The sequence below is a fragment of the Caballeronia sp. LZ035 genome, assembly GCF_031451175.1.
In the GTDB taxonomy this organism is placed as follows: Bacteria; Pseudomonadota; Gammaproteobacteria; order Burkholderiales; family Burkholderiaceae; genus Caballeronia.
In genome coordinates, this window is the sequence record NZ_JARUXS010000001.1 from 3,212,101 (window position 1) to 3,267,621 (window position 55,521).

Sequence of the window (55,521 nt, forward strand, 5' to 3'; positions counted from 1 at the left end):
AACCACTTCACTTCCGTCTTGCGTCGCTGCATCAGCAGCAGAGAAACGAGATTATGAACAACGTTTTGAAGTCTGTCAACAAGAAATTCGAACTTTCTTATCGGCGAAACCGCTGACTTCTACGACTACCAACGACTTTTACCCAGCGACTTAAAGCAAACGGGCCGTGCGGACATCACACGACCCGTCTACATCAGTCTTTGGTGCCGGCTGCAGGACTCGAACCCGCCACCTCATGATTACAAGTCAAGCGCTCTACCTGATGAGCTAAGCCGGCGAAGGACGAGATTCTACTTCATTTGACGACTTTGAGGTGGGACCTCACAGGCGATTTCGAAGCGTCTTCTTCGAGCCCGGACTGCGGCGCTTCACGCGCGGTATCGGCACCTTCGCCCGGCGATTCCTCGACCTGGCGTGGAGCGCGCTCGGCAGGACGCGGCGCGGGCGGCGCGAGCGGTGCAAGCGGCGCACCGACCGGTTCCGCGCCAGGATGCGCCGCCGGCTCAACCGGGAACGCCATGCCCTGTCCATTCTCTCGTGCATAGATGGCGAGTACATTCGCCACCTGCACTTCGATCTTGTGCGACTTGCCAGAAAACCGCGCGCTGAACTCGATCCATTCATTGCCCATCTGCAACTGGCTCGTCGCCTCGAAGCTGACGTTCAACACGATCTCGTCATTGCGGACGAACTGCCGCGGCACGCGCGTGGCCGCGTCGACCCGCACCGCGATGTGCGGCGTGAACCCGTTATCCGTGCACCATTCGTACAGCGCGCGCAGCAGATAAGGCTTGGTGGAAATCTCTTGCATCAACTTTCCTCCGCCGGGAGCGCCGCGCCGCACAGTGCGCGCCGCCGCGTCCCAACGCTCTCAGACTAGCGACGCATCACCTTTTCGGAAGGCGTCAGCGCTTCAATATAAGCCGGTCGGCTGAAGATCCGCTCGGCATACTTCATCAACGGCGCCGCATTCTTCGACAGCTCGATGCCATAGTGATCCAGACGCCACAACAAGGGCGCGATCGCGACGTCGAGCATCGAGAATTCTTCGCCCAGCATGTACTTGTTCTTCAGGAAGATCGGTGCGAGTTGCGTGAGACGGTCACGGATGGCGCTGCGCGCCTTCTCGTGGTTCTTCTCGGCGGCCTTGCCCTTCTCGTTCTCGAGCGTCCCGACATGCACGAACAGCTCTTTCTCGAAATTGAGCAGGAACAGCCGCGCACGGGCCCGCTGCACGGGATCCGCGGGCATCAGCTGCGGATGCGGAAAGCGTTCGTCGATATATTCGTTGATGATATTCGACTCGTACAGGATCAGGTCCCGCTCGACGAGAATCGGCACCTGGCCGTACGGATTCATCACCGCGATGTCTTCCGGCTTGTTGAACAGGTCAACGTCGCGAATCTCGAAATCCATGCCCTTTTCGAACAACACCAGCCGGCAGCGCTGGGAGAACGGGCAAGTAGTGCCGGAATACAGAACCATCATGTTTTTAAAGTTCCTTCAGTAAACTCGAAGGGCCGGCCGCGGCATTTTCCTGAGAAAACGCCGTCGGGCCGACCCACGCCGTTGAAGGCGCGCTATTTGATATCTTTCCAGTATGCCGCGTTCAGGCGCCACGCGAGGAAACTCAAGAGCGCCAGGAACAGCAAAACCCAGACGCCGAGCCGCTTGCGCGTCTGCTGCGCAGGTTCCGACATCCACGACATGTACGAAACGAGATCGGCTACAGCAGAATCATAATCCACGGACGACATGGCGCCCGGTGTAACCTGAGTGTAACCCACGAATCTTCTTAGCTTTTCGCCGGTGTGCTCGTCCACGTCGGTCTCGAACTTCGCGTCCCGGATGCCCTGCAACGTCCACAACACATGGGGCATGCCAACATTCTCATACACGAGATTGTTCCAGCCGGTGGGCCGGGTCGGATCACGGTAGAAGCTCCGCAGATACGTGTACAACCAGTCCTTGCCGCGCGCCCGCGCCTCCACCGACAAATCCGGCGGCGCTGCGCCGAGCCACGCTTTCGCGTCATCCGGACGCATCGCAATGGACATGGTATTGCCGACCTTGTCCGTCGTGAAGAGCAGATTTTCCTGAATTTGCTTCGGGCTGAGGCCGATGTCCGTCAGGCGGTTGTACCGCATCAGCGTCGCGCTATGGCAGTTCAGGCAGTAGTTTACAAAAATCTGCGCGCCATGCTGCAGGGACGCAAGATTGTCGGAGCTGTCCGGCGCGCGATCGAGGGCTACGCCTTCCTCGGCATGCACCGTCGTTACCGTGCCGAACGCAAACAGCACCGCACCGATCATCGATAGTGTAGAGAGCCATTTTTTCATCGTATTCGTCTCCGGACGTGAGCTCAGTGAGGGTGGTAGTGCACTCGCTCCGGCGGCGTCTTGAATTTGCCGCGCGGCGTCCAGAACGGCATGCCGAGGAAAAACGCGAAGTAGATCAGCGCGCAGATCTGCGCGATCAGCGTGGCGGCGGGCGATGGCGGTCGCGTACCCAAAAAGCCCAGCAGCAGGAAGGCGAACACGAAGATCCCGTAGAACACCTTGTGGAACAGCGGACGATAGCGGATCGACTTGACCGGACTGCGATCCAGCCACGGCAGGAAGAACAGCGACACCACCGCGGCGCCCATCACCACCACGCCCCAGAATTTCGATTCCGTCAGCGCCATGAAGATCAGCACGAGGACCGCCAGCACCGGCAGGCCGAGACGCCACTTGCCGCGCGCCTTCAGCAACGCGAGCAGGCCGAGCACCGCGATCACGATCATCAGCACGATCTTGAACGGGTCCGTCGTCGCGCGAAGCATCGCGTAGAACGCCGTGAAGTACCAGACCGGCGCGATTTCCGGCGGCGTCTGCAACGGATTGGCCGGCACGAAGTTGTTCGCTTCGAGGAAATACCCGCCCATTTCCGGCGCGAAGAAAATGATCGCTGCGAAAATCAGCAGGAACACGCTCACGCCCATGAAGTCGTGCACGGAGTAGTACGGGTGAAACGGAATGCCGTCGAGCGGAATGCCGTTCGCGTCCTTCTTCGCCTTGATCTCGATGCCGTCCGGATTGTTCGAGCCCACTTCATGCAGCGCGACCAGATGCGCGACCACCAGCCCGAGCAGCACCAGCGGAATGGCAATGACGTGGAACGCGAAAAAGCGGTTCAGCGTGACGTCGGAGACGACGTAATCGCCGCGAATCCACAGCGACAGGTCCGGCCCGATGAACGGAATCGCCGAGAACAGGTTCACGATCACCTGCGCGCCCCAGAACGACATCTGCCCCCACGGCAGCAGGTAGCCGAAGAACGCCTCGGCCATCAGACACAGGAAGATGGCGCAGCCGAAGATCCACACGAGTTCGCGCGGCTTCCGGTACGAGCCGTACATCAGCCCGCGGAACATGTGCAGGTAGACGACGACGAAGAACATCGAGGCGCCCGTCGAGTGCATGTAGCGGATCAACCAGCCCCATGGCACCTCGCGCATGATGTACTCGACCGATGCGAACGCGAGCGTCGCATCGGGCTTGTAGTTCATCGTCAGGAAGATGCCGGTGACGATCTGGTTCACCAGCACCAGCATGGCAAGCGAGCCGAAGAAGTACCAGAAGTTGAAGTTCTTCGGTGCGTAGTATTCGGAAACGTGCTTCTTCCACGTTGAGGTCAGCGGAAACCGGCGATCGATCCAGCCGATCAGACCCGTGGTCTCCACTTCCTTGTCTGCGGTCGCCATTTACGCCTCTCCCTTTTCGTCCTTGCCGATCACGAGTTGCGTCGCGGAAGTGAACATGAACGGGGGAATGTCCAGGTTCTGCGGCGCAGGCTTGTTTTTGAAGACGCGGCCCGCCAGGTCATACGTGGAGCCGTGACACGGGCAGAGAAAACCGCCTGGCCAGTTATCGGGGAGATTGGGTTGGGCACCTTCCTGGAAGCGTGGCGTCGGCGTGCAGCCCAGATGGGTGCACACCGCGACCGCCACGAGAATGTTCTTGCGATCGGCACGAGACCGGTACTCGTTGTTGCAGTACTCCGGCAACGGCATCGAGAATTCCATCTTGGACTTCGGGTCGGCCACTTCGTTGTCGGCCTTCTTGATGTCCGAGAGCATCTCGTCGGTGCGGTTGAGGATCCACACCGGCTTGCCGCGCCAGGCAACCGTCATCATCTCGCCCGGCTTGAGTCCGCTGATATCGACCTCGACGGGCGCGCCCGCCGCCTTGGCCTTCTCCGATGGTGCAAACGAACCCACGAAAGGCACGAGCGTTGCCACACCTCCGACACCACCCGCTACGGTCGTCGCAATCAGCCAGGTACGGCGGCCGCCGTCGACGCGTTTCTCATCCTTGTCTCGCATCACACGCCCCACTTCTGAGTTGGATTTATACCGTCACATCAGTGTTCCGCCGTTAGTGTGCGCGAATGGACTTGGCATTTACAAGGGCTGACTAGCAAAAATCACTCGAAGTAATTGATGCTTCAGGGTTTTCCCCACGTTTTTCGCGCATTCTCGTGAAGCATTCTTTTAAGGCTGTTAAGGCGGTTGCAAGCAGAAATAATCGACGCTGCGACTTAATGGCGCATTAAACCGGGTTATCGATGTCGATAAAAAGATGCTCGATATCGAAGTGCTCGGAGAGATGCGCGCCCAGCGCCTGGACGCCGTAACGCTCGGTGGCGTGATGGCCCGCGCCGACATACGCGACGCCCGATTCCATTGCCGTGTGCAGGGTCTGCTCGGAGACCTCGCCGCTCAGATACACGTCGGCGCCGGCCGCGATGGCTTCGTCGAAATACCCTTGCGCGCCGCCCGTGCACCATGCCACGCGGCGCAGTTCGCGGTCCGTGTCGCCGAATACGAGCGGCTTGCGGCCGAGCGCATTCTCGACCATCGCGCTGAAGTGCTCGAGCGAGAGCGGCATCGGAAGCGTCGCGATCCAGCCCAGGTCCTGATCGGCGAAACGGTTGTCCGCGATCAACCCGAGCCGCGCGCCGATCTGCGCATTGTTGCCAAACTCCGGATGCGAATCGAGCGGCAGGTGATAGGCAAACAGATTGAGGTCGTTGGCGATCAGCGTGCGCAGCCGTCGATGCTTGCGTCCCGTGATCTGCGGCGCCTCGTTGCGCCAGAAATAGCCGTGATGCACGAGCACGGCGTCGGCGCCCCATTCCAGCGCGGCTTCGAGGAACGCCAGCGAGGCCGTCACGCCGGTCGCGATCTTCTGCACGCGGCGCGTGCCTTCAACCTGCAGACCGTTCGGGCAATAGTCCTTGAAGCGGCCGATTTCCAGCAGATTGTTCAGATACAATTCGAGTTCGATCCGATCCATGAAATCCTCTATCCCTTCAAATGCTTAGACGCTTCTGGCTATTTTTTGCCCAAGCGGTCACCGTGCTTTTGGCCCTGATGTTCATCATTGCGACCTTGAAACCGCAGTGGCTTCAGCGCCAGGGCCAGTTCGGCAAGCAGCTTGCCGAGCCGATCGTCGCGTTGCAGGAAGTGGCGCCGAGCATCGGCTCACGCCCCGTTCAATCGTCCTATTCGGAAGGCGCGCAGAAGGCGATGCCGGCCGTGGTGAACGTGTTCTCCAGCAAGGACGGCAACCTGCCGCCCGACCCGCGCGCGAAAGACCCGCTGTTCCGCTATTTCTTCGGTGACAAGAACAAGCGCAAGAGCGACGAGCCGCCGGCGTCGAATCTCGGCTCAGGTGTCATCGTCAGCTCGGAAGGTTACATTCTAACGAACCAGCATGTCGTCGACGGCGCGGATCAAATCGAGGTCGCGCTGGCCGATGGCCGCACGTCCAGCGCGAAGGTGATCGGCGTCGATCCGGAGACCGATCTCGCGGTGCTGAAGATCAACATGACCAACCTGCCGTCCATCACGCTCGGCCGCATGGACCAGACGCGCGTCGGCGACGTCGTGCTGGCGATCGGCAATCCGTTCGGCGTCGGGCAGACGGTGACCATGGGCATCGTCAGCGCGCTCGGCCGCAATCACCTCGGCATCAACACGTTCGAGAATTTCATCCAGACCGACGCCGCCATCAACCCGGGCAATTCCGGTGGCGCGCTCGTCGACGTCAACGGCAACCTGCTCGGCATCAACACCGCCATCTATTCGCGCAGCGGCGGCTCGCTCGGCATCGGCTTCGCCATTCCGGTGTCCACGGCGCGCAGCGTGCTCGAAAGCATCATCACGACGGGCAGCGTGACGCGCGGCTGGATCGGCGTGGAGCCGCAGGACGTGACGCCGGAAATCGCCGAATCGTTCGGACTGGACCAGAAGGCCGGCGCGATCGTCGCGGGCGTGCTGCAAGGCGGCCCGGCCGACAAGGCGGGCATCAAGCCGGGCGACATCCTCGTATCCATCAACGACGACACGATCACCGACACCACGCGCCTGCTCAATGTCGTCGCGCAGATCAAGCCGGGCACCTCGGTGAAGGTTCACCTGATGCGCAAGAACAAGGAGCTGGACCTCAACGTGATGATCGGCAAGCGCCCCGCGCCGCCGCGCGCGCCGCAGATGCCGGAAGACGATCAGGGTGACCAGGGCGATCAGAACGACGAGTAAGCGGCGTCGCGTCTGAATCGCAGAAAAGCAAGAAAGCAAAAAGGCAGCTTCGATGACTCGAAGCTGCCTTTTTTATTCACCTGGGCGCGCGGGACGCGACAATCAGCCGCACTTCATTGAGCTATTCCGTTGCCGCTTCGTCCTTCTTGACGCCATCCTTGCCAATCACGATCCGCGCCGCAATGATGCCGGCCTCATAAAGAATCACGAGCGGAATGGCGAGGATCAGCTGCGAGAACACGTCGGGCGGCGTAACCACCGCCGAAATGACGAACGCAGCGACGATCACGTAAGGGCGAATCTGCTTCAACTTCTGAATCGACACGACGCCCATGCGCGCGAGCAGCACCACGACGATCGGCACCTCGAAGGTGACGCCGAACGCAAGGAACATGGTCAGCACGAAGCTCAGATAGTTGTCGATATCCGTCGTCATTTCCGCGCCGAGCGGCGCGTTGTAGTGCGCCATCACGCGGAAGATGGTCGGGAACACGACGAAGTAGGCGAACGCCATGCCGCACAGGAACAGCGAATAGCTGCTGAACACGAGCGGCGCGACCAGCTTCTTCTCGTGCTGGTAAAGGCCCGGCGCGACGAACGCCCAGATCTGGTACAGCACGAACGGCAGTGCAATGACGAAGGCGACGAGCATGGTCACCTTCATCGGCACGAAGAACGAACCGGTGACGTCGGTGACGATCATCTTGCCGTCGCGCGGCAGGTTCTGCATCAGCGGGCGCGCCAGCAGCCGGAAGATGTCCGGCGCCCAGTACACCAGCCCGATGAACACGACAATGACCGACGCGCCCGCACGAATGATGCGGTCACGCAGTTCGACCAGATGGGAAATGAACGTCTCTTCGACGGGCTCTTGCTTTGTTTCTTGCGGGTCGCTCACGCCGCCCTCGGTTGGAGTCATCGGTGAAGGAAGTGCGGCTCTCAGAAGAACTTCGTCGGCCGGCGCAGGGTGGCCGGCGTATGGCGGGCAACGCGCGCCGCGCCCGATTGCACGCGCGTGCGATGCACGGTGGTGCGTTTGTACCAGTTGGGGATCGCGCCCTGCTTGACGCGCCAGTTCTTGCGCTTCGCCGTGCCGGACGTGGACGACGAACGGGCCCAGGGCTTGTCCGATGCTGCCGACGCCACGTCCATCGCTTCATCCGTGCCGCCCGCGATGCTCGGCGCGACCGACGTGCCCTGATTCCACGCGTCGTTGAGTTCGGTTTCGTGGCGCTTCAGATTCTCGTGGATCGACGTTTCGACGTTGGACGCCGCCGTCTCGAACTCGGTGCGCATCTTCTTGAGTTCGTCGAGCTCCATCTCGCGCACGACTTCCGACTTGACGTCGTTGATGTAGCGTTGCGCGCGCCCGAACAGCGCGCCCGCGGTGCGAGCCACGCCGGGCAGGCGCTCCGGCCCGAGGACCACCAGCGCCACGACGCCGATGACCGCCATTTTTGTCAGACCGAGATCGAGCATTGAACGAGCTGTGAGAAGTTGCGGTCGGCGGACGGATTAACGGTAGTCGCCCGAACGCGACTTGTCCTTCGCTTCGACGTCCACCGCGCCGTTACGCGGCAGTTCGCGCTGATCAGCCGGAGTGGCAGTCGTCTCGCTCTCACGCATGCCTTCCTTGAAACCCTTCACCGCGCCGCCCAGATCGCCGCCCATATTGCGCAGCTTCTTCGTGCCGAAGACCAGCGCCACAATCAACAAGACGATCAACCAATGCCAAATGCTCAACGAACCCATGAATGAAAACTCTCCGTGATTCCGCCCCGATTGGGATTCGGGGACGGAAGATCGGCCTTTCAGCCTGTGCCGGGGCAAATCGCCTCTGCATCATTTATCGATTTTGCTCGCCCAATATTTCATTGGAAAGGAGATTGCCAACAAACCTTTCAGTTTTATCCCCTTCAGTTCAACTCGGTTCAGCCCATGCGACGCCACGGACGGTCGCCCGCCAGCAGATGCGCATGAATGTGATACACCTCCTGGCCACCGCCAGGCCCGGTATTAATGACCGTGCGAAAGCCGGTTTCGCCGCCCGTATAGGCGACGCCCAGGTCTTTCGCCAGCCGTCCGACGAGACTCACCATTCTACCAAGCAGCGGACTATCGCTTTCCGTGCAGTGCGAAAGTGTCTCGATGTGTTTCCGCGGAATCACCAGCACATGCACCGGCGCCGCCGGATTGATGTCGTTGAAGGCGACGAACTCATCGTCTTCGTAGACTTTCGTGCTCGGCAACTGGCCCGAGGCAATCTTGCAGAAGATACAGCTATCTTGGCTCATGAATGTCCCGTGGATCAGAACCACGCACGCGGTTCGATCGTCTTGTTTTCGTAGAGAAACAGCCAGCCCTTGACGACGCGGTAAAGCGTCCAGATGCTGACCGCGGCAAGAATCAGGAAGCCGACGCCAATCCAGATCGTCACGAGTCCGATCACATGGCCGAGCACCGCCCACCAGAACGTGCGGATCTGCCAGGTGAAGTGATCTTCGTACGGCGTGCCGGCGGCGTCGCCGCGCTTGATGTAATTGAGAATGATGGCGATCAGGCCGGTCAGCCCGCCTGTCAGCCAGTAGACGGCGTACAGCGCATACAGCACATGGGTGAAGGTGCGCATGTTGCGCGGGTCGCTCGAATCCTGCACGACAGGCGGCGGATACGGTTCGTAAGGCTGGTTCATGCTTGCCCTCCTTCGCATCAAGGCGAAAAGCTCGTCAGCCGCCGTTCTGCTCGCGCTCGCGCGACTTGCGCAGCGCCTTCTCCTCGATCCCCGACAAACCTTCGCGCCGCTCCAGTTCCGCGATCACGTCGGCGGGGCTCAGATCGAAATGCGACAGCATGACGAGACAATGAAACCACAAATCGGCGACTTCGCTGACGAGCGCCTTCGGTGCGCCGCCATGACGCGCGTCCTTCGCGGCGAGCACGACTTCCGTCGCTTCCTCGCCGATCTTCTTCAGGATTGCGTCGTCACCTTTGTGAAAGAGTCGAGAAACGTAGGATTGTTCCGGATCGCCGCCCTTGCGGCCGTCGATGATGGCGGCAAGGCGCAACAAAGTGTCCAGCGTGGTGGCTTGCGTCATTTGTAGATGCTTTCGGGGTCTTTCAGCACGGGCTCGACGGCAACCCACTCACCGCTGTCCGCCGTGCCTTCGAATTTCTGGAAAAAACAGGAATGACGGCCGGTGTGGCACGCAATGCCCGACACCTGCTCGACCTTGAGCAGCACGACGTCTTCGTCGCAATCGAGCCGCACGTCGTGGACGTGCTGCACGTGTCCGGATTCCTCGCCCTTGAACCACAGGCGCTGGCGCGAGCGCGAGAAATACACCGCGCGCTTGAGTTCGATGGTCTTCGCGAGCGCCTCGCGGTTCATCCACGCGAACATCAGCACGTCGTTGGTCGAGGCTTCCTGCGCGATCACCGGCACGAGGCCGTTCGCGTCCCACTTGACGTGGTCGAGCCAGCTGGCTTGTTCGGTCATGCTTCAGGTCCTCACCGCGATGCCCTGCCCGGCCATGAAGCGCTTCGCTTCGCCGACCGTGTGCTCGCCATAGTGGAAGATGCTGGCGGCCAGCACGGCATCCGCGTGACCTTGAACGACGCCGTCCGCGAGATGCTGGAGCGAGCCCACGCCCCCCGACGCGATCACCGGCACCGGCACCGCGTCCGAGACGGCGCGCGTCAGCGCGAGATCGAAGCCCGACTTGGTGCCGTCGCGGTCCATGCTGGTCAGGAGAATTTCACCCGCGCCGAACTCGGCCATCTTGCGCGCCCATTCGATCGCGTCGATGCCGGTCGCCTTGCGGCCGCCGTGCGTGAAGACTTCCCAGCGCGACGGCTCGCCGTCCGCCGACACGCGCTTGGCGTCGATGGCAACCACGATGCACTGCGAGCCGTGCTTGTCCGATGCGTCGCGCACGAGCTGCGGGTTCGCGACCGCCGACGAATTCATGCTGATCTTGTCCGCGCCGGCATTGAGCAGGCGCCGCACGTCTTCCACGGCGCGCACGCCGCCGCCGACGGTCAGCGGAATGAACACCTGGGACGCGACGGCCTCGATGATCGGCAGGATCAGGTCGCGCTGGTCCGAGGTGGCGGTGATGTCGAGGAAGGTGAGTTCGTCGGCGCCCTGGTCGTCATAACGGCGCGCGATTTCGACGGGGTCGCCGGCGTCGCGCAGCTCGACGAAGTTGACGCCCTTCACGACGCGGCCCGCGGTCACGTCGAGACAGGGAATGATGCGTTTAGCGAGAGCCATGTTCTGCCACTACTGGTTCGGTACGAAGTGAGGGCGGCTCGCGCCGCCCGATGCGCTTCTCAACATGTCCGCGCTGCAACGGCTTCAGACGCCGTCCGCCTCGCGCAGCGCGTCGGCGCGCGTCTGGGCCGACTGGAAGTCGAGGTCGCCGGAGTAGATCGCGCGGCCGCAGATCACGCCTTCGATGCCCTCCGACTCGACGCCGCAAAGCGATTCGATGTCCGCGAGGTTCGACAGCCCGCCGCTCGCAATCACCGGAATCTTGACGGACTGCGCGAGCCGCACGGTGGCGTCGATGTTGATGCCCTGAAGCATGCCGTCGCGGCCGATGTCGGTGTAGATGATCGACTCGCAGCCGTAGTCCTCGAACTTGCGCGCGAGATCGACGACTTCGTGACCGGTGAGCTTGCTCCAGCCGTCGGTGGCAACCTTGCCGTCCTTGGCGTCGAGCCCGACGATGATGTGCCCGCCGAACGCGCTGCAGGCATCGCGCAGGAAACCGGGGTTCTTCACCGCCGCCGTGCCGATGATCACGTAGGCCAGGCCGTCGTCCAGATAGCGCTCGATGGTCTCGAGATCGCGGATGCCGCCGCCCAGTTGCACGGGGATCTGGCCGCCGACTTCATCGACGATGGCGCGAATGGCGTCGCCGTTGCGCGGCTTGCCTGCGAATGCGCCGTTCAGATCGACGAGATGAAGCCGCCGTGCGCCGCGATCGACCCAATGTCGGGCCATGGCCGCTGGATCTTCTGAAAAAATGGTCGCCTGGTCCATATCGCCCTGCTTGAGGCGCACGCACTGACCGTCCTTGAGATCGATGGCCGGAATGAGCAGCATAGGTATCGCGTATCTTCTGGGTGGAGTTGATCAAAACGGCGCCGGGCGGTTTCCTCTCGGAGGCCTGCCCCGCGCGCCGTCTCGCTAGTGTAGTACAAGTCTTGCAGCGGTCATGCGCCCGTAGCAATACGCGAAAACGCAAGCGTATGCACGGTTTTACGGGTTCCAGTGGACGAAGTTCCGATACACGCGCAAGCCCGCCTCCGCGCTCTTCTCGGGGTGAAACTGGGTGGCGAACAGATTGTCGCGCGCCACCGCCGACGTGAACGCGGCGCCGTAGACCGTTTCGCCCGACGTATGCGCCGGATTCGCCGGCACCACGTGGTAGCTGTGCACGAAATAGAAGAACGCGCCGTCCGCGACGCCGTCCCACAGCGGATGCCGCTGCGTCTGGCGCACGCGGTTCCAGCCCATCTGCGGCACCTTGAAGCGCGAGCCGTCGTCCTGCAACTGGCCTTCCAGCTGGAAGCGCACGACCTTGCCCGGCAGCAGGCCGAGACCCTTCGTATCGCCTTCCTCGCTCCAGTCGAACAGCATCTGCTCGCCGACGCACACGCCGAGCATCGGCTTCTCGCGCGCCGCCTGCAGCACGGCTTCCTGCAAACCGGATTCGCCCAGATGCGCCATGCAGTCGCGCATCGCGCCCTGCCCCGGCAGCACCACGCGATCCGCCGTGCGAATGCCTTCCGGCTGGGCGACGATCGCCACCTCCGCTTCGGGAGCCGCCTTCTTCAGCGCCTGATAGACCGAGCGCAGGTTGCCCATTCCGTAATCAACAATCGCAATCGAAGTTTTCATTTCAAAGATGGCATCAGAGCCTTCAGACCGTTGACGATGAACTCCACCGCCAGCGCGGACAACATCAAACCCATGAGACGCGTCCCGATATTGATTCCGGTGCGTCCGACCCAGCGCGCGATGGGCTCCGCGAGGTTCAGCGCGCCGAAGCACAGCCCCGCGATGATCGCGCCCAGCAGGACCAGCCCGAAGCGGTCGTACCAGTGCTGCGCATTGGCAGCATAGACGATCACCGTGCTGATCGAGCCCGGGCCGGTGAGCAGCGGAATCGCGAGCGGCACGACCGCGATGCTGTTGCGCTCCTCGGCTTCCATGCGTTCTTCCGGCGTGGAGCGCGCGTTGCCCACCTGCGCGTTCAACATGCTGATCGCCATGAGCAGCATGATGATGCCGCCGCCCACTTCGAACGAACCGACCGAGATACCGAAGAACGCGATGATCTGCTGGCCGAGCAGCGCCGTCACCGCGATCACGCAGAACACCGAAATGGACGCGACGCGGATCGTGTTGCGTCGCTCGATATCGGATTGCTGCGCGGTCAGGCTGAGAAAAAACGGTATCGCGCCGATCGGATTGATCAGCGCGAGCAACGAGATGAACGACTTGAACAGATCCATCGTGATCGCAACGCGCGCGCTCCGGGACAGCGTGATTGCCTAGAGACTGCCCTTGGTCGACGGAATCTGCCCCGCCGCGCGTTCGTCCAGTTCCACGGCCATGCGCAGCGCGCGGCCGAAGGCCTTGAAGACGGTCTCGACCTGATGGTGCGTGTTGAGGCCGCGCAGGTTGTCGATATGCAGCGTCACGCCCGCATGATTCACGAAGCCGCGGAAGAATTCGATGGTGAGATCGACGTCGAAGGTGCCGATGCGCGCGCGCGTGAACGGCACGTGGAATTCGAGACCCGGCCGGCCGGAGAAGTCGATGACGACGCGCGACAGCGCCTCGTCCAGCGGCACGTACGAATGGCCGTAGCGGCGAATGCCCTTGCGGTCGCCGATGGCCTTCGCCACCGCCTGCCCGAGCGTGATGCCGGTGTCTTCCACCGTGTGATGGTCGTCGATATGGAGGTCGCCATGCGCTTCGATGTCGAGATCGATGAGCCCGTGACGGGCAATCTGGTCGAGCATGTGATCGAGAAACGGGACGCCGGTGGCGAGCTTCTGCTTGCCGGTGCCGTCCAGATCGAGCTTCACACGGATCTGCGTTTCGCTGGTGTTGCGAACGACTTCCGCAATGCGCATGGTGATTCCTTGAGACTGATCGAATGTGAGGGTTAGTTCGGTGCGAGCGGGGCGAGCTTCTTGAGCGCCGCGACCATGTGCGCGTTCTCTTCGGCCGTTCCGACCGTCAAACGCACGCAATTCACCAGCAACGGGTGCATTTTACCCACGTTTTTGATCAAAACCCGCGAAGTTAGAAGGGTTTCGAAAGCCACCGCGGCATCCGGCACGCGCACCAGCAGGAAGTTGCCGGCGCTCGGAAAAACCGTCATGCCGGGCAAGGCGGCGACCTCCGCCGCGAGCGTCGCGCGCTGGCGGCGCAATTCGGCGGCCTGGGCGTCGAGCACGTCGAGGTGATCGAGCAGGAAGGCAGCGGTCGCCTGCGTCAGCACGTTGATGTTGTACGGCGGGCGCACCTTGTCGAACTGCATGATCCAGCCGGGACGCGCCGCCATGTAGCCCAGACGGATGCCCGCGAGCCCGAGCTTCGACACGGTGCGCATCACGACCACGTTGTCGAACTCCGCCGCGCGCGGCATCCAGCTTTTCTCCGCGAAGGGCTGGTAAGCCTCGTCGATCACGACGAGACTCCGGCTCGCCGCCGTGATCACGCGCTCGATGTCGGCGTCGTCGTAGAGCGTGCCGGTCGGATTGTTCGGGTACGCGAGATACACCAGCGCGGGCGCGTGCGCCTCGATGGCGGCGATCAGCGCGTCGGCGTCGAGCGTGAAGTCCGCCTTCAGCGGCACGCCGATGAAGTCGAGATGCGCGAACTTCGCCGACATCTCGTACATGACGAAGCCCGGCACCGGCGCGACGATCTTCGCGCCCGGCTTCGAGCACGCCACCGACATCATGCTGATGAGTTCGTCCGATCCGTTGCCGAGCAGCACGTCGCAGGCATCGGGCACCTGCATCGTGCGCTTGATCTTCGCGAGCAGGTCGGCGGGACGCGGCGCCGGATAGCGGTTCAGCGCGACGCCAGCGAGATGCTCGCCCAGCGCCTTCGCCAGATCGGCGGGCAGCGTCCAGGGATTCTCCATCGCGTCGAGCTTGATGAGGCCCGTGGCGTCGGGCACCGGATAGCTCCCCATCGCGAGGACGTCGGGACGAATGATGTCTTGTGCTGTGGTCATGTTGTTCCAGCGTCTCTCTCGCCGGTCAGACGGCAACTCTCAGGTTGCCTCGTTCAGTGGGCCGGCCTCGATCAGCCGACGTTCTTCATCCGGTATTCCGCGCTGCGCGCATGCGCCTGCAAGCCTTCGCCGTAAGCCAGTTCCGCGGCGATCTCGCCGAGCGTCTGCGCACCGTCCGCGCTCACTTCGATCACGCTCGACCGCTTCATGAAATCGTACACGCCGAGCGGCGACGAGAAGCGTGCCGTGCGCGACGTGGGCAACACGTGATTCGGTCCGGCGCAGTAGTCGCCCAGGCTCTCGCTCGTGTAGCGGCCAAGGAACATCGCGCCTGCGTTGTGGATCTGCGCGGCCCATTGATGCGGATCGAGCGCGGAGATTTCCAGGTGTTCCGGCGCGATGTCGTTCGCGATCGTGCACGCTTCGGCCATGTCCTTCACCTTGATGAGCGCGCCACGGTCTTCGAGCGAACGCTGGATGACGTCGCGGCGCGGCATCGCCGGCAACAGTTCGATGATCGCTTCCTCGACGCGGCGGATGAACGCCTCGTCCGGACACAGCAGGATGGATTGCGCGAGTTCGTCGTGTTCGGCTTGCGAGAACAGGTCCATCGCGACCCAGCGCGGGTCCGTGGTGGCGTCGCAGATCACGAGAATTTCGGACGGTCCCGCAATCATGTCGATGCCGACCGTGCCGAACACGCGCCGCTTCGCCGACGCCACGTACGCATTGCCCGGACCGCAGATCTTGTCGACCGCCGGCACGGTCTTCGTGCCGTAGGCGAGCGCGGCCACGGCCTGCGCGCCGCCGATCGTGAACACGCGGTCCACGCCGCCCAAGAGCGCCGCCGCGAGCACCAGCGGATTCTTCACGCCGTCGGGCGTCGGCACGACCATGACGATTTCCTTCACGCCCGCGACGCGCGCCGGAATGGCGTTCATCAGCACCGACGACGGATACGCCGCCTTGCCGCCCGGCACGTAGATGCCCGCGCGGTCGAGCGGCGTGACCTTCTGGCCGAGCACGGTGCCGTCGGCTTCGGTGTAATGCCAGCTGTGGCTGCCGCACTCGATACGCTGCTTCTCGTGATAGCCGCGCACACGCGCCGCCGCCGCTTCGAGCGCCGCACGGCGCTTCGGTTCGAGCCCTTCGAGCGCGGCTTCCATCTCGGCGAACGGCAATTCGAGCGCAGCCACGCTGTCCGCCTTCAGTCGGTCGAAGCGGTAGGTATAGTCGAGTACGGCTTCGTCGCCGCGCGCTTTCACATCGGCGAGGATCTGCGCAACCGAGCGCTCGATCGCTTCGTCTTCACTGGCCTCGAAGGCAAGCACCGCGCGCAGCGCCTGCTGGAAGCCGTCGGTGCTGGAATCGAGTTTGCGAATCTTGATGGACATGCCGGTTTTCCGTTTTGCTGATGGCGCGCCGCGCGTGCGGCCCGCCTAATTGCCTGACCCGCCGGTGGCGCGCTCGAACGCGTCGAGGTACGGCTTCAGCGCCGCCCGCTTGAGCTTCAGCGCCGCCTGATTCACGACGAGGCGCGACGAAATCTGCATGATCTCCTCCACCTCGACCAGATTGTTCGCCTTCAGCGTGCCGCCCGAACTGACCAGGTCGACGATCGCATCGGCCAGACCGACCAGCGGCGCCAGTTCCATGGAGCCGTACAGCTTGATCAGGTCCACGTGCACGCCCTTCGACGCGAAATGCTGCCGCGCCGTCTCGGTGTACTTGGTCGCGACCCGCAGGCGCGCGCCCTGGCGCACCGCGCTCGCGTAGTCGAACCCGGCCTTGACCGCGACCGACATCCGGCAACGCGCGATATCGAGATCCACCGGCTGATACAGACCGCCGCCGCCATGCTCGATCAGCACGTCCTTGCCCGCCACGCCGAAGTCCGCCGCGCCGTATTCGACGTAGGTGGGGACATCGGTTGCGCGCACGATGATGACGCGCAGATTCGGATTGGTGGTCGGCAGAATGAGCTTGCGCGAGCTTTCCGGATCCTCGGCCACCTGCACGCCGGCCGCCGCCAGCAGCGGCAGCGTTTCCTCGAAGATACGCCCTTTCGACAAGGCGAGCGTCAGCGGCGCGCTCGCCGCCAGCGACGACGACGTCTGCGGCAACGAACTCATTGTTCGCCTCCGCTGCCCGCGATGCGGCGCACATTCGCACCGACCGCCGTCAGCTTGGCTTCCATGCGGTCGTAGCCGCGGTCCAGATGGTAGATGCGGTCGATCAGCGTTTCGCCGTCCGCGCACATCGCCGCGATCACGAGGCTGGCCGACGCGCGCAGGTCCGTTGCCATGACCTTCGCGCCGGACAGCTTCTCGACGCCGGCGACCAGCGCCGTATTGCCGTCGATGGTGATGCTCGCGCCCAGACGGTTCAGTTCCTGCACGTGCATGAAGCGGTTCTCGAAGATCGTCTCGACCACTTGCGACGTGCCGTTGGCGATCGTGTTGAGCGCCATGAACTGCGCCTGCATGTCGGTCGGGAACGCCGGGTATTCGGAGGTGCGGATGTTCACGGCTTCGGCACGCTTCGCCATGCGCACGCGCATCCAGTCGTCGCCTTCCTCGATGCTCACGCCCGCCTCGCGCAGCTTGGCCGTCACGGCGTCGAGCAGCTGCGGCCGAACGTGACGCAGCGTGACGTCGCCGCCCGCCGCCGCGACCGCGCACAGGAACGTGCCCGCTTCGATACGGTCCGGCACGACCGCATGCTGCGCGCCATGCAGTTTCTCGACGCCCTGGATCACGAGCCGGTCCGTGCCGATGCCGTCGATCTTCGCGCCCATCTTCACGAGCAGATGCGCGAGGTCGCTCACTTCGGGTTCGCGCGCGGCGTTCTCGATCACCGTCTCGCCGTCGGCGAGGACCGCGGCCATCAGCAGGTTCTCGGTGCCGGTCACCGTGATCATGTCGGTGATGATGCGCGCGCCCTTCAGACGCTTCGCGCGCGCTTCGATGAAGCCGTGCTCGATGTTGATCTCGGCGCCCATCGCCTGCAGGCCCTTGATGTGCTGATCGACCGGACGCGCGCCGATCGCGCAGCCGCCCGGCAGCGACACCTTCGCCTCGCCGAAGCGGGCGACCAGCGGCCCGAGCACGAGGATCGACGCGCGCATCGTCTTCACGAGTTCATACGGCGCGACGAGGTTGTCCACCTTCGATGCATTGAGCGTCACGCGGCCGTCCGCGGACACTTCCGACTGCACGCCCATCTGCTTGAGCAGCTTGAGCGTGGTGCGCACGTCCTGCAGGTTCGGCACGTTCGACAGATGAACGTCGTCCGCGGTGAGCAGGCTCGCGCTGAGAATCGGCAGCGCCGCGTTCTTGGCGCCCGAAACAGTGATTTCGCCGGAAAGCTTGGCGCCTCCCGTGATGACCAGTTTATCCATGATGACGTGTCCTTCGACCGAGCTGCCTGCTGCGGAGCCGCTTTCGACGCCGCGGTTGTCTTTGATGATTCGCACTGTCTACTGCCTATGTCTGCGTGTTTCTGCCGGCGATGCCGGCCTGGTTCAGGCCGCTTGCCACTCTTCGGGCGTGAGCGTCTTCATGCTGAGCGCGTGAATCTCCTCGCGCATGCGCTCGCCGAGCGCGGCATAGACGAGCTGATGGCGCGCGATCGGCCGCTTGCCGGCGAACGCGTCGCTCACGATGGTCGCGAAGAAGTGCTGGCCGTCGCCCTCCACTTCGAGATGCTGGCAGGCGAGACCGGCCGCGATATAGCCTTTCACCTGCTCCGGAGTCGGTTGCATGGAAGTCTCCTTGAATTTAATGACGCAGCTTGAAGCCGCTCGCGAGCATGCGCACGGCGATCAACGCCAGCGCGGCCAGGAATGCGCCGACGATGCACAGGCTCACCAGCGGATTCACGTCCGACACGCCGAAGAAGCCGTAGCGAAAGCCGTCGATCATGTAGAAGAACGGGTTCAGATGCGACACCGCGCGCCACAGCGGCGGCAGCGTATGCGTCGAGTAGAACACGCCGGAAAGAAACGTGAGCGGCATGATCAGGAAGTTCTGAAACGCGGACAGATGGTCAAACTTGTCGGCCCAGATGCCCGCGATCAACCCCAGCGTGCCGAGGATGCCCGAGCCGAGCACCGCGAACGCAATGATGTAGAACGGCGCGGAAAAAGACATCGGGATGAACCATATCGTCACGACGAACACGCCCAGCCCGACGCACAGACCGCGCGCCACCGACGCCAGCACATAGGCGAAGAACATCTCCCAGTGCGCGATGGGCGGCAGCAGCACGAACACCAGATTGCCGGTGATCTTCGACTGGATCAGCGAGGACGAGCTGTTGGCGAACGCGTTCTGCAACACGCTCATCATCACGAGGCCGGGTACGAGGAAGCTCGTGTAGCCGACGCCCGGATACACCTGCACGTGCCCCGACAACGCATGACCGAAGATGGTCAGGTACAGGAGCGCCGTCACCACCGGCGCGAGCACGGTCTGGAACGACACCTTCCAGAAGCGCAGCAGTTCCTTGTAGAACAACGTCTGGAAACCGCTCATGACAGTCCCTCGACCACTTCGGGCCCGTTCATCACCTGCATGAACACGTCTTCGAGATCCGCCTTGCGCACTTCGATTTCGTCGAAGGTGCAGCCTGCCGCGCGGCATTTGGCGAGGATCGGCTCGACGTCGTCGTAGCTCGTGAGCCGCAGCAGGTGCTGGGCGCCGGACACGGCCTGCGGATCCACTTCGAGCGCACGCAGTTCGGCGGGCAACGGGCCGTTCGCCAGACGCAGATAGAGCTGCATGCCGGCGAAGCGCTGCAACAGCGCACTCGTGCGTTCCAGCGCGACGACTTCGCCACGCCGCAGCATCGCGAGGCGGTCGCACAGGGATTCGGCTTCTTCCAGGTAATGCGTGGTCAGCACGATGGTGTGACCTTCACGATTCAGACGCGAGATGAATTTCCACAGCGTCTGGCGCAATTCGACGTCGACGCCGGCGGTGGGCTCGTCGAGCACGATCACCGGCGGCCGGTGCACCAGCGCCTGCGCCACCAGCACACGGCGTTTCATGCCGCCCGACAGTGCGCGGGTGTTGACGTCGGCTTTCTCGGTGAGATCGAGATTGGCCATCACTTCGTCGATCCAGTCGTCGTTGCGGCGCAGGCCGAAGTAACCCGACTGGATTCGCAGCGACTCGCGGACGGTAAAAAAAGGATCGAACACGAGTTCCTGCGGCACGACGCCCAGCGCGCGGCGCGCCGCGCGAAAGTCGCTGACGACGTCGTGTCCGCGCACGGAGATCGTGCCGCTATCGGCACGGGCAAGGCCGGCCAGGATGCTGATCAAGGTGGTTTTGCCCGCGCCGTTCGGGCCGAGCAGGCCGAAGAACTCGCCTTCTTCGACCGTGAGGCTCACGCCTTTGAGCGCCTGGAGCTCCTTGTAGCGCTTCCTGACGTTTCGGATTTCTATCGCTGACATGGACTGTGCGCGGGCCACGTTCGGCCGCGCCTCGATTGTGCGGGGATGGCGCTTCCGGGCCCGCTTCTACCGGCTCGCATAAAGAGGGCCGGGGCGACGCCCGAAAAAACGTTTGATTATAGGGCAAAGCGGCTTGAGCCGACCTTGCGGCGATCCTGCTGGCGTGAACGCAGCGGCAGATGCAGCCGCTGCCGGGTCAGCGCAGGATCAATGTCGGAAGGAGAGAAGCGTGTCGACGCCATAGGCTCGCGCGAGACTCTCGAGCCCGGAGGGAAGATTGACGACGCCGAACGCGGCGCCACGCGCGGACGCGGCGCGCTGCCATGCGAGCAGCACGGCGAGCGCGGAGGAATCGAACTGCGTGAGCGGTGCGCAATCCACCTCGCTCGCGCCCGCCGCGATGCGCGACAGGCCAGCTTCGAGCGCGGCGTTCGCGCTCTCGTGCGTCAGCGACGCGGCCGTCTGGAAACGGCCGCCCGTAGCCGGCGTACTCACGATGCCTTGCCGCTCGCGAGTTGCTGATTGCGCTGCGTGAGGAACTGCAACAGGCCGCCCACACCGTGCTGCTGGATCTGCTCATTGAACTGCTGCTGATACGCCTGGATCAGCCATGCGCCGAGCACGTTGATGTCGTACACGCGCCAGCCTTGCGGCGTCTTGTACAGGCGGTAGTCCAGTTCGACCGGCTGACCGTTGTTCATCACGACCGACCGGACCACGACATCGGTATCTTCCGGCGACGCGCGGAACGGCTTGTACTGGATGGTCTGGTTGCGTACTTGCGCCAGTGCGCCCGCGTAGGTGCGGATCAGCAGCATCTTGAACTGCTCGACGATCTGCTTCTGCTGCTCCGGCGTAGCCGAGTTCCAGTTGCGGCCCATCACGAGACGCGTGGTGCGCGTGAAATCCGTATAAGGCAGAATCTTTTCATTGACGAGCTTGGTGATCTCGTTGATGTTGCCCGACTGGATCTGCTTGTCGGACTTGAGTTCATCGAGCACTTGCGTGGTCACGGTCTTGATCAGCTGTTCCGGCGAATTCGCATCCACCGACTGCGCCGACGCCGAACCGCAGAACGCCGCGAACAGGGCGAAAAGGGGAAGAAGCAATAGTTTTTTCATCGCAAACCCTGCAGAGATAGAGGCTTCAGTTTGAGCGCGCCGCCTGGATCGAGTTCAGGCGAAGCGCGCTCCAAATCGTAAGAAATGTCGTCAGCTATGTTACCGCGCGTGAGCGACTCTCCGCTCAACGCAAGCGGAACGAAGGGAACCCGGGCGGCGCGCGCGGCGGTACGTACTGGTTGCCGGGCACGGTGCCATTGGCTCCGCTCGCCGGTGCAGGTGCAGCCGCCGTGCCTGATGCCGGCGCGGCGCCCTCCGCTGCCTGCGAAGCGGGCTCGGCGGGCGCTGCCGATGCCCCGGTCGCGGCGGCCGCGCCTTCGCTGTCGGAATAGTTCGGTGGCGGCGCTTCGCTGTAGTCGGGCGCGTTGTTGTCGCCTCCGGTGATCAGGAACTGGCGGCGCTGCAAGTACGTGTTGCGCACGAAGGTGTATTTGTCGAGGGCAGCGTCGGCCAGCAGGTCCGAGACGTCCAGCAGGTTCGCCCGCGTGTTGATGAGGTTCACGCCGTACAGCGCCCAGCTCACCGAATCCGGGCTGACGTAGGTCAGCGGATTGCCGAAATAGTCGACCACCAGGCCGGCGGAATCGCGCACGGTGCTCGGGCCGAGCAACGGCAGCACGACATACGGGCCCGGCGGCACGCCGTAATGGCCCATGGTCAGGCCGAAATCGCCGGAGTGCTTCGGCAGCTTCGCGATGGTCGCGACGTCGAACAGGCCGCCGACGCCGAACAGCGTATTGATGGCGACGCGCATGATGTCCGACACGCCGTCCGCGATCTTCAACTGCAGGAGATTGTTCGCGGCGATATACACGTCGCCGATGTTCGAGAAGAAGTTGGTCACGCTGTTGCGCACCGGCTCCGGCACCGCCCACACGTAGCCCTTCGCCACCGGCTTGAACGCGTAGCGGTCCACCGTGTCGTTGATCGTGAACATCGTGCGGTTGTAGCTCTCGAACGGATCGCCCTTGCTGGGCGTCGTCACGGTGGCACATCCGCCGAGCGCCGCCGCGCACGCGATCATCGCCGCGCACCGCATCCCCATGGCCTGCATGTTCTTCTCCTTATTGAGCCGCGCCCGATGCGGGCGATGCAGCCGAACCACCCGAACCACCCGAACCACCCATTGCGCTCGCTGCGCCCGGGAAAGCCGGTGCAGCGGGCGCCGGCGCCGCCGGCGCCTTCGATGCGCCGGAATCCGCCGCCTTGTTATAGAGGAACTGGCCGATCAGGTTTTCGAGCACCACGGCGGACTGCGTCATCGTGATGGTGTCGCCGTTCTTGAGCATCTGGTCGTCGCCGCCCGGCTCGAGGCCGATGTACTGCTCGCCGAGCAGGCCCGAGGTCAGGATCTTCGCCGACGAGTCCTTCGGAAACTGATACTGCTTGTCGATGTCGATGGTGACCACGGCCTGGTACGTGTTCTGGTCGAAGCCGATGCTGCCGACCCGTCCCACGGTCACGCCCGCGCTCTTGACCGGCGCGCGCGGCTTCAGTCCGCCGATATTGTCGAACTTGAGATTCACCGCATAGGTTTGCTGGAACGACAGGGAACTCATGTTGCCCGCCTTCAGCGCGAGAAACAGCAGCGCCACGAAACCGAGCACCACGAACAGGCCGACCCAAAAGTCGAGAGCAGTCTTTTTCATCGTCTTCCCAAAGAGAATCTTTTCGCAGATGGCGCGTGACGGTCTGTTGCCCTCACAACGCCCGCGCCGGATCCGGCGCCTGGCACCGGGTTCGCTAGCTGAACATCAGCGCGGTCAGCAGGAAATCGAGCCCGAGCACGGCCAGCGACGCATATACGACGGTTTTGGTCGTTGCGCGCGACACGCCTTCTGGCGTCGGCCTCGCCTCGTAGCCCTGGAACAGCGCGATGAACGTCACCGCGAAACCGAACACCACACTCTTGATGACGCCGTTGCCGACGTCGCGCCAGACATCCACGCCGCTTTGCATCTGCGACCAGAACGCGCCGGGATCCACGCCGATCAGCATCACCCCGACCACGTAGCCGCCGAGAATGCCCACCGCGCTGAAGATGGCCGCGAGCACCGGCATGGCGATGATGCCCGCCCAGAGGCGCGGCGCCACGACGACCCGCAGCGGGTCGACGGCCATCATTTCCATGGCCGTGAGTTGCTCGCCGGCTTTCATCAAGCCGATTTCCGCCGTCAGCGACGTGCCCGCGCGCCCGGCAAACAGCAGCGCGGTCACGACCGGACCGAGTTCGCGCACCAGCGACAGCGCGACGAGCAAGCCGAGCGCCTGTTCAGAACCGTAGCGGCTCAGCGTGTAATAGCCCTGCAAGCCGAGCACGAAACCGACGAACAAGCCCGATACCGCGATGATGACGAGCGAATAATTGCCGACGAAGTGAATCTGTTTCGTGACGAGACGCGGACGGCGCAGCAGCGGGAAGATTTCGAGCACGAGCCGCGCGAACATGCGCATGGCGTAGCCCGTGGTGCCGAAGCCGTCCAGCACCCAGCGTCCGATTGCGCTGATCATGCGCGCCCTCCGATGCCGAAATCCGCTTCGAGCGAGGTGCTCGCGTAGTGGAACTTGAACGGGCCGTCGGGCGTGCCGTCGATGAACTGGCGCACGGTCGGGTCTTCCGACGCCCGCAGTTGCGCCGGCGTGCCTTCGGCGTGAATGCCGCCGTTTGCGATGAAATACACGTAGTCGGCGATGGCGAAGGATTCCGGCACGTCGTGCGTGACCAGAATGGAGGTGGCGCCGAGAGCGTCGTTGAGCGTGCGGATGAGTTGCGCCGTGATGCCGAGCGAGATGGGATCGAGGCCGGCGAAGGGCTCGTCATACATCATCAACTGGGGATCCAGTGCGATGGCGCGCGCCAGCGCCACGCGCCGCGCCATGCCACCGGAAATCTCCGACGGCGCGAGGTCGCGCGCGCCGCGCAACCCGACCGCGTTCAGCTTCATCAGCACGAGGTCGCGGATCAGATCTTCCGGGAGATCCGTGTGCTCGCGCAGCGCGAACGCGACGTTTTCGAACACGGTCTGGTCGGTGAACAGCGCGCCGAACTGGAACAGCATGCCCATCTTGCGGCGCAGGGCGTACAGGCCTTCGCGCGTCTGCGCGCCGACGTCCTGGCCACCGAACATCACCTGACCGCGACTTGCCTTCACGAGGCCGCCGATCAGACGCAAGGTCGTGGTCTTGCCGCAGCCCGAGCCGCCCATGACGGCGACCACCTGCCCACGCGTGAAACGCATGTTCAGATTCGATAGAACGAGCCGGTCGCCGTAGCCGAAATCGACGTCGCGCAGCTCCAGCAGAGTCTCGGAAGAAGCAGGCACTGGGTAAGGGATTCCGTTGACGCAAGAGGCCGAATTATAGGGCCTGCGCGCAATCGGTGCTTTGCCTAGGGCCGAACCTCCGCCTTTTTGAGAGTTTTCATGGTTGACCGTCAAACATTTGTTGCAATGTCGAAACCGCAGCGGCGATGTCCGGCGCCTCGGTGACGGCACGCACCACCGCGCCGCTGCCGATGCCCGTCGCGAGCACGCCCGGCATCGCCCGGGCATCGATCCCGCCGATCGCCACCAGCGGCACGCGCCCCGACAGCAATTGCACGTAGCGCGCGAGCCGCGCCAGGCCCTGCGGCTTCGTCGGCATGACCTTGGTCGTGGTCGGGAACACGGCGCCGAGCGCCAGATAGCTCGGCCGGAAATGCAGCGCGCGCAGCATCTCGTAGTAGCCGTGCGTGGACAGGCCGAGCCGCACGCCGGCCCGCGCAATCGCATTCAGGTCCGCGGTCTGCACGTCTTCCTGGCCGAGATGCACGCCATAGGCGCCCGCCGCGATCGCTTCGCGCCAGTGATCGTTGATGAACAGCTGCGCGCCATGCCGGCGCCCCGCGTCGACCGAACGCGCGATTTGCTCGCGCAGAACGGCGGGCGTGTCGGAAGCGGTCGATTTGCGACGCAGCTGCGCCGTGCGCACGCCGAGATCGAGCACCCGTTCCACCCAGGCGGCATCCGGCAGCACCGGATACAGCCCGAGCCGGTCCGGACACGGCGCAAAACCGCCTTCCGGCGCGGGCGGCAGGTCCGCGACGCGCGGGAACGTGGCGAAATCGACGGGCCATGCGTCAGTGCGCGCCTCGTCGCCGGCGCGCCACGCGAGCGCGAGCACCAGCGCGTCGTGCGGCTCGAAGTTGCAATCGAGGAATGCCGCGAGCGCCGCGAGCCAGTCATCGCTGCGTGCACCTTCCAGTGCGAACCGCTCGCCGCCCCGGCGCAGCACCGTGCGCTCCTCGTGGGCGTCGAGCACGGCCGCGCCCTGCTTCGTCAGGCGCTCGGCGTCGACATCGGCGTCGCGCGCTTCGGTGAACACGATCAGGTCGGTCGCCTGCGGCGTTTCAGGCGCGGTCAGGCAAATGCGCCAGCGCGTGTCGGCAGTTGGCCAGTCACCCAACCGGGCACGGATGCGTTCCGCGACCTCGACCAGTTCATCCGCCGGCGGCCAGAACACTTCGCGGTTCAGGAGACTCATGCCGCCCCTCCTTCCTGATGCCAGAACGGCATGCCGACCACCGGCGTGCTCGCCTGCGCGCTGTCGCGCTCGGCCATCGGTCCGGCGAGAAACGCGGTGCGCCCCGCCTCCACGCCCAGCGCAAACGCCCGCGCCATCTGCGGCGGAAAGGTCGCCTGCGACACCGCCGTGTTGAGCAGCACGCCGTCGAAGCCCCATTCCATCACCTGACTGGCGTGCGACGGCACACCGAGCCCGGCATCGACGATCAGCGGCACGTCCGGCAGACGCTCGCGCAGCGTGCGCAACCCGTACGGATTGGTCACGCCGCGCCCGGTGCCGATCGGCGCGCCCCACGGCATCAGCGCCTCGCAGCCCGCGTCGAGCAGACGCCGGCCGATCACCAGGTCTTCCGTGCAATACGGCAGCACCTTGAAGCCGTCGCGAATCAGCTTCGACGCCGCCTCGACCAGGCCGATCGGGTCGGGCTGCAAGGTGTAGTCGTCGCCGATCAGTTCGAGCTTGATCCAGGGCGTCTCGAATACTTCGCGGGCCATGTACGCCGTGGTCAGCACTTCGTCGACGCTCTGGCACCCCGCCGTGTTCGGCAGCAGCGCGACGCCGTGGCGCTTGAGCACGTCAAAGAAGCCGGCCTCGCCGGTCTCCGACTGACGCCGCAGCGCGACCGTCACCATGCCGGGACGCGCGGCGTCGATGGCGTCCGACAGCGATTGCAGCGACGGATAACGCGACGTGCCGAGCAAGAGCCGGCTCGGGAAGGACTGGCCGTAGAGCGTGAGCACGTCGGCGGTCTGTGTGGTCATGATGGGATCCTTCGATTCTTCGATGTGCGTCATGCGACTCAGCCGCCCGCGACGGGCGACACGACGTCGAGCCGGTCTCCGGCGGAAAGCGTACGGATGGCGTGCTCGCCGCGCGCGACGAACTGGCCGTTGAGCGCGACCGCGAACGGCGGCTTCGCGCCGAAGGCGGCGAGCGCCTCGTTGACGGTGGCGGCGTCGGGCAGATCGAAGGCGCGCTGATTGATGCGGATGTTCATGGCTTTTTGCCTCTCATCTAGTGCGACAGCGCCGGCGCGGAGACGGCAGCGGCCGCGCCGTGCAGCAGTTCCGGCCAGCGCGCGGCGTGGCGATGGTGGTCGAAGCTCGCATGGCTGGACACTTCGCCGGCGCTGAGGGCTTCCGCCAGCCGGCATGCGGTGTCCGCGACTTCGGGCGCGATCATGAAGCCGTGCCGATACAGCCCGTTCACACGCACAGTCCGCGCCCCGTCCCAGACGATGGCTGGCCGGTGATCCGGCAAGGTCGGCCGACAGTGGGCGTTGAGTTCGAGGATGCGCGCCTCGCCGAAACCCGGATGCACGGCGAACGCGGCGCTCAGCAGTTCGAGCGCGGACCGCACGCTCACCGGCGACATGTCCTCGCCTTCGACTTCAGTCGCGCCGATGACGTACAGATCGTCCTGCTTCGGCGCGATATAGAGCGGATAACGCGGATGCAGCAGGCGCACCGGCCGCGACAGCCCAATGCCCGGCGCGTGCACTCGCGCCACTTCGCCGCGAATCCCGCGCAGCGCGGGCCAGGCAGGTTTGCCGCCGAGCCCGCGGCAATCGATGATCCAGCGCGCGTCGGGCATGGCATCGACGCAGGTGTTCCAGTGCGTGCGTACGCCGCGCGCGGCGAGTCCGGCGGCCAATGCGGCGAGCGCCTGGCGGTTGTCGAGTTGACCTTCGTTCGGCAGCAGCCAGCCTTGCGCGAAACGCGTGCCGAGCGCCGGTTCCGCCTGCGCGAGCTGGGTGCCGGCCAGCTTGACGAAGCCACCGTCGAGCAAGCCGGCCGGCGAATTGGCGCGCAGCCGGCGTTCGAGCAAAGGCGCTTCCGCGCGATCCGCGCCATGCCAGACGACGAGCGTGCCGTTGCGCTGAAAGAAGACCGGCTCGGGCAATTGCGCGATGATCTCCGGCCAGCGTTCGAGCGATGCCGCGCCGAGCCCGACCACGAGCGGTTCCGCACTGGCGGCCTCGGCGAGCGGCGCCAGCATCGCGGCCGCCACCCAGGCGGCCGACTGCGAGCCGAGCGCGTCGCCGCGCTCGAAAAGACTCACTTGATGCCCCGCGCCCGCAAGCTGCCAGGCAACGAGCCGGCCAACGAGCCCGCCGCCGATCACGGCGAAGTCCGCCTGGGGGTCGGCGGTCTGATGGATGCTGTTCAATTCGATGTCTCCTATCGGCCGGCACGGGCACATGAAGCACGCGCACGAGGCCTATGCTTGACGCTGCATCAGCAAGGAGGAAGGCAGAAATGGCCCGATCCGTCTGTGCAGGCGCTGCGGCACATCACAAGGACGACATGGGCGGAGAGACCGGCCCGGCAGCGGATGCGCGCCGGACGGAAAGGACAAGGTGCGGAAGAAACTGGAGGAATGGCGCGGGTGTCGCGCGTTCTCCGGAAACTTCCCTCGCCGGTATTACCCGGATCGGGTGCAAAGGGTCTCTCTCAGCCTCGCTGCGTGAGGGCCGGTTTCGGCCGTCGATGCATGCGAAGCACCCCTGTTTCGTCGAAGGTCATTAGACCATGAAAGGCGAACGCGCTGCAAACCGGGATTGCGCCCTGCTTTTTTCGTGTGCGGCGGCACTCTGGCACAATGCCGCGAACATGGTTCAGCCGGCGATCGCGCGAAATTAAGTGAGCGTTAAGGCAAGCCCGGAACAATTTGCAGGCCCGAAACTGGCTGCCCGGAAGACAACAGGCCGCAGCCGGCCGCACCGCGCAGCATGCCCGTCGCGCGACCACGCAATAACCCGCCGCCCGAAGGGCGCATCGGCAGGAAGCTCATGATCGACACCCGTACCGAAAACACGCAGCAGAAGGCCGACGAAGTCTCGGCGTGGAGCCTCATCAAGCCCTACTGGGTTTCCGAGGAACGCGGCTTCGCCTGGGGCCTGCTCGTGGCGATCATCGCGATCAACATGACGGTCGTCTGGATCAACGTGCGGCTCAACAGCTGGAACGCAGACTTCTACAACGCGCTGCAGAACAAGAACGTCAAGGATTTTCCCCACCTGCTGCTGATCTTCACCGGCCTCGCCTTCGCGTACATCCTGCTCGCGGTGTACGGACGATATCTGCGGCAGATGCTGGCGTTCCGCTGGCGTCAATGGCTGACCAACCGCTATCTCGAACAATGGTTCGGCGACAAGGCGTTCTACCGCATCGAACGCGACCGGCTCGCCGACAACCCCGACCAGCGGATCAGCGACGACCTGCAATCCTTCGCGACCACGACGCTTTCACTCTCGCTTGACCTGCTTTCGACGCTCGTCACGCTGGTCACTTTCATCACCATCCTGTGGACCCTTGCCGGCGCGCTGACCTTCTCGCTCGGCGCCACGCCGATCACGATTCCAGGCTACATGGTCTGGGCCGCCGCGCTGTACGCGATCCTGGGCTCGCTGATCATCCAGAAGGTCGGCCATCCGCTGGTGTCGATCAACTACCAGCAGCAGAAGGTGGAAGCGGACTTCCGCTTCGGGCTGATCCGCGTGCGCGAAAACGCCGAGCAGATCGCCTTCTATGACGGCATCACGACCGAAACGGCGAACGCCAAGTCCATTTTCCAGCGCATTCGCGACAACTGGTGGCTGATCATGAAGTACACGAAGCGCATGACCTTCGTGCTGAGCTTCTATGGCCAGATCGCCATCATCTTTCCGATCATGGTCGCGGCGCCGCGCTACTTTGCAGGGGCGTTCTCGTTTGGCGTGCTGATGCAGATTTCATCGGCGTTCGGCACGGTCAGCGATTCGTTTTCCTGGTTCATCAACAGTTATTCGACGTTGGTCGAATGGCGCGCCACGGTGAATCGTCTGCGTGAATTCAAGCGCGTGATGCGGTCCACCCACATCCGCGAGGAAAACTCGCCCGCCACCGAGCGCGGTGGCATCAACCTGCACTACACGAGCACGCCCTCGCTCACGACCAAGGATCTCACGCTCGCGCTGCCGAACGGCACGCCGCTGTCGCGGGTGGCGAACGTGTCGGTCGAGCCGGGCTCGCGCTGGCTGGTGGTCGGGCCGTCGGGATCGGGCAAGAGCACCTTGATGCGGGCGCTCGCGGGCCTGTGGCCGTTTGGTGACGGCACCATCGACGCACCCGTCGACGCGAAGATGATGTTCATCCCGCAAGTGAGCTATCTGCCGATCGGCACGCTGCGTGCGGCGCTCGCGTATCCGTCGCCGGGCGGCACGTTCAGCGACGAAGAAACACGCGAGGCGCTGCGCCTCTGTAATCTCGGGTCGTATGTGGACCGGCTGGAGGAAAGCGCGCACTGGGCGCGGAGTCTGTCGCCGGGCGAACAGCAACGTTTGGCCGCAGCGCGCGTGCTGCTGCACAAGCCGGATTTCCTGTTCCTCGACGAAGCCACCAGCGCGCTCGATGCGGAAAACGAACTCCATATCTACAACACGGTGCTGGAGAAGCTGCCGAAGGCGGCGATTCTAAGCGTCGCGCATCGTGAATCGGTCGCGATGTTCCATGACTACAAGATCGAGATCGAAAGGATGATGGCGGAGGCTTGAGGCGGGGTTGCTGGTTTGGGCGGGTCGTGAGGACCGCATCGGTGAGGGATTGCCGGTGCGGTTTTTTCTTATCTGTCTGGCGCAAGAGTCAACAGCGCCTGCGCTCCTCCAAACCAAAAAGGCGAACAGCCTTTCGACCATCCGCCTTTTCTCAAACCTGCCGGCACAACCCTTTACCGCGGCAGCTCACTGCTCCCCATCAGGAACGCATCGACCGACCGCGCGCATTGCCGTCCTTCGCGAATCGCCCACACCACCAGCGACTGGCCGCGCCGCATATCGCCCGCCGTGAACACCTTGTCCACGGACGTGTAATACGCCTTGTCGCCTTCCGTCAAAGCACGCACGTTGCCGCGCGCATCCTTCTCGACGCCGAACGCTTCCAGCACCGGCGACACTGGCTGCGTGAAGCCCATCGCGAGCAGCACGAGATCGGCCTTCATCTCGAACTCGGAACCCGGCACTTCCTGCATCTTGCCGCCCTTCCACTCGACGCGCACCGCAATCAGCTTCTCGACCTTGCCGTTCTTGCCTTCGAAGCGCTTCGTCGCCACCGACCAGTCACGCTCGCAGCCCTCTTCATGCGACGAAGACGTGCGCAGCTTGATCGGCCAGTACGGCCACACCAGCGGCTTGTTCTCTTCTTCAGGCGGTTGCGCCAGCAGTTCGAACTGCGTCACGCCCTTCGCGCCATGCCGGTTCGACGTGCCGACACAATCCGAACCCGTATCGCCGCCGCCGATCACGACCACATGCTTGCCCTTGGCCAGCAGCTGGTCCGGGACCTTGTCGCCCGCATTGACCTTGTTCTGCTGCGGCAGGAATTCCATCGCATAGTAGATGCCCTGGAGCTCGCGGCCCGGCACCGGCAGATCACGCGGCGTTTCCGAACCGCCGGCAATCACCACGGCATCGAACTGTTCCTTCAGTTCATCCGGCGTGATGGTTTCCTTCGCCGTGTTGGCGATGTATTCCGGCATCGCGTCCTTGCCGATGAACACATTGGTGCGGAACGACACGCCTTCCGCTTCCATCTGGCGCATGCGGCGGTCGATCAGCCACTTCTCCAGCTTGAAGTCGGGAATGCCGTAGCGCAGCAGACCGCCGATGCGGTCGTTCTTCTCGAACACGACCACGTCATGTCCCGCGCGTCCCAGTTGCTGCGCGGCAGCGAGTCCAGCCGGACCGGAACCGACCACAGCCACCTTCTTGCCCGTCTTGTGCTTCGGCGGTTGCGGCACGACCCAGCCTTCGGCGAAGGCCTTGTCGATGATCGCGTGCTCGATCGACTTGATGCCGACCGGATCGTCGTTGATGCCCAGCGTACACGCCGATTCGCACGGCGCCGGGCAGATGCGGCCCGTGAACTCCGGGAAGTTGTTGGTGGAGTGCAGCACGTTGATCGCGCTCTTCCAGTCCTGCTGGAACACCAGATCGTTGAAGTCCGGAATGATGTTGTTGACCGGACAGCCGTTGTTGCAGAACGGAATGCCGCAGTCCATGCAGCGCGCGCCCTGAACCTTCGCGTCTTCATCGGTCAGCGCTGCAACGAATTCCTTGTAGTGCTTGACGCGGGTCAGCGGTGCTTCGTATGCCTCGTGCTGGCGTTCGAACTCGAGAAAACCGGTTGCCTTGCCCATTTCTTTCTCTGTATTTGGTGAGGATCACGCGCTCTGACGTCTTGGCGTCAGAGCGCGCTTATATCTGTGTGAACGAGGCATCAAGCCGCGATGGCGTCCTTCGACTTCTTCGCGCCAATTTCAGCCAGTGCGCGCTTGTACTCCGTCGGGAAGACCTTGACGAACTGACGGCGCGACGCGTCCCAGTTTTCAAGCAAGGCCTTCGCGCGCGGCGAGCCGGTGAACTGGAAGTGACGCTCGATCAGCCCCTTCAGCAACGCTTCGTCGGTCTTGCCGGTATGCCACAGCGCGCGATCCACCGTGCGCTCCTGTTCAGCCTGCTGCAGCACCGGATCGAGCGCGACCATCGACTTGTTGCACTTGCCCGCAAAGCTGCCATCCGGGTCGTACACGAACGCGATGCCGCCCGACATGCCCGCCGCGAAGTTGCGGCCGGTCTCGCCGAGCACGACCACCGTGCCGCCGGTCATGTATTCGCAGCCGTGGTCGCCGGTGCCCTCGACGACCGCCGTCGCGCCCGAGTTGCGCACGCAGAAGCGCTCGCCCGCGACGCCGCGGAAATACGCTTCGCCTTCGATCGCGCCGTACATCACCGTGTTACCGCAGATGATGTTTTCTTCGGACTTGCCGCGGAAGTCGTTGGTCGGGCGAATGATGATGCGCCCGCCCGAGAGGCCCTTGCCGACGTAGTCGTTGCCGTCGCCGACCAGATCCAGCGTCACGCCCTTCGCGAGGAACGCGCCGAAGCTCTGACCCGCCGTGCCCTTCAGCTGAATGTGGATGGAGTCGTCGGGCAGGCCGTCGTGGCCGTGCTTCTTCGCGATCGTGCCGGACAGCATGGCGCCGACCGTACGGTTCACGTTGCGCACCGGCTGGATGAACGACACATGCTCACCCTTCTCGATGGCGGCCTTCGACTTCTCGATCAGGATGTGATCGAGCGCCTTGTCCAGACCGTGGTCCTGCACGTCCACATGCTTGCGCGCGACTTCCGCTTCCACCGGCACTTGATAGAACACACGCGAGAAGTCGAGACCCTTCGCCTTCCAGTGCTCGACGCCCTTCTTCGTGTCGAGCAGCTCGGCGCGGCCGATCAGGTCGTCAAACTTGCGGATGCCGAACTGCGCCATGATCTCGCGCACTTCTTCCGCCACGAAGAAGAAGAAGTTGACGACGTGTTCCGGCTGGCCGGAGAACTTCGCGCGCAGCACCGGGTCCTGCGTCGCGACGCCGACCGGGCACGTGTTCAGATGGCACTTGCGCATCATGATGCAGCCTTCGACGACCAGCGGCGCCGTCGCGAAGCCGAACTCGTCCGCGCCGAGCAGCGCGCCGATCACGACATCGCGGCCGGTCTTCATCTGGCCGTCGGCCTGCACGCGGATACGGCCGCGCAGACGGTTCAGCACCAGGGTCTGCTGCGTCTCGGCGAGGCCCAGTTCCCACGGCGTGCCCGCATGCTTGAGCGACGACAGCGGCGAAGCGCCCGTGCCGCCGTCATGGCCCGCGATCACGACGTGATCCGCCTTCGCCTTCGCGACACCCGCCGCCACCGTGCCGACGCCCACTTCGGACACCAGCTTCACCGAAATGCTCGAACCGGAGTTCACGTTCTTCAGATCGTGAATCAGCTGCGCCAGGTCTTCGATCGAATAGATGTCGTGGTGCGGCGGCGGCGAGATCAGGCCGACGCCCGGCACCGAGTAACGCAGCTTGCCGATGTAATCCGACACCTTGTGACCCGGCAGCTGGCCGCCTTCGCCCGGCTTCGCGCCCTGCGCCATCTTGATCTGGATCTGGTCGGCCGACGCGAGATACTCCGCCGTCACGCCGAAGCGGCCCGACGCCACCTGCTTGATCTTCGAGCGCAGCGAATCGCCTTCCTTCAGCGGGATGTCGCTGACGACTTCCTTGCCGATGATGGATTGCAGCGTGTCGCCGTTCTTGATCGGAATGCCGCGCAGTTCGTTGCGATAGCGCGTTTCATCCTCGCCGCCTTCGCCGGTGTTCGACTTGCCGCCGATACGGTTCATCGCGACCGCCAATGTGGCGTGCGCTTCCGTGCTGATCGAGCCGAGCGACATGGCGCCGGTCGCGAAGCGCTTGACGATGTCCTTCGCCGATTCGACTTCTTCGAGCGGAATCGCCTTGGCCGGGTCGACCTTGAACTCGAACAGACCGCGGAACGTCATGTGCCGCTTCGTCTGGTCGTTGATGATGTGCGCGTATTCCTTGTACGTCTGGTACGAATTGCTGCGCGCCGAATGTTGCAGCTTGGCGATCGCATCCGGTGTCCACATGTGCTCTTCGCCGCGCACGCGATACGCGTACTCGCCGCCCGCGTCGAGCATCGTGGCGAGGACCGGGTTGTCGCCGAACGCGTCGCGATGCAGGCGAATCGCTTCCTCGGCCACTTCGAAGATGCCGATGCCGCCGACCTTCGACGCCGTGCCCTTGAAGTACTTCTCGACCAGATCCGCCGACAGGCCCACGCCTTCGAAAATCTGCGCACCCGTGTAGGACATGTACGTCGAGATGCCCATCTTCGACATCACCTTGAGCAAGCCCTTGCCGACCGCCTTCGTGAAGTTGTAGATGACCTTCTCGGCCGAGAGGTCGCCCTTCAGGCCTTCGGCCATGTTGGCGAGCGTCTCCAGCGCGAGGTACGGGTGCACGGCTTCCGCGCCGTAGCCCGCGAGCAGCGCGAAGTGATGCGTCTCGCGCGCCGAGCCGGTTTCGACGACCAGACCCGTGCTCGTGCGCAGGCCATGCGCGACGAGATGCGAGTGAATGGCCGAGGTGGCGAGCAGCGCCGGGATCGCGACGTTGTCACGGTCCGCGCGACGGTCCGACACGATCAGGATGTTATAGCCCGACTTGACGGCGTCCACGGCTTCCGCGCACAGCGAGGCGATGCGCGCCTCGATGCCTTCCTTGCCCCACGCGACCGGATAGCAGATGTTCAGTTCGTACGAGCTGAACTTGCCGCCCGTGTACTGGTCGATGGAGCGGATTTTCGCGATGTCCTTGAAGTCGAGCACGGGCTGCGACACTTCGAGGCGCATCGTCGGGTTGATGTTGGTCGTGTCGAGCAGGTTCGGCTTCGGGCCGATGAACGACACCAGCGACATCACCATGTTCTCGCGGATCGGGTCGATCGGCGGGTTCGTCACTTGCGCGAACAACTGCTTGAAGTAGTTGTACAGCGTCTTGTTCTTGTTGGACATGACCGCCAGCGGCGAGTCGTTGCCCATCGAGCCGATGGCTTCCTCGCCCGATTGCGCCATCGGCGCCATCAGGAACTTGAGGTCTTCCTGCGTGTAGCCGAACGCCTGCTGGCGGTCCAGCAGCACGGCGGCTTCGCGGCGTTGCGTCTCGACGTCTTCCGCCTTCGGCTCGATTTCGTCGAGCTTGATGCGCACGGCTTCAATCCAGCTCTTGTACGGCTTGGCGTTCGCGAGGTTGTCCTTGAGTTCCTTGTCCTGGATGATGCGGCCCTGCTCCATGTCGATCAGGAACATCTTGCCCGGCTGCAGGCGCCACTTCTGGACGATCTTCGACTCGGGGATAGGCAGCACGCCCGACTCCGACGCGAGGATCACGAGGTCGTCGTCGGTGACGAGATAGCGCGCCGGACGCAGGCCGTTACGGTCCAGCGTTGCGCCGATCTGACGGCCGTCGGTGAATGCGATTGCGGCGGGGCCGTCCCACGGCTCCATCATCGCGGCGTGATATTCGTAGAACGCGCGGCGGTTGTCGTCCATCAGCGTGTGCTGCTCCCACGCTTCCGGGATCATCATCATCATTGCGTGGACGAGCGGGTAGCCCGCCATCACGAGCAGTTCGAGACAGTTGTCGAACGAAGCCGTGTCCGACTGGCCCGGATAAATCAGCGGCCAGAGCTTCGGCAGGTCGTCGCCGAGCACGTGCGAGGCGATCGCGCCCGTGCGCGCGTTCAGCCAGTTGACGTTGCCCTTCACGGTGTTGATCTCGCCGTTGTGCGCGATCATGCGGTACGGGTGCGCGAGCTCCCACGCCGGGAAGGTGTTGGTGGAGAAGCGCTGGTGCACCAGCGCCAGCGCCGAGACGACGCGCTCGTCCTGCAGGTCGCGGTAATACACGCCGACCTGACCCGCGAGCAGCAGCCCCTTGTAGACCACGGTACGCGACGACACCGACGGCACGAAGTATTCCTTGCCGTGCTTGAGCTTGAGCGCCTGGATGCGGTGGCTCGCGGTCTTGCGGATGATGTACAGCTTGCGCTCGAGCGCGTCAGTCACGACGATGTCCTTGCCGCGCCCGATGAAGATCTGCCGGATCAGCGGCTCGGTGGCCTTGACGGTGGGCGAGATGGGCATGGTGGAGTCGACGGGGACGTCGCGCCAGCCGAGCACCACCTGACCTTCTGCCTTCACGGTACGTTCGAGTTCCTGTTCGCACGCGAGACGCGAGGCGTGTTCCTTCGGCAGGAAGATCATGCCGACGCCATATTCGCCAGCCGGCGGCAACGTCACGCCCTGCTTGGCCATTTCCTCGCGATAGAAACCGTCCGGCACCTGGATCAGGATGCCGGCGCCGTCGCCCATCAGGGGATCGGCGCCCACCGCGCCGCGGTGGTCCAGATTCTCGAGAATCTTGAGACCCTGTTGAATGATCTCGTGGCTCTTTTTCCCTTTGATGTGGGCGACGAAGCCGACGCCGCAGGCGTCATGCTCGTTGGCAGGGTCGTACATGCCCTGCGCGGCGGGAAGCGAACCGAATGCCGGCTGCTGTTGATCGTTCATGGGGACACCGTCTCTACTGTGAGGGGCCGACTGGACGCGGCCGTTGAACCATTTTCTTGTTGCTGCGCGACCGTTTTGTTTCAACGAATCAAGTCGCACTGCACGGTCGTGCGCGGCACGCTGCACCGCGGCAATCGCCGGAAATCGAAATATACGCGACGAATCAAAATGATGGCAAACAAAATGTGATGGTCTGACACCTATTATCGTTATGGTGCAAGGATGCCCCATTTATTTGGGGACAAATTGAAATCGGTCGAGAAAAACGGCGTTTCGTTGAAATCCGAGACGCCGTTTCGTTTTTTCCTTCAGCTTTGCATTGTCACGCCGTTATTGGGCCTGTGGAGTTTCGCGAACCTTGCGCGGACGGCCGCGCGGCAGCGGCGACACCCGGCGATTGGCCGCCCGTGCGGCCCATTCCCGATAGGAATCGCTGCCGAGCACCCAGCCCTTGAGTGTCGCTTGCAGCAGACGGGTGGTTTCGCGCTCATCGAGCGGTTGTTCGCACAGTTCCTTGTAGGCGTGCTGGCGTTCGAAAGGCGTGTTGCCGAGCGACCAGAAGAGCGGATGGTCGGTGATCAGCCCATCGAGCGTGAGGCCGATGTGATGACGGAAGCTCGACCATTTGTAGTCCTGCGGCGCTGTGACGAGTTGCGCGCGTACCGGCGCCATCTCGACAACGCGCGTAGCAAGCAGGAAGTAACGATCGCCTTCGATGACGGTCGCGCGATAGCGGCCTTCCCAGAGTGTGCCGCGTCGCATGTAACGTCGATTGAAGTGCGCTACGTAACGACGTCCGACTGCCTGCATCGCCTTGGGCAAGCTGGCTTCGTCGCGCGGCGTGACCAACAGATGCACCGCCTGCGGCATCAATGCATAGGCGTGAATGGAGAGGTGATGATCACGCGAGGCCGTTCTCAGACAGTCGATGAAGAGCTCGTAGTCCTGGTCGTCAACGAAGGCGGGCTGCTGGTCGAGACCACGCAGGATGACATGCTGCGGCTGTTCGGGAACGTAGAGTCGTGCAAGCCGTGCCATTCTGGATATTCCGTTGGTCGCGTTTGTGTTACCCCGGTGGGGGTCCTTGGGAGCCATTCCGGCAACATGTGCGAAAGCCATGCAAATGCCGTGCAATGAGGCTCCGAAGCCGCTCTGTGCCCTAGGGAAAATGCTCTACGGCGCCGCTATGGTTACTTTGAAATGTTGTGTTCATAATGAGCGTGCTTTTTCGGAGGAGCACAAATTGAAAATAAAACAGGTCATCACGGGGATCGCGGCATTGGCGTGTGTGTCCACAGCGGCGCATGCGCAATCAGCCGGATCCTTCTATGTCACTGGAGGCTGGTTTCATTTTGCCCCGCAAGACAGCAGCGGTCCGCTCAAAGAAACAAGTGTAGGCGGATCTCCCGTCAATATCGATGTTCCCGGCACGGGCGCCGGCATTTCAAGCGCTGATACCGCCGGCTTCACCTTCGGCTACTTCGCAACCGATCACATCGCCGCGGAACTCGAGATGGGCATCCCGCCCACGTTCGACCTCGAAGGCACCGGCTCTCTCTCGCGCTACGGCAAGCTTGGCAGCGCGAAGCAGTGGAGCCCGACGTTGCTCTTCAAATACTTCTTCAATGCTCCTCAGGCGAAGTTTCGTCCGTTCGTCGGCATTGGCGTGACGCGTACCTGGTTCACCGACGCCAAGATCACCAATGACCAATTCGAAGGCTCGGTCCTGCATGGTCCGACCAGCGTCGACACGGATAGTTCTTGGGCGCCCGTCTTTAACGTCGGTGCAACCTACAACTTCACGGAACACTGGTTTGCAGGATTTTCAGTCTCGTTCATTCCGATGAAGGCAACCGCCAAGCTCAGCACTGCAGCGCAAACGCCAGTGGGTACGCTCAATGTGCAATCGCAGGCGAAAATCACGCTGAATCCGATCGTGACGTATTTGCGCGTGGGCTATCGCTTCTAAAAGCTTGACCTTGCGCACTCGAGATTGAAAAGATCGAAGCGAATACGCATTAACAAAGATAACGCCGGCATGTTTGCACATGCCGGCGTTTTTATTCGTGCAATGCTTGTAAATGTGACCTTCGATGCATTGCATCGCTTGCACATCTTACGTGCCCCATGCATGTACCATGTTTGTCCGGGCGCGGCCAGGCGTCCCGTCAACGATTCATGAACACCGGCACCGAACTTGCTCAGTCATGGGTTTTTCCCGCTGATTCAAGGGCGGGCTATCCACGACTCATCCATCGACGGAGCGATCTATGAACGCACTTCCCAACACGCGTGACGCCATCGGAGATTCATGGACCACGACCAGCCGCCGTGCTCGACGCATGGCGCGGCATGGCCGTGAAGCGGCCGAGGATATTGGTTCGGAACTGCGCTCGCTGCTGAGCGAACTGGAAAGCGCACTGTCGGAAGGCACATCGGCCGACGCCGCCGCGTTGCGCGCGCAGATCAGCGACCGGCTCGACAGCGCCCGTGCGCGCCTCAACGATACCCACGCCGTGCTGCGTCAGCGCGCGGGCGTCGTACTCGAAGACGCTGACGCCTATCTCCACGAAAAGCCCTGGCAGACGATCGCGCTGGTCGGCGGCCTCGCCCTGGTCGCGGGCATTCTTCTCGCCCGCGCGCGTTGACCGTCTAGTCCGACGCCGCTTCCAGAAAATCCGCGCCAATGATGTCGATGCGATCGGTACAGATCGCATCGACGCCCCATTGCGCGAGCAGCCGCGCGCGCGCGGGATCGTTGACGGTGTAGGCGAGGATGCGCAGACCGGCATCCCTGATCTGCGCGACAAGCGCTTCATCCAGCGCGCGATGGTCCGCATGCAGCGACACGCACGCCAGCGCCGCCGTCTGCGCGCGCCAGTCCGGCGGCACGCGCTCGTACAACATGCCGCGCGGCAGGTCCGGTGCGGCCTCGCGCGCTGCCTCGAGCGCCGCATAAGAAAACGATGACAACAGCGGCGCCGGATCGGCGTCCGCCCACAGGCTTGCCGCCTCGCGCGCCACGATCTCGCCGGTTTGCACGTCGCGCCCCGTGCTCGGCTTGATCTCGATATTCGCCGCCAGTCCATGGCGCACGCAGCGTTCATGAACTTGAGCGAGCGTCGGCATGCGCGCGTGCGCGAACGTCTCGCTGAACCACGCGCCTGCGTCTAGCGCCTGCAATTGCGCAAAGCTCAACGCCTGCGCCGCGCCATGGCCATCCGACGTGCGGTCGACATCGTCGTCGTGCAGCAGGAAGACGATGTCGTCGGCGGAAAGCTTCGCGTCGAACTCGATCATCCGGTGTCCGTATTGCGCGCCGACGTCGATGGCTTCCAGCGTGTTCTCCGGTGCAAGCTTGCCGCCGCCGCGATGCGCGACGATGGCGGGATAAGGCCAGGTTCTCATCGTCGCTCCTTCAGTTGGCGCGCCTTCCGGTTGCTGCATCGAAGAAATGCAGATGGCGCGCCGGCAGCGACAGCGCAAGCTGCTCGCCGCGCCGCGGCCGATGCTCATGCGGTAGCCGCGCCGCCACATCGTGCTTGCCCCACTTGCCGTGCGCCAGATTATCGGCGCCCAGCAGTTCCGCCGAATCGACTTCCAGCGTTGCACTCGCCACGCCTTCGATGCCGGGCGTCATGTGCTCGGGACGAATGCCGAGCGTCCACTCGCGCCCGTGCATTTCGCGCGTGACGCCGTTCGCGCCCGATACGGGCAGAGCAGGTCCGTCGCCGGCGACATGGAACGTTGCGCCGTCGTCCGAAAGGCGGCCTTCGAGCAGATTCATCGCGGGCGAGCCGATGAAGCTCGCGACGAACACCGTCGCCGGCCGTTCGTAGACTTCCGTCGGCGCGCCGATTTGCTCGGCATGACCCTTGTTCATCACGATAACGCGTTGCGCGAGCGTCATCGCTTCGATCTGGTCGTGCGTCACATAGAGGCTCGTGGTCGCGAGACGCGCGTGCAGACGCTGGATTTCGAGCCGCATCTGCACGCGCAGCTTGGCGTCGAGATTGGACAGGGGTTCGTCGAACAGGAACACCGCCGGTTCGCGCACGATCGCGCGACCCATCGCGACGCGCTGTCGCTGTCCGCCCGACAATTCGCGCGGCTTGCGCGCGAGCAGATGATCGAGTTCGAGGATGCGCGCGGCATTGGCCACGCGCGCGTCGATCGTCTTCCGGTCCGCACCGCCGATCTTCAGCGCATACGCCATGTTCTGCGCCACGCTCATGTGCGGATAGAGCGCGTAGTTCTGGAACACCATCGCGATGTCGCGATCCTTCGGCTCCAGCTTGTTCACCACCTTGCCGCCGATTTCGATCGCGCCTTCCGAGACGCTCTCCAGCCCCGCCACCATGCGCAGCAGCGTGGACTTGCCGCAACCCGACGGCCCCACCATCACGACGAACTCGCCGTCCTCGATCGCCACGTCGATGCCGTGCAGCACGTACTGCGAGCCATCGTAGGTTTTTTTCACGCCCTTGAGATTCAGCGCAGCCATCTATCCAGAGTCTCCGGTTATTTTTCGGCGTCGACGAGGCCGCGCACGAACCAGCGCTGCATCGTCAGCACGACGGCGAGCGGCGGCAGCATCGCGAGCAGCGTCGCGGTCATGACGAGATGCCATTCGGTCGCGGTATCGCCCGACGCGATCATGCTCTTGATGCCGACCACCGCCGTCTGCAGCGATACCTCGTTGGTGATGAGAATGGGCCAGAGATACTGGTTCCAGCCGTAGATGAACGTGATGACGAAGAGCGCCGCGATGTTCGTCTTCGAAAGCGGCAGCACGACGTCCCAGAAGAAGCGCAGCGGCCCGGCGCCATCGATGCGCGCGGCCTCCATCAGTTCGTCGGGCAGCGTCATGAAGAACTGCCGGAACAGGAAGGTCGCGGTCGCCGACGCGATCAACGGCAACGTGAGGCCCGCATACGTGTTCGACAGATGCATCGACGACACGACCTGCACAGTCGGAAAGATGCGCACTTCGACGGGCAGCATCAGCGTGATGAAGATGAGCCAGAACGCGAGGTTCTTCAGCGGAAAGCGGAAGAACACGATGGCATAGGCCGAGACGATCGACACCGCGATCTTGCCGATGGAGATGACGAGCGCCATCACGAGACTGTTCAGCAGCATGAGCCCGAAGGGCGCTGCCGCGTTGCCGCTGCCATAGGTCCAGACGTGCGCGATGTTCTCGAACAGATGCGTGCTCGGCACGAGCGAGAGCGGCACGCTGAACACTTCCTTCGAGTTCATCGTGGCGGCGCAGAACGCGACGTACACCGGAAACACGATGAGCACGACGCCTGCCAGCAGCACCGCGTGACAGAAGATATCGAAGCCGCGACGGTTTTCGATCATGAGTATTGCACCCTGCGTTCAACGAAGCGGAACTGCACCACGGTCAGCACGATGACGATCACCATCAGCACGACCGACTGCGCGCCCGAACTGCCGATGTCGAGTCCCTGAAAGCCTTCCGCGAAGATCTTGTAGATCAGCGTCTTGGTGGACTGCGCGGGTCCGCCGCCGGTGGCCGCGTCGATGACCGGGAAGGTGTCGAAGAACGCATAGACAAGGTTGACGACGAGCAGGAAGAAGCTTGTCGGCGACAGCAGCGGCAGCGCGATGCCGAAGAAGCGCCGCACGGGACCGGCGCCGTCGATGGCGGCCGCTTCAATGAGCGATTGCGGGATCGCCTGAAGGCCGGCATAGAAGAACAGAAAGTTGTAGCTCACCTGCTTCCAAACGGAGGCGAGCACGACGAGGAACATGGCCTGCGTGCCGTTGAGCGCGTGATTCCACGCGATGCCCTGCTTCGCCAGCGCATACGTGACGAGCCCGATGCTCGGGTTGAACAGGAACGACCAGAGCACGGCAGCGATGGCGGGCGCGACCGCATACGGCCAGATGAGCAGCGTCTGATACGCCTTCGCGCCGCGCGTCACGCGATCCGCGCAGGCAGCGAGCAGCAGCGAGATCACGAGGCCCGACACGGTGACGAGCGCGCAGAAGACCATCGTCGTGTTGAACGAGGACAGATACAGCGGGTCCGCGAACAACTGCTTGAAGTTCGCCAGCCCGACGAATTCGCTCGACGTGCCGAACGCGTCCTGGCTCTGCGTGGCCTGCCAGAGCGCTTCGCCCGCCGGCCAGAGAAAGAAAAGCGCGGTGATGGCGAGCTGCGGGGCGACGAGCAGATACGGCAACACGCTCGTATCGAAACGAGACCGTTTTTCCATGCGGTATGTCCTGAACGAAGGCGCCCGCGCCGCGCGCGGGCGCACATGCTTGCACGTGCTTAGTTGCCTGCCTTCTCGAAGCGGGTCAGGAGTTCGTCGCCGCGCGAGACCGCTGCGTCGAGCGCCTGTTGCGGCGTCTTTTTCTCCGCCCAGACCTGCTCCAGCTCTTCATCGACGATGGTGCGGATCTGCGGCATGTTGCCCAGACGCAGGCCCTTCGTGTACGGCAGCGGCGGCTTGTTCAGCATCTGCTTGATCGCGATGTCCGCGCCCGGGTTCTTCGCATAGAAGCCCTGCTTCTGCGTGAGCTCGTAGGCGGCCTGCGTGACCGGCAGATAGCCCGTGTCCTGATGCCACTTCGCGGCGACTTCCGGTGTGGACAGATACGCAAGGAACTTCGCCACGCCCTTGTACACGGCCGGGTCCTTGCCCGCCAGCACCCACAGACTTGCGCCGCCGATGATCGCATTCTGCGGCGCGCCCTTCACGTTCGCGTCGTAGGGCATCATGCCGACGCCGTAGTCGAACTTGGCGAACTTCGCGATGGTCGCGCGCGAGCCCGACGAATTCGTGATGATGCCGCAGTCGCCGCTATAGAACTTCGACACCGGCTCGTCCTTCCGGCCGACATACGTGAAGGTGCCTTCCTTCGCCATGTTCTGCAGGAACTGGATGTGCGCCACCTGCAGCGGCTTGTTGAATTCGAGCTTCGCGTCGAGGCCGTCGAAGCCGTTGTTCTTCGTCGCGAACGGCGCCGCATGCCACGCGCTGTAGTTCTCGAGCTGAATCCAGCTTTGCCAGCCAGACGAATAGCCGCACGAGTAGCCGGCCGCCTTCAGCTTCTTCGCGTCGGCTTCGACGTCGGCCCAGGTCTTGGGCGGCTGGTTCGGATCGAGACCGGCCTTCTTGAACGCGTCCTTGTTGTAGTACAGCACGGGCGTCGAGCTGTTGAAGGGCATCGAGAGCAGATGGCCGGTCTTCGCGTCGCTGTAGTAGCCGGAGATGGTCGGCACGAACGCTTTCTCGTCCAGCGGCACGCCGGCCTGCTTGAAGACGTCGTACACCGGAATGACGGCCTTCTTCGCCTGCATCATCGTGGCGGTGCCGACTTCATAGACCTGCAGGATGGCCGGCGCATTGCCGCTGCGATACGCCGCAATGCCCGCCGCCAGCGCCTGGTCATAGGTGCCCTTGAACACGGGGACGATCTTGTAGTCGCTCTGCGACTTGTTGAAGTCGTTGGCGATGTCGTTCACGCGCTCGCCGAGCGCGGCTTCCATCGCGTGCCAGAACTGGATTTCGGTGGCGGCGTGCGCCGCGGTACTGGCGCCGAAGGCCAGAACGGCCGCGGCCGAGATCGTGCGGAACAAGGGCTTGCAGCTCATCGATGAGTCTCCTTTGTGACAGGTTCGCGCTTTGAAACGCGCGATATTAGTTGTTGTCGATGACAAACAGGCGTTGATACTCTTTCAAGGCGTAGCGGTCGGTCATCCCGGCGATGTAATGCGAGATGAGCCGCGCCTGTGCGCTGTCGCGGCTGACGGCGGGCGTGTCGTTCGCCGACTCCTCGGCCACCGGCTCGCGCGCCTGATAAGACGGCGGCAGCAGACGCGGGTCTTCGGTGAAGGCCTCGAAAAGGCCCGTCACGACGCGCCGGGCCTTGTTGGCCATGCGCATCACGCGATAGTGCCGGTACAGGTTCTTGAACAGAAAGCGCTTGAGCTGCGCGGCCTGCGCGGCGACCTCGTCGCTGTGCGCGACGAGCGTGGGCGCCGCGCGCACGTCGTCGAGCGATTGCGGCATCACGCGTTGCAGATTGCGGCTCGTGGCATCGATCAGGTCGACGATCAGCGTATTGATGATCCGGCGGATCGTCTCGTGAATCAGCCTGCGCCCTTCGATGTTCGGATACTCGGCGCGCGCGGCGTCGAAGTGCGTAAGCCAGAGACTCACCTCGGACAGCTGTTCGAGCGTGATGAGACCGGAGCGCAGGCCGTCGTCGACATCGTGATTGTTGTAGGCGATTTCATCGGCGACATTGGCGATCTGCGCTTCCAGCGACGGCTGCTTGCCGGTCAGGAAGCGTTCGCCGAGATCGCCCAGCTTGCGGGCGTTGTCGCGCGAACAGTGCTTGAGAATGCCTTCGCGCGTTTCGAAGCAGAGGTTCAGGCCGTTGAACGCGCCATAGTGTTCTTCCAGCTGGTCGACGACCGCGAGGCTCTGCAGATTGTGTTCGAAGCCGCCGTGATCGCGCATGCATTCGTTCAGCGCATCCTGCCCGGCATGGCCGAACGGCGTATGACCGAGATCGTGCGCGAGCGAGATGGCTTCGACGAGATCTTCGTTGAGCCGCAGATTGCGTGCGACCGAGCGCGCGATCTGCGCCACTTCGAGGCTGTGCGTGAGACGCGTGCGGAACAGGTCGCCTTCGTGATTGACAAACACCTGCGTCTTGTATTCGAGCCGGCGGAACGCGGTGGAATGCACGATGCGGTCGCGGTCGCGCTGGAACTCGGTGCGCGCGGCGGGCGGCGTCTCGGCGAAGCGCCGTCCGCGCGACTGCGACGAATGCGCGGCATACGGCGCGAGATGCGCTTCGAGTGCCAGCGACGAAGGCGTGCTCGCCGGAAGATTCAATTCTTGTTCGCTCACCGGCTGCTCCGCATCGTCGTGGTTCTCGCCGCCGCTTGCGCGGATCAGACGCTGGCCGCGAGGGTTTCACGCACGGTCCCGTCCGGCGCGCTGGTGATCTCGGTGGCGCCAAAGCGGGTCAGCAAGATGAACTTGATCTCGCCGGCTTCGGCTTTCTTGTCGACCTTCATCAGGTCGACGTAGCGGTCGGCGCCGAGCTTTGGCGCCTTGACGGGCAGTTTCGCCGCCTCGATCACGCGCACCAGACGCTGGCGTGCGGCTTCGTCGAGCCGGCCGAGCCGCACGGACAGATCCGCCGCCATTACCATGCCGCAGCCGACGGCCTCGCCGTGCAACCATTCGCCGTAGCCCAGGCCGGCTTCGATGGCATGGCCGAACGTGTGGCCGAAATTAAGAATCGCGCGTTGCCCGCCTTCGCGTTCGTCCGACGCGACGACCGATGCCTTGATCTCGCACGAACGCTGCACGGCGTGCGCGAGCGCGTCGAGGTCACGACGATTGAGCGCGTCGACGTTCGCTTCGATCCATTCGAAGAACGCGGCGTCCGCGATCGCGGCGGTCTTGATGACTTCCGCGATGCCCGCCGCCATCTCGCGCTCCGGCAGCGAGCGCAGCGCGCCAATGTCGGCGATCACGGCCTGCGGCTGGTAGAACGCGCCGATCATGTTCTTGCCGAGCGGATGATTGATGCCGGTCTTGCCGCCCACGGACGAATCCACCTGTGAAAGCAAGGTGGTCGGCACCTGGATGAACGGCACGCCGCGCATGTAGCTGGCGGCGGCGAACCCGGTCATGTCGCCGACGACGCCGCCGCCAAGCGCGATCAGCGTGGTCTTGCGGTCGGCGCGTTCGGTCAGCAGTGCGTCGAAGATCAGGTTGAGCGTTTCCCAGTTCTTGTACGCTTCGCCGTCGGGCAGCACGACGGTGGTCACCTTCTTGCCGAGCGGCGCGAGGGCCGCGCGCAACTGTTCGCCGTAGAGGGGATCCACGGTGGAGTTGGTGACGATGGCAACGGATGCGCCCTTGATGTGCGGCGCGAACAACTCGGTGCGGCCGATCAGGCCTGCACCGATGTGAATGGGATAGGCGCGCTCGCCCAGTTCGACGCTGACGGTAATGGTGGGGGAATTCATGGCGGACATTATGACTGAGCCGACCTGACGACGCCGGCGACCTCCAGTTGCATCAGGACCATGTTGACGAGCGCGTTGACGGTCGGCCGCCCGGTCTCGACGACGAAATGAGCGGTTTCATGATAGAGCGGATCACGCGACTGAAACAGCGCTTCGAGCTTGCCGCGCGGGTCTTCGGTCTGAAGCAGCGGTCGATTCTTGTCGCGCCGGGTGCGTTGCCAGAGATCGTGCGGATTGGCGCGCAGATAGATGACGATGCCGCGATTCTTCAGATTTTCGCGATTTTCCGGACGCAGCACCGCGCCGCCGCCCGTGGCCAGGACGATGCCGCTGCGCTGCGACAGCTCGTCGATGACATTGGCCTCGCGCTGCCGAAAGCCGGTTTCACCTTCCAGTTCCCAGATCACCGGAATGCGCGCGCCCGTGCGTGCTTCGATCTCGTGGTCCGAGTCGATGAACGAGCGCTGCAGACGGCGCGCAACCGCACGGCCCACGGTGGTTTTACCCGCTCCCATGAGTCCGACGAAAAAGATGTTCGCGTTCGCGTGCCCTTCCTGCAACTCGTTTTCCTTCCAGTTCGATGCAATTTGTTCGTGCGGCAGCTTAAGGGCAAACCGCCCGCTTTGTCGAGTCGCGCCAGCCGTGGCGCGGGTTCGGCGTCGATCCAACACGTGTCGGGTGCTCATCTCGCGCTCACCCGCCGCTCGCGATGACATGCGGCGTGATCAGGATGACCAGCTCGCTTTTCGAGCGGCGCCGGGCGTCATGACGGAACAGCCAGCCGAGCAGCGGCAGTTTCGACAATCCCGGCACGCCGGTGGTGTCGTCGCGCTCGTCGTCGGAATAAATGCCGCCGATTGCCACCGTCCCGCCATTCTCCACTTCGACGCGCGTCTGGACATGCTTCGTATGGATCGCCGGCCCGTTCGCGGTCTGCTCGCCCAAGCTGTCTTTCGTGATGTCGAGATCGAGAATGACGTGCCCGTGCGGCGTGATCTGCGGTTCGACCTCCAGTTTGAGCGTGGCGCGCCGGAACTGCACGCCCGACATGCCGTTGCCCACCTTCGCCTGGTACGGCACTTCCATGCCCTGCTCGACGATCGACTTCACCCGGTCCGCCGTGACCACGCGCGGCCGCGAAACGATCTGCCCGCGCCCTTCCGCCTCGAGCGCGCTCAGTTCCAGATTGAGCAGCCGCGTGGCCCGCGCGACGAACAGGGTGAGCCCGGCCGTGGCGGCGTCGAAGCCATTGAGCGGTCCCGCCGACAAATCGTATACCACACCGTCCTTGCCGCCCGCGAAACCGCTCGCCGGATCGTTCTGCGGCGCAATGTTCAATTTGACGCCGAGATTGCGCGACAGCCCGGCCTCCCCCTCGACGATCTTCGCCTCGATCATCACCTGCGGCGTCGGCCGGTCGATCAGCGCGAGGAGATCCGCGATCTGCCGCACCCGCGCATCGAGATCCGTGACGAACAGCAGGTTGGTGCGCGCGTCGGCCATGGCGGAGCCGCGCTTCGACAACACGCGCTGGCTCCCGGAGCCGCTCAGCATCTTGCGCATGTCCTCGGCGCGGGCATAGCGCAGTACGAACGTACGGCTGGCTAGCGGCTCCAGGTCGGCGGCGCGCGCGTGCGCCTCGTAGCGCTGTTTTTCCCGCGCCGCGAGCTCGGCCAGCGGTGCGACCCAGATCACGTTGCCGTGCTGCTCCATCGCGAGACCGTTCACTTCGAGCAGCGTGTCGAACGCGCGCCGCCACGGCACGTCGGCAAGGTTCAGCGAAACCTGACCGCGCACCTTCTCGCTCGCGACAATGTTCAGTCCAGTGAACTGCGCGAACGTGTGCAGGGTGGCGCGCAACTCGGCGTTCTTCAGATCGAGCGTGATGGTCTTGCCGTCGCCGCCGGGAACCGGATCGGCGTCGCTCAGGCGCTCGACGGGCCGCAACGGCACCGGCGGTCCTTCGAGCGGTGTGTCGGGCGCGGCCGGTGGTTCGGCGACGGGCTTGGCCTCGGGCACATCCGGAACAGACAGCGCGGACGGTGAACTGGCATCGGTCGCCGCCTGCTCCGTGCTCAGCGCGTCGAACGAGGCCGGTAGCGGTGGCAGCGGTGCGACGGACGCTTCGGCGCTTTCCACGGCAAACGATGCCTGCGCGAACAGGCACGCGATAAGCGCCACGGACAGCGCTGGCTTCACGAGCCGGCGAGAAAACTGCATGCGCGGGCTCACTTGCGATCCTCCGTCAGCGTCAGTTTCCGCACCGGGCCACGGTCGCGCATGAGTTCCACCGCACGGGGCACGACGCGCGCAAGCCGTTCAGCGCCGATCTTCTGCCCCGGCGCGTATCCGCCGACATCCTTGCCGCTTTGCAGGAGCGCCATCGCGCGCCGGCTGCCGACCAGCGTGCCCACCAGCAGGATATCGCCGCCTTGGGCAAGCGCTTCCCCGCCGCCAAAAGGATCGATGACGAACGAACTGGTGCGTGGCGCCGCGACGGCCAGCGGAATGCCGGGCTGATTCTCGAACACCCGGAGCGACGCCTCGACCGCAAGCGCGCCCGATGAGCGCGCGCCGGCGGGCGGCCTGATCTGAGCGCCTTCGGGCACCACCAGCCGCGGCAAACCGGCCAGCGACTCCAGGAAACGGTGAATCTCGTTGAAGGATCCTTCCGCGCGAAGCTTGAGCGCCCGCCCGGACTCGACCGGCGACGCCTCCGTTCCGGTGCCCGCGCGCGCACTTGGCTCGATCGACACCTCGCGCAGCCCGCTCTGCGCCGCCAGTTCCACGACGGCACGCAGGGCGTCCGCCGGGCTCCAGTGCTCGGGCTGCAGGCGAGCCGAAAGCGCACGCGCCTTCAGGCCGGGCAACGCTTCCTTGATGCGCCTGACTTCGTGCTCGCGGGATTGCGCCGCCGTCAACTCGGCGCGTGCGAGTCCGAGTCGGCCCGGATCCGACATCCGCCACGCACACGCGCCCGCCGCGCCAACGAGCAGAGCCAGCGCAAGCGCGCTTGCCGCAACTCGGGCAGGCGACCAGGCATCGAGCGGCCGCAGCAGCATGGCGGCCCCGCGCGTACTCCAGCGTTCATCCCGGCGCGACGCAAGGTTCATCGGCACTGCGTTCATGGGCGCCTCCCTTGCGCGCCCGGGCGGCCCGCCGTGAGTACCGGCCGGGCGCGACGCGAAGCGTCCTCATGTCCGGAGTGGTCCGACTCGTAACGCACGAGCGCGACGAACTCGTAGTGTTCCGCACCGTCGGACGGCGGCACTGCCGCCCCACGGACGCCTCGCGTAGCCACAGCGGTGCGCCGCTTCATCTCGACAACCTCCACCGTCTCCACCCCGCGCACCTGTTCCAGCCGCTTGAGCCAGCGCGCCGCCGCCTGCGAATCGGGCGCGCGCGCCGCGAGTTCGACCTCGCTCGCCCGCTGCGAGACGCGTTGCAGCGCCACGCCGGTTTGCGCCGGCACGTCGGCGAGCGCGTCCAGCAGCGCGAGAAAGCGTTCGCGCGGCGCGGCCAGCGGTTGCGCGCTCTCACGCGCGCGCCGTCGCTCCTCGGCGGCGCGCATCAGCCGGGCATGCTCGTCGACCGGTGCGCTCGACGCCAGCAGCGAGGCCTCCAGCGCCGCGCGGCGCTCGGTCAGCCGCGCCTGCTCGAAAGCATCGCAGCCCGCGACCACACCCACCGCGGCGCACCCTGCGATGCTCGCAGCCGCCAGCAGCGCGAGCCGCCGGCGCCTCACCTCGCGACGCCGCCGCGCCCGGTACGGCAGCAGATTGAATCCGTCCAGCATGGCGGCGCTCATTGCACCACCTCGCGCAGCGCAAGTCCGAACGCGGTCGCGAAGCGCGGCGAATGCCGGTGCGCCGCGACGATCGCCGCCGTGCCATTGCAATAAGGCGCGACCTCGAACGGCAGCGCGGGACAACCCAGGCTCTTGCCGAGGACCGGCAGCGCCAGACCCGCATGACCCAGGAGTTCGATCCGGCCGCCCGCATAAATGCAGTCGAGCGGTAGGCCGCCGGCCAGATCCTGCAGCGCTTCGGCCATGCTGCGATGTTCGAGCGCGGGATAGCGCGCCTCGCTCTCGACACCCCGCGCGCCGATGAGCCAGCCATGCAGGCCGGTGCTCTCCAGCCAGCAGACCATATAGCGCGCGTCTTCATCGAGCTCGACCGAGCCCACGTGACGCATGGCCCGCAAAGCGGCAGCCGGTTCGCCGTCGATGGCCGACAGTGCGACGCCCGCTTCCGCCGCCGCCTCGACACGCGCTTCGACGTGCCGCCGCGCCGTCGCCGCGATCGACACCTGCGCCTGGCCGTCCTCGCCGGTCTGAACCGACCAGTCCACCGCGAGCGCCGCGCGCTCGACGCCCGTCGCGCGTTCGGCCTCGGCGAGCACGGCCGGCTCGAGCACGCCGTGCGGGTCGCCGCCGACGCCCGCGGGCAAGGGCTCGCGTGCATCGATCAGACGCGCCAGCGGCACCTGCGTGGTGACCGTGGCCGACGCGGGCAAACCCATCGCGCAACGCAGCGCCCGCCACGCGCCGCCGCTTGGCAAGCACGTGAAGGCCTCGCGCAAGGCCGAGACGATCACCGCCCGGTCAATGAAATCGCCTTCGATCACCGCGCCCGAGGGCAGCGGCACGAACGCCAGTTGCTCCACGCACACCGCCGCATTCGCCCGCAACCGTTTGCTCATGACCACGAGACGCACCCCGTCTTCGCCTACATCGATACCCGCCGCATAGCGCCGCGTCACCGTCAACATCGTGCCGCGCAGCGCGCTTTCCTTGCCCATGTCCTGCTCCTTCCATTCGCTTGCGCGCCCGAACCGTTCGAGCGCCTGAGGTGGAAGAATTGTCGCGAGCAGGGACGACGGCGAACATTCGGCCGAACGGCCAGCGTGCACGATTAGAAGGTGCTTCCGCGGGTGATCGCGCGTATCGTCAAAGACAGCAGCGGGCGAGCGCCACGGCCAGCGGCGCTGTAAGCGTCCAGAAAAGTCCCGAATGCGGGCGGCTATAATCGCGTCACTGTTTCTGGTGGTGCCATGCAATCCTCTTCCCCGAATAACCCGTCATCCACGCCGCCCGAAGGGCACAAGAAAGCCAGGCGCCCATGGTGGGCGCGACTGCTGCTGGGCTTTTGCATCAGCATGTTTGCGCTCGTCGTCTGCGCGGGTCTGGTGTTTGGTTACGCGCTCGTCGTCGCGCTGCCGAACCTGCCTACGCTCGAAGCCCTGACGGACTACAAGCCCAAGGTGCCGCTGCGCATCTATACGGCGGATCACGTGCTGATCGGCGAATTCGGTGAGGAGCGGCGGCGCGTCGTGCGCATCCAGGACGTGCCCGATCACCTGAAGAAAGCCGTGCTCGCCATCGAGGACGCGCGCTTCTACGATCACGGCGGCGTCGATCTCACCGGCATCCTGCGCGCCGGCACGGTCGCGCTGACCAACGGCCATGCCTCGCAGGGCGCGAGCACCATCACCATGCAGGTCGCGCGCAACTTCTTCCTGTCGAGCGAAAAGACCTATACCCGCAAGATTTACGAGATGCTGCTCGCGTACAAGATCGAGCGCGCGCTGACGAAGGATCAGATTCTCGAGGTCTATATGAATCAGATCTATCTCGGGCAGCGCGCCTATGGTTTCGCGAGCGCGGCGCGGGTGTATTTCGGCAAGGACCTGAAGGACGTCTCGCTCGCCGAGGCCGCGATGCTCGCGGGTCTGCCGAAGGCGCCGTCGGCCTATAACCCGGTCGTCAATCCGAAGCGCGCCAAGGTGCGTCAGGAGTACATCCTGCAGCGCATGCTGGAACTGAACTTCATTACGCGCGACCAGTACGACCAGGCCATCGCCCAAGCGCTGGTGGTCAAGGGGCAAGGCCGCGAATTCAGCGTGCATGCCGAATACGTCGCGGAAATGGTGCGTCAGATGATGTACGCGCAATACCGCGAGGAAGCCTATACGCGTGGCCTGAACGTCGTGACCACGATCGATTCCGCCGACCAGGACGCCGCCTATCGCGCGGTGCGCCGGGGCCTGATGGACTACGAGCATCGTCACGGCTACCGCGGGCCGGAAGGCTACATCGACTTGCCGGCCAATGCGGACGATCGCGAGCAGGCCATCGACGACGCCCTCGCCGAGCATCCGGACAACGGCGAGATTGTCGCGGCGGTGGTGACGTCGGCGAGTCCGAAGGAAGTGAAGGCGAGCTTCCTCGACGGCAACACGGTGACCATCAGCGGCGCCGACCTGCGCTTCGTGCAGTTCGCGCTGAGCACGCGGGCGCAGCCGAACGCGCGCATCCGCCCGGGCGCGATCGTGCGCCTCATGAAAGACGACGACGGCGACTGGACCATCACGCAACTGCCGCAAGTGGAAGGCGCGCTGATCTCGATGGTGCCGCAGGACGGCGCGATCCGCGCGCTGGTCGGCGGCTTCGACTTCAACAAGAACAAGTTCAACCACGTGACGCAGGCCTGGCGTCAGCCGGGTTCGAGCTTCAAGCCCTTCATCTATTCCGCCTCGCTCGAAAAGGGCCTGTCGCCCGCGACGATCATCAACGACGGTCCGCTCTTCTTCAGCGCCGCCGAGACTGGCGGGCAGGCGTGGGAACCCAAGAACTACGGCGGCGGCTTCGACGGCCCGATGACCATGCGCTCGGCGTTGCAGCGCTCGAAGAACATGGTGTCGATCCGCATCCTCAATCACATCGGCACGAAGTACGCGCAGAACTACATCACGCGCTTCGGCTTCGACGCCGACCGCAATCCCGCCTATCTGCCGATGGCGCTCGGCGCCGGACTCGTCACGCCGCTGCAGATGGCCGCCGGGTATGCGGTCTTCGCGAACGGCGGCTATCGCGTGAATCCGTATCTGATCGCCGACATCACGGACCCGTACGGCCGCGTCGTCTCGCATCCGCAGCCGCTCATTGCGCAGCAGAGCGCGCCGCTCGCCATCACGCCGCGCAACGCGTACGTGATGAACAGCCTGTTGCAGAGCGTCGCGCAGCGCGGCACCGGCGCGAAGACGAACCAGCTGAAGCGCACCGATCTCGGCGGCAAGACCGGCACGACCAACGATTCGCGCGACGCCTGGTTCGCCGGCTATCAACGCTCGCTCGTGGCGATTGCGTGGATCGGCTATGACACCCCGCGCAGCCTCGGCGACAAGGAAACCGGCGGCGGTCTCGCGCTGCCGGTCTGGATGGAATACATGGGCCGTGCGTTGAAGGGCGTGCCCGAGTACAAGCCGATGATGCCGCCCGATGTCACGTCGCTCGGCGGCGAGCTGTACTTCGACGACATGACGCCGGGACACGGCTTTATCGCGACGGTCGGCGTGAGCCAGGCGCCGCCGCAGGACGGCGTGTCCGGCGTGACTGCGCCCGCCCCCGAAGTGGGCGAGCAGGAAAAGCAGGACATCATGAATCTGTTCAAGGGCCAGTAGGCGCGCCCTTGCGGCATGTGATGGATGAAGCGAGCGGATCGAGAGACCCGCTCGCTTTTTTTACGCCTTGAAGCGGACGGGTTCGCCGGCTTGCTCGGTCGAATACTTGCTCAGCGTCGCGAAGAATTCGCTGTTGTCGCGCGTGTCGCGCCAGGCGCCATCGACGTATTTGTAGTGAAAGCCGCCCGCTTTCGCGGCCAGCCAGATCTCGTGCTTCGGCGGCTGCAAATTGACGATCACCTTCGTGCGGTTCTCGAATTCGAGCGTCAGTACATTGCCGCTGCGTTCGAATTCGATGTCGGCGTCGGCCTCGTCCACTGCGCGCTCGATGGCGCTCAGCGCAGCCTCCGCCAAGCTCAGGTATTCCTGGTCTGTCATGCTAAACTCCGGCGATTAATCGTATAGGGACGGTCATGCGAGTCGTATTCAGGATGAGCGCGATTGTAGCGGCTTTGAGCATGAGCGCCGCTGCCACATTGGCGCTCGGCGGGTGTGGTCAACGCGGTCCGCTGTATATGCCCACCGTACCGCCCTTGCCGCAACGTCCCGACGATCTCCAGAATACCCCGCCTTCGGATGTGACTCCGGACAGTGCAAGCGCAGCGCGTCGCGGCACCGTGCCGGATACGTCGGGCGAGCCGCTCTCGCTCTCGCCGGAGACGGATCTGAAGTCCGGCGCTGCCTCGGCGCCGAAAGCCGCATCGTCCGCATACTGACTCTGCCCTGACACCCCGGCCTTCGGGCGCATTTTCGATTTCCACGCATGAGTGATTCCGCATTCCATTACGTCGACGGCGTGCTGCACGTCGAAGGCGTCTCAGCCGCGTCGCTCGCGGAACAGTTCGGCACGCCGCTGTATGTCTATTCGCGCGACGCGCTGACGCAGGCCTATCGCGCCTACGCCGATGCCTGCGCCGGACGCAACGCAACCGTCCACGTTGCCGTGAAGGCCAACAGCAACCTTGCCGTGTTGAACGTGTTCGCGCGCATGGGCGCGGGCTTCGACATCGTATCCTCGGGCGAGCTCGCGCGCGTGATCGCAGCGGGCGGCCGCGCGGAGAACACGGTGTT

General features: G+C 64.1%; 59 protein-coding genes, 1 tRNA gene and 1 riboswitch (1 of these 61 only partly in view). Of the genes, 7 read left to right on the forward strand and 53 right to left on the reverse strand.

From position 1 onward, the window contains the following. Positions 1-201 precede the first annotated feature (201 nt). From QCE88_RS15000 to QCE88_RS15030, 7 genes are all read right to left on the reverse strand, one after another. Positions 202-277: transfer RNA gene (locus QCE88_RS15000), tRNA-Thr, on the reverse strand. A gap of 18 nt (positions 278-295) precedes the next feature. Then, a complete protein-coding gene (locus QCE88_RS15005; RefSeq protein WP_309903132.1) occupies positions 296-811 on the reverse strand; it encodes a ClpXP protease specificity-enhancing factor in 516 nt (171 codons plus the stop codon). A 65-nt stretch (positions 812-876) separates the two neighbouring features. Continuing rightward, a complete protein-coding gene (locus tag QCE88_RS15010) occupies positions 877-1,488 on the reverse strand; it encodes a glutathione S-transferase N-terminal domain-containing protein (protein WP_008344155.1) in 612 nt (203 codons plus the stop codon). 92 nt (positions 1,489-1,580) lie between these two features. Continuing rightward, entirely contained in the window at positions 1,581-2,339 is a 759-nt protein-coding gene (locus QCE88_RS15015; protein WP_309903134.1) for a cytochrome c1, read from the reverse strand. Positions 2,340-2,362: 23 nt separating this feature from the next. Next, positions 2,363-3,745, reverse strand: coding sequence for a cytochrome bc complex cytochrome b subunit (locus QCE88_RS15020; protein WP_309903136.1), 1,383 nt, complete (start codon positions 3,743-3,745; stop codon positions 2,363-2,365). Further along, positions 3,746-4,366, reverse strand: a complete 621-nt coding sequence (gene petA, locus QCE88_RS15025) for a ubiquinol-cytochrome c reductase iron-sulfur subunit (protein WP_309903138.1) — start codon at positions 4,364-4,366, stop codon at positions 3,746-3,748. A 226-nt stretch (positions 4,367-4,592) separates the two neighbouring features. After that, a complete protein-coding gene (locus QCE88_RS15030; RefSeq protein WP_309903140.1) occupies positions 4,593-5,339 on the reverse strand; it encodes a Nif3-like dinuclear metal center hexameric protein in 747 nt (248 codons plus the stop codon). A gap of 20 nt (positions 5,340-5,359) precedes the next feature. Between QCE88_RS15030 and QCE88_RS15035 the strand changes: the two genes are divergently transcribed. Further along, positions 5,360-6,586 (forward strand): Do family serine endopeptidase, encoded by a 1,227-nt coding sequence (locus QCE88_RS15035; protein WP_309903142.1) that lies wholly within the window; start codon positions 5,360-5,362, stop codon positions 6,584-6,586. 121 nt (positions 6,587-6,707) lie between these two features. Here the strand turns inward: QCE88_RS15035 and tatC are convergent, their stop codons facing one another. From tatC to QCE88_RS15185, 30 genes are all read right to left on the reverse strand, one after another. Then, on the reverse strand, positions 6,708-7,484 hold the full coding sequence (tatC, locus tag QCE88_RS15040; RefSeq protein ID WP_309810181.1) for a twin-arginine translocase subunit TatC: 777 nt from the start codon (positions 7,482-7,484) through the stop codon (positions 6,708-6,710). A gap of 41 nt (positions 7,485-7,525) precedes the next feature. Then, positions 7,526-8,065 carry a Sec-independent protein translocase protein TatB gene (gene tatB / locus QCE88_RS15045; RefSeq protein WP_309903144.1) on the reverse strand — a complete coding sequence of 180 codons (540 nt, stop codon included), beginning with the start codon at positions 8,063-8,065 and terminating at the stop codon, positions 7,526-7,528. Positions 8,066-8,101: 36 nt separating this feature from the next. After that, positions 8,102-8,338, reverse strand: coding sequence for a Sec-independent protein translocase subunit TatA (gene tatA / locus QCE88_RS15050; protein ID WP_309903146.1), 237 nt, complete (start codon positions 8,336-8,338; stop codon positions 8,102-8,104). 179 nt (positions 8,339-8,517) lie between these two features. Continuing rightward, the gene (locus tag QCE88_RS15055) at positions 8,518-8,880 is read right to left on the reverse strand and encodes a histidine triad nucleotide-binding protein (protein WP_309903148.1); all 363 of its coding nucleotides are present in this window, start codon (positions 8,878-8,880) and stop codon (positions 8,518-8,520) included. 14 nt (positions 8,881-8,894) lie between these two features. Next, positions 8,895-9,278: a hypothetical protein gene (locus QCE88_RS15060; protein WP_309903150.1), complete on the reverse strand. Its 384-nt coding sequence runs from the start codon at positions 9,276-9,278 to the stop codon at positions 8,895-8,897. Positions 9,279-9,312: 34 nt separating this feature from the next. Beyond that, complete coding sequence (locus tag QCE88_RS15065; RefSeq protein ID WP_309903152.1) at positions 9,313-9,681, reverse strand: phosphoribosyl-ATP diphosphatase; 369 nt, start codon at positions 9,679-9,681, stop codon at positions 9,313-9,315. Next, complete coding sequence (hisI, locus tag QCE88_RS15070) at positions 9,678-10,082, reverse strand: phosphoribosyl-AMP cyclohydrolase (protein ID WP_309903154.1); 405 nt, start codon at positions 10,080-10,082, stop codon at positions 9,678-9,680. The genes QCE88_RS15065 and hisI overlap by 4 nt, the downstream gene beginning before the upstream one ends. 3 nt (positions 10,083-10,085) lie before the next feature. Continuing rightward, the gene (hisF, locus tag QCE88_RS15075) at positions 10,086-10,859 is read right to left on the reverse strand and encodes an imidazole glycerol phosphate synthase subunit HisF (protein ID WP_309810200.1); all 774 of its coding nucleotides are present in this window, start codon (positions 10,857-10,859) and stop codon (positions 10,086-10,088) included. A gap of 84 nt (positions 10,860-10,943) precedes the next feature. Continuing rightward, complete coding sequence (hisA, locus tag QCE88_RS15080) at positions 10,944-11,696, reverse strand: 1-(5-phosphoribosyl)-5-[(5-phosphoribosylamino)methylideneamino]imidazole-4-carboxamide isomerase (RefSeq protein WP_309833527.1); 753 nt, start codon at positions 11,694-11,696, stop codon at positions 10,944-10,946. Between the two features lie 156 nt (positions 11,697-11,852). Further along, on the reverse strand, positions 11,853-12,494 hold the full coding sequence (hisH, locus tag QCE88_RS15085; protein ID WP_309833528.1) for an imidazole glycerol phosphate synthase subunit HisH: 642 nt from the start codon (positions 12,492-12,494) through the stop codon (positions 11,853-11,855). Then, the gene (locus QCE88_RS15090; protein WP_309903156.1) at positions 12,491-13,111 is read right to left on the reverse strand and encodes an NAAT family transporter; all 621 of its coding nucleotides are present in this window, start codon (positions 13,109-13,111) and stop codon (positions 12,491-12,493) included. Before QCE88_RS15090 ends, hisH begins: the two co-directional genes overlap by 4 nt. Before the next feature lie 39 nt (positions 13,112-13,150). Further along, complete coding sequence (hisB, locus tag QCE88_RS15095; protein ID WP_309810210.1) at positions 13,151-13,738, reverse strand: imidazoleglycerol-phosphate dehydratase HisB; 588 nt, start codon at positions 13,736-13,738, stop codon at positions 13,151-13,153. A 32-nt stretch (positions 13,739-13,770) separates the two neighbouring features. Then, positions 13,771-14,853: a histidinol-phosphate transaminase gene (gene hisC / locus QCE88_RS15100; protein ID WP_309903159.1), complete on the reverse strand. Its 1,083-nt coding sequence runs from the start codon at positions 14,851-14,853 to the stop codon at positions 13,771-13,773. 71 nt (positions 14,854-14,924) lie between these two features. Then, complete coding sequence (gene hisD / locus QCE88_RS15105; RefSeq protein ID WP_309903161.1) at positions 14,925-16,247, reverse strand: histidinol dehydrogenase; 1,323 nt, start codon at positions 16,245-16,247, stop codon at positions 14,925-14,927. A 45-nt stretch (positions 16,248-16,292) separates the two neighbouring features. Further along, complete coding sequence (gene hisG, locus QCE88_RS15110; RefSeq protein WP_309810219.1) at positions 16,293-16,985, reverse strand: ATP phosphoribosyltransferase; 693 nt, start codon at positions 16,983-16,985, stop codon at positions 16,293-16,295. Continuing rightward, on the reverse strand, positions 16,982-18,253 hold the full coding sequence (gene murA, locus QCE88_RS15115; protein WP_309903163.1) for a UDP-N-acetylglucosamine 1-carboxyvinyltransferase: 1,272 nt from the start codon (positions 18,251-18,253) through the stop codon (positions 16,982-16,984). The genes hisG and murA overlap by 4 nt, the downstream gene beginning before the upstream one ends. Before the next feature lie 123 nt (positions 18,254-18,376). Then, positions 18,377-18,616 carry a BolA family protein gene (locus tag QCE88_RS15120; RefSeq protein WP_309810225.1) on the reverse strand — a complete coding sequence of 80 codons (240 nt, stop codon included), beginning with the start codon at positions 18,614-18,616 and terminating at the stop codon, positions 18,377-18,379. A 16-nt stretch (positions 18,617-18,632) separates the two neighbouring features. Further along, positions 18,633-19,388: an ABC transporter permease gene (locus tag QCE88_RS15125; protein ID WP_309903165.1), complete on the reverse strand. Its 756-nt coding sequence runs from the start codon at positions 19,386-19,388 to the stop codon at positions 18,633-18,635. Further along, entirely contained in the window at positions 19,385-20,311 is a 927-nt protein-coding gene (locus QCE88_RS15130) for an ABC transporter ATP-binding protein (RefSeq protein ID WP_309833536.1), read from the reverse strand. The genes QCE88_RS15125 and QCE88_RS15130 overlap by 4 nt, the downstream gene beginning before the upstream one ends. 207 nt (positions 20,312-20,518) lie before the next feature. After that, complete coding sequence (locus QCE88_RS15135) at positions 20,519-20,806, reverse strand: STAS domain-containing protein (protein ID WP_309903167.1); 288 nt, start codon at positions 20,804-20,806, stop codon at positions 20,519-20,521. Then, positions 20,803-21,432, reverse strand: a complete 630-nt coding sequence (locus tag QCE88_RS15140; RefSeq protein ID WP_309903169.1) for an ABC transporter substrate-binding protein — start codon at positions 21,430-21,432, stop codon at positions 20,803-20,805. The genes QCE88_RS15135 and QCE88_RS15140 overlap by 4 nt, the downstream gene beginning before the upstream one ends. Before the next feature lie 124 nt (positions 21,433-21,556). Then, on the reverse strand, positions 21,557-22,486 hold the full coding sequence (locus tag QCE88_RS15145) for a VacJ family lipoprotein (protein WP_309903171.1): 930 nt from the start codon (positions 22,484-22,486) through the stop codon (positions 21,557-21,559). A gap of 10 nt (positions 22,487-22,496) precedes the next feature. Beyond that, entirely contained in the window at positions 22,497-23,081 is a 585-nt protein-coding gene (gene mlaD, locus QCE88_RS15150) for an outer membrane lipid asymmetry maintenance protein MlaD (RefSeq protein ID WP_309903173.1), read from the reverse strand. A gap of 94 nt (positions 23,082-23,175) precedes the next feature. Beyond that, a complete protein-coding gene (mlaE, locus tag QCE88_RS15155; protein WP_309903175.1) occupies positions 23,176-23,943 on the reverse strand; it encodes a lipid asymmetry maintenance ABC transporter permease subunit MlaE in 768 nt (255 codons plus the stop codon). Further along, positions 23,940-24,755 (reverse strand): ABC transporter ATP-binding protein, encoded by an 816-nt coding sequence (locus QCE88_RS15160; protein ID WP_309903177.1) that lies wholly within the window; start codon positions 24,753-24,755, stop codon positions 23,940-23,942. Before QCE88_RS15160 ends, mlaE begins: the two co-directional genes overlap by 4 nt. 97 nt (positions 24,756-24,852) lie before the next feature. Beyond that, positions 24,853-25,953, reverse strand: coding sequence for a thiamine phosphate synthase (thiE, locus tag QCE88_RS15165; RefSeq protein WP_309903179.1), 1,101 nt, complete (start codon positions 25,951-25,953; stop codon positions 24,853-24,855). Continuing rightward, positions 25,950-26,756, reverse strand: a complete 807-nt coding sequence (locus QCE88_RS15170; RefSeq protein ID WP_309903181.1) for a thiazole synthase — start codon at positions 26,754-26,756, stop codon at positions 25,950-25,952. Before QCE88_RS15170 ends, thiE begins: the two co-directional genes overlap by 4 nt. Before the next feature lie 38 nt (positions 26,757-26,794). Further along, a complete protein-coding gene (thiS, locus tag QCE88_RS15175) occupies positions 26,795-26,992 on the reverse strand; it encodes a sulfur carrier protein ThiS (protein WP_309903182.1) in 198 nt (65 codons plus the stop codon). Between the two features lie 17 nt (positions 26,993-27,009). Then, positions 27,010-28,164 carry an FAD-dependent oxidoreductase gene (locus QCE88_RS15180; RefSeq protein ID WP_309903184.1) on the reverse strand — a complete coding sequence of 385 codons (1,155 nt, stop codon included), beginning with the start codon at positions 28,162-28,164 and terminating at the stop codon, positions 27,010-27,012. Positions 28,165-28,388: 224 nt separating this feature from the next. Continuing rightward, positions 28,389-28,513: riboswitch (TPP riboswitch) on the reverse strand. A gap of 131 nt (positions 28,514-28,644) precedes the next feature. Next, positions 28,645-28,788, reverse strand: a complete 144-nt coding sequence (locus QCE88_RS15185) for a hypothetical protein (protein ID WP_309903186.1) — start codon at positions 28,786-28,788, stop codon at positions 28,645-28,647. Between QCE88_RS15185 and QCE88_RS15190 the strand changes: the two genes are divergently transcribed. After that, entirely contained in the window at positions 28,787-30,529 is a 1,743-nt protein-coding gene (locus QCE88_RS15190; RefSeq protein WP_309903187.1) for an ABC transporter ATP-binding protein/permease, read from the forward strand. The genes QCE88_RS15185 and QCE88_RS15190 overlap by 2 nt on opposite strands. 173 nt (positions 30,530-30,702) lie before the next feature. Here the strand turns inward: QCE88_RS15190 and QCE88_RS15195 are convergent, their stop codons facing one another. The 3 genes from QCE88_RS15195 to QCE88_RS15205 form a co-directional block, all read right to left on the reverse strand. Next, positions 30,703-32,169 (reverse strand): glutamate synthase subunit beta, encoded by a 1,467-nt coding sequence (locus tag QCE88_RS15195; protein WP_309903189.1) that lies wholly within the window; start codon positions 32,167-32,169, stop codon positions 30,703-30,705. A gap of 80 nt (positions 32,170-32,249) precedes the next feature. Continuing rightward, positions 32,250-36,953, reverse strand: a complete 4,704-nt coding sequence (locus QCE88_RS15200; RefSeq protein ID WP_309903191.1) for a glutamate synthase-related protein — start codon at positions 36,951-36,953, stop codon at positions 32,250-32,252. Between the two features lie 330 nt (positions 36,954-37,283). Then, a complete protein-coding gene (locus QCE88_RS15205) occupies positions 37,284-37,991 on the reverse strand; it encodes a transposase (RefSeq protein ID WP_309903193.1) in 708 nt (235 codons plus the stop codon). Positions 37,992-38,196: 205 nt separating this feature from the next. Between QCE88_RS15205 and QCE88_RS15210 the strand changes: the two genes are divergently transcribed. Next, positions 38,197-38,922: an OmpW family outer membrane protein gene (locus QCE88_RS15210; RefSeq protein WP_309833817.1), complete on the forward strand. Its 726-nt coding sequence runs from the start codon at positions 38,197-38,199 to the stop codon at positions 38,920-38,922. Positions 38,923-39,223: 301 nt separating this feature from the next. Next, positions 39,224-39,601 (forward strand): DUF883 family protein, encoded by a 378-nt coding sequence (locus QCE88_RS15215; RefSeq protein WP_309833555.1) that lies wholly within the window; start codon positions 39,224-39,226, stop codon positions 39,599-39,601. Between the two features lie 4 nt (positions 39,602-39,605). Here the strand turns inward: QCE88_RS15215 and ugpQ are convergent, their stop codons facing one another. The 12 genes from ugpQ to pilM form a co-directional block, all read right to left on the reverse strand. Next, complete coding sequence (ugpQ, locus tag QCE88_RS15220; RefSeq protein ID WP_309903195.1) at positions 39,606-40,361, reverse strand: glycerophosphodiester phosphodiesterase; 756 nt, start codon at positions 40,359-40,361, stop codon at positions 39,606-39,608. A gap of 10 nt (positions 40,362-40,371) precedes the next feature. Beyond that, positions 40,372-41,457, reverse strand: a complete 1,086-nt coding sequence (locus tag QCE88_RS15225) for a sn-glycerol-3-phosphate import ATP-binding protein UgpC (protein ID WP_309903197.1) — start codon at positions 41,455-41,457, stop codon at positions 40,372-40,374. Positions 41,458-41,474: 17 nt separating this feature from the next. Next, positions 41,475-42,320, reverse strand: coding sequence for a sn-glycerol-3-phosphate ABC transporter permease UgpE (ugpE, locus tag QCE88_RS15230; RefSeq protein WP_309833559.1), 846 nt, complete (start codon positions 42,318-42,320; stop codon positions 41,475-41,477). Further along, complete coding sequence (gene ugpA / locus QCE88_RS15235; RefSeq protein ID WP_309903199.1) at positions 42,317-43,201, reverse strand: sn-glycerol-3-phosphate ABC transporter permease UgpA; 885 nt, start codon at positions 43,199-43,201, stop codon at positions 42,317-42,319. The genes ugpE and ugpA overlap by 4 nt, the downstream gene beginning before the upstream one ends. Before the next feature lie 59 nt (positions 43,202-43,260). Beyond that, the gene (ugpB, locus tag QCE88_RS15240) at positions 43,261-44,586 is read right to left on the reverse strand and encodes a sn-glycerol-3-phosphate ABC transporter substrate-binding protein UgpB (RefSeq protein ID WP_309903202.1); all 1,326 of its coding nucleotides are present in this window, start codon (positions 44,584-44,586) and stop codon (positions 43,261-43,263) included. 46 nt (positions 44,587-44,632) lie between these two features. Continuing rightward, positions 44,633-45,853, reverse strand: a complete 1,221-nt coding sequence (locus tag QCE88_RS15245; RefSeq protein ID WP_309903204.1) for a deoxyguanosinetriphosphate triphosphohydrolase — start codon at positions 45,851-45,853, stop codon at positions 44,633-44,635. 44 nt (positions 45,854-45,897) lie between these two features. Then, positions 45,898-46,995, reverse strand: coding sequence for a 3-dehydroquinate synthase (gene aroB, locus QCE88_RS15250; protein ID WP_309903206.1), 1,098 nt, complete (start codon positions 46,993-46,995; stop codon positions 45,898-45,900). Next, positions 46,995-47,546 (reverse strand): shikimate kinase AroK, encoded by a 552-nt coding sequence (gene aroK / locus QCE88_RS15255; RefSeq protein WP_309903208.1) that lies wholly within the window; start codon positions 47,544-47,546, stop codon positions 46,995-46,997. Before aroK ends, aroB begins: the two co-directional genes overlap by 1 nt. Before the next feature lie 133 nt (positions 47,547-47,679). Then, positions 47,680-49,206: a type IV pilus secretin PilQ gene (pilQ, locus tag QCE88_RS15260; RefSeq protein WP_309903209.1), complete on the reverse strand. Its 1,527-nt coding sequence runs from the start codon at positions 49,204-49,206 to the stop codon at positions 47,680-47,682. Positions 49,207-49,214: 8 nt separating this feature from the next. After that, positions 49,215-50,114 carry a hypothetical protein gene (locus QCE88_RS15265; RefSeq protein WP_309903211.1) on the reverse strand — a complete coding sequence of 300 codons (900 nt, stop codon included), beginning with the start codon at positions 50,112-50,114 and terminating at the stop codon, positions 49,215-49,217. Continuing rightward, positions 50,111-50,794, reverse strand: coding sequence for a PilN domain-containing protein (locus QCE88_RS15270; protein WP_309903213.1), 684 nt, complete (start codon positions 50,792-50,794; stop codon positions 50,111-50,113). Before QCE88_RS15270 ends, QCE88_RS15265 begins: the two co-directional genes overlap by 4 nt. After that, positions 50,791-51,789, reverse strand: coding sequence for a pilus assembly protein PilM (gene pilM, locus QCE88_RS15275; protein WP_309903215.1), 999 nt, complete (start codon positions 51,787-51,789; stop codon positions 50,791-50,793). The genes QCE88_RS15270 and pilM overlap by 4 nt, the downstream gene beginning before the upstream one ends. 252 nt (positions 51,790-52,041) lie before the next feature. Between pilM and QCE88_RS15280 the strand changes: the two genes are divergently transcribed. Then, the gene (locus tag QCE88_RS15280; protein WP_309903217.1) at positions 52,042-54,450 is read left to right on the forward strand and encodes a penicillin-binding protein 1A; all 2,409 of its coding nucleotides are present in this window, start codon (positions 52,042-52,044) and stop codon (positions 54,448-54,450) included. Between the two features lie 60 nt (positions 54,451-54,510). Here the strand turns inward: QCE88_RS15280 and cyaY are convergent, their stop codons facing one another. Continuing rightward, positions 54,511-54,828, reverse strand: a complete 318-nt coding sequence (gene cyaY, locus QCE88_RS15285; protein ID WP_309903219.1) for an iron donor protein CyaY — start codon at positions 54,826-54,828, stop codon at positions 54,511-54,513. Between the two features lie 35 nt (positions 54,829-54,863). Here cyaY and lptM point away from each other — a divergent pair, with 35 nt between their 5' ends. Continuing rightward, positions 54,864-55,166, forward strand: a complete 303-nt coding sequence (gene lptM / locus QCE88_RS15290) for an LPS translocon maturation chaperone LptM (RefSeq protein ID WP_309903221.1) — start codon at positions 54,864-54,866, stop codon at positions 55,164-55,166. Between the two features lie 47 nt (positions 55,167-55,213). Further along, positions 55,214-55,521, forward strand: the 5' end (the start) of a protein-coding gene (gene lysA / locus QCE88_RS15295) for a diaminopimelate decarboxylase (protein WP_309903223.1). It continues 955 nt past the right edge of the window; only the first 308 of its 1,263 coding nucleotides appear in the window; its start codon is at positions 55,214-55,216; the stop codon falls past the right edge of the window.

What these genes read in the sequence shown, in the direction of transcription:
- pilM (WP_309903215.1), bottom strand. Translation starts at nt 51,789, where the DNA reads ATGGGCAAGGAAAGCGCGCTGCGCGGCACGATGTTGACGGTGACGCGG.
- QCE88_RS15270 (WP_309903213.1), bottom strand. Translation starts at nt 50,794, where the DNA reads ATGAGCGCCGCCATGCTGGACGGATTCAATCTGCTGCCGTACCGGGCG.
- pilQ (WP_309903209.1), bottom strand. Translation starts at nt 49,206, where the DNA reads ATGCAGTTTTCTCGCCGGCTCGTGAAGCCAGCGCTGTCCGTGGCGCTT.
- hisB (WP_309810210.1), bottom strand. Translation starts at nt 13,738, where the DNA reads ATGCGCATTGCGGAAGTCGTTCGCAACACCAGCGAAACGCAGATCCGT.
- QCE88_RS15020 (WP_309903136.1), bottom strand. Translation starts at nt 3,745, where the DNA reads ATGGCGACCGCAGACAAGGAAGTGGAGACCACGGGTCTGATCGGCTGG.
- QCE88_RS15090 (WP_309903156.1), bottom strand. Translation starts at nt 13,111, where the DNA reads ATGGATCTGTTCAAGTCGTTCATCTCGTTGCTCGCGCTGATCAATCCG.
- QCE88_RS15065 (WP_309903152.1), bottom strand. Translation starts at nt 9,681, where the DNA reads ATGACGCAAGCCACCACGCTGGACACTTTGTTGCGCCTTGCCGCCATC.
- QCE88_RS15190 (WP_309903187.1), top strand. Translation starts at nt 28,787, where the DNA reads ATGATCGACACCCGTACCGAAAACACGCAGCAGAAGGCCGACGAAGTC.
- murA (WP_309903163.1), bottom strand. Translation starts at nt 18,253, where the DNA reads ATGGATAAACTGGTCATCACGGGAGGCGCCAAGCTTTCCGGCGAAATC.
- QCE88_RS15015 (WP_309903134.1), bottom strand. Translation starts at nt 2,339, where the DNA reads ATGAAAAAATGGCTCTCTACACTATCGATGATCGGTGCGGTGCTGTTT.
- QCE88_RS15170 (WP_309903181.1), bottom strand. Translation starts at nt 26,756, where the DNA reads ATGACCACACAGACCGCCGACGTGCTCACGCTCTACGGCCAGTCCTTC.
- ugpQ (WP_309903195.1), bottom strand. Translation starts at nt 40,361, where the DNA reads ATGAGAACCTGGCCTTATCCCGCCATCGTCGCGCATCGCGGCGGCGGC.
- QCE88_RS15055 (WP_309903148.1), bottom strand. Translation starts at nt 8,880, where the DNA reads ATGAGCCAAGATAGCTGTATCTTCTGCAAGATTGCCTCGGGCCAGTTG.
- QCE88_RS15225 (WP_309903197.1), bottom strand. Translation starts at nt 41,457, where the DNA reads ATGGCTGCGCTGAATCTCAAGGGCGTGAAAAAAACCTACGATGGCTCG.
- hisC (WP_309903159.1), bottom strand. Translation starts at nt 14,853, where the DNA reads ATGACCACAGCACAAGACATCATTCGTCCCGACGTCCTCGCGATGGGG.
- QCE88_RS15130 (WP_309833536.1), bottom strand. Translation starts at nt 20,311, where the DNA reads ATGTCAGCGATAGAAATCCGAAACGTCAGGAAGCGCTACAAGGAGCTC.
- QCE88_RS15200 (WP_309903191.1), bottom strand. Translation starts at nt 36,953, where the DNA reads ATGAACGATCAACAGCAGCCGGCATTCGGTTCGCTTCCCGCCGCGCAG.
- petA (WP_309903138.1), bottom strand. Translation starts at nt 4,366, where the DNA reads ATGCGAGACAAGGATGAGAAACGCGTCGACGGCGGCCGCCGTACCTGG.
- tatB (WP_309903144.1), bottom strand. Translation starts at nt 8,065, where the DNA reads ATGCTCGATCTCGGTCTGACAAAAATGGCGGTCATCGGCGTCGTGGCG.
- hisF (WP_309810200.1), bottom strand. Translation starts at nt 10,859, where the DNA reads ATGGCTCTCGCTAAACGCATCATTCCCTGTCTCGACGTGACCGCGGGC.
- cyaY (WP_309903219.1), bottom strand. Translation starts at nt 54,828, where the DNA reads ATGACAGACCAGGAATACCTGAGCTTGGCGGAGGCTGCGCTGAGCGCC.
- QCE88_RS15005 (WP_309903132.1), bottom strand. Translation starts at nt 811, where the DNA reads ATGCAAGAGATTTCCACCAAGCCTTATCTGCTGCGCGCGCTGTACGAA.
- aroB (WP_309903206.1), bottom strand. Translation starts at nt 46,995, where the DNA reads ATGTCCGCCATGAATTCCCCCACCATTACCGTCAGCGTCGAACTGGGC.
- hisG (WP_309810219.1), bottom strand. Translation starts at nt 16,985, where the DNA reads ATGAGTTCGTTGCCGCAGACGTCGTCGTCGCTGGCGGCGAGCGCGCCG.
- QCE88_RS15035 (WP_309903142.1), top strand. Translation starts at nt 5,360, where the DNA reads ATGCTTAGACGCTTCTGGCTATTTTTTGCCCAAGCGGTCACCGTGCTT.
- ugpA (WP_309903199.1), bottom strand. Translation starts at nt 43,201, where the DNA reads ATGGAAAAACGGTCTCGTTTCGATACGAGCGTGTTGCCGTATCTGCTC.
- QCE88_RS15265 (WP_309903211.1), bottom strand. Translation starts at nt 50,114, where the DNA reads ATGAACGCAGTGCCGATGAACCTTGCGTCGCGCCGGGATGAACGCTGG.
- ugpB (WP_309903202.1), bottom strand. Translation starts at nt 44,586, where the DNA reads ATGAGCTGCAAGCCCTTGTTCCGCACGATCTCGGCCGCGGCCGTTCTG.
- mlaE (WP_309903175.1), bottom strand. Translation starts at nt 23,943, where the DNA reads ATGATCAGCGCAATCGGACGCTGGGTGCTGGACGGCTTCGGCACCACG.
- hisH (WP_309833528.1), bottom strand. Translation starts at nt 12,494, where the DNA reads ATGAAAACTTCGATTGCGATTGTTGATTACGGAATGGGCAACCTGCGC.
- lptM (WP_309903221.1), top strand. Translation starts at nt 54,864, where the DNA reads ATGCGAGTCGTATTCAGGATGAGCGCGATTGTAGCGGCTTTGAGCATG.
- QCE88_RS15060 (WP_309903150.1), bottom strand. Translation starts at nt 9,278, where the DNA reads ATGAACCAGCCTTACGAACCGTATCCGCCGCCTGTCGTGCAGGATTCG.
- QCE88_RS15145 (WP_309903171.1), bottom strand. Translation starts at nt 22,486, where the DNA reads ATGCAGGCCATGGGGATGCGGTGCGCGGCGATGATCGCGTGCGCGGCG.
- hisI (WP_309903154.1), bottom strand. Translation starts at nt 10,082, where the DNA reads ATGACCGAACAAGCCAGCTGGCTCGACCACGTCAAGTGGGACGCGAAC.
- QCE88_RS15125 (WP_309903165.1), bottom strand. Translation starts at nt 19,388, where the DNA reads ATGAGCGGTTTCCAGACGTTGTTCTACAAGGAACTGCTGCGCTTCTGG.
- hisD (WP_309903161.1), bottom strand. Translation starts at nt 16,247, where the DNA reads ATGTCCATCAAGATTCGCAAACTCGATTCCAGCACCGACGGCTTCCAG.
- QCE88_RS15030 (WP_309903140.1), bottom strand. Translation starts at nt 5,339, where the DNA reads ATGGATCGGATCGAACTCGAATTGTATCTGAACAATCTGCTGGAAATC.
- QCE88_RS15185 (WP_309903186.1), bottom strand. Translation starts at nt 28,788, where the DNA reads ATGAGCTTCCTGCCGATGCGCCCTTCGGGCGGCGGGTTATTGCGTGGT.
- tatA (WP_309903146.1), bottom strand. Translation starts at nt 8,338, where the DNA reads ATGGGTTCGTTGAGCATTTGGCATTGGTTGATCGTCTTGTTGATTGTG.
- ugpE (WP_309833559.1), bottom strand. Translation starts at nt 42,320, where the DNA reads ATGATCGAAAACCGTCGCGGCTTCGATATCTTCTGTCACGCGGTGCTG.
- QCE88_RS15215 (WP_309833555.1), top strand. Translation starts at nt 39,224, where the DNA reads ATGAACGCACTTCCCAACACGCGTGACGCCATCGGAGATTCATGGACC.
- QCE88_RS15010 (WP_008344155.1), bottom strand. Translation starts at nt 1,488, where the DNA reads ATGATGGTTCTGTATTCCGGCACTACTTGCCCGTTCTCCCAGCGCTGC.
- QCE88_RS15205 (WP_309903193.1), bottom strand. Translation starts at nt 37,991, where the DNA reads ATGGCACGGCTTGCACGACTCTACGTTCCCGAACAGCCGCAGCATGTC.
- mlaD (WP_309903173.1), bottom strand. Translation starts at nt 23,081, where the DNA reads ATGAAAAAGACTGCTCTCGACTTTTGGGTCGGCCTGTTCGTGGTGCTC.
- QCE88_RS15195 (WP_309903189.1), bottom strand. Translation starts at nt 32,169, where the DNA reads ATGGGCAAGGCAACCGGTTTTCTCGAGTTCGAACGCCAGCACGAGGCA.
- hisA (WP_309833527.1), bottom strand. Translation starts at nt 11,696, where the DNA reads ATGCTGCTCATTCCGGCCATCGATCTCAAGGACGGTCAGTGCGTGCGC.
- thiE (WP_309903179.1), bottom strand. Translation starts at nt 25,953, where the DNA reads ATGAGTCTCCTGAACCGCGAAGTGTTCTGGCCGCCGGCGGATGAACTG.
- QCE88_RS15120 (WP_309810225.1), bottom strand. Translation starts at nt 18,616, where the DNA reads ATGCAACCGACTCCGGAGCAGGTGAAAGGCTATATCGCGGCCGGTCTC.
- QCE88_RS15280 (WP_309903217.1), top strand. Translation starts at nt 52,042, where the DNA reads ATGCAATCCTCTTCCCCGAATAACCCGTCATCCACGCCGCCCGAAGGG.
- thiS (WP_309903182.1), bottom strand. Translation starts at nt 26,992, where the DNA reads ATGAACATCCGCATCAATCAGCGCGCCTTCGATCTGCCCGACGCCGCC.
- QCE88_RS15140 (WP_309903169.1), bottom strand. Translation starts at nt 21,432, where the DNA reads ATGAAAAAACTATTGCTTCTTCCCCTTTTCGCCCTGTTCGCGGCGTTC.